Here is a 57,671-nt window from a genome sequence, read left to right as displayed (position 1 = left end):
CTCAATTGTCAATCGGTATTCACTTAGGCTTATCGATAACCATATCAGACATAAAAAAAGCGGGTAATTTCTCCTGGATTTTCTTCCTATTCACTTGCATTATTATCATGATATCGACTGTTCTTGGATATATTTTTGCTATCATGTCTGACCTCAGTTTCGCTACAGCAATGCTTAGCCTAGCACCAGGTGGATTGGTAGAGATGGCCATTACCGCTGGTGAAGTAGGTGCAGATCCATCGATAGTAGGGTCACTGCAATTGGTACGACTGTTATTTATTATTTTGGTACTACCTTTTATCTTTAAAAAAATGACTTCTTCATTCAGTAAACCATAATGGTATTATGTTAACTTGGTAAAATTCCTTGTGTAACAGTCGATAAATGTTTATGATAGAAGGGAAGGAGGGACATAAATGATTCACCAAAATTGGGAAAACAACCGTACAATGAAAAAAATTAAATGTGTCCATACTAATGCTAAAAAATATAAAGTAAATTCTGTTTTATCTGAAGGAGCAATATATGAAGTGAAAAATGAAACAGAAGAATTTTATTTTGTTATTGATAATACCAATCGAATAGCTGGATTTAAAAAGGATTACTTCGAAATTGTTTCATAATGTTTATTAATTGAATATAGTGGGAAAATATATATAATAGGGATTTTATACTATATGATCGTATAAGTTTTTAGTATAAGCAAAACGAAGGCTTTTTCCATAAAGCAAGCCTCTTATTGCTAATGAAAAATGATAGACTTTTCAAAGATTCTCCATAGGAGCTGATAAAATGAAAAGAATTCTTTTGATCCGTCATTGTCAGGCTTTAGGCCAACACAGTGATTCGCCTCTATCAAAAAAAGGCATTCATAAAGCATATGAATTGGCAAGACAATTAGAAAGACTTAGCTTTCCAATAAATCGTATTATTACAAGCCCTTATTTGCGTGCTCAAGAAAGTATCAAACCTTTTGCTGCCCGCCAAGGCATTCCAGTAGAAACTGACGAGCGACTAAAGGAACGGTTGCTAAGTGAGCAGCCTGTAGATGACTGGATCGATATTTTAGAAGAATCTTTTCAAAACTTCCATTTCAAGCTTCCAGGTGGGGAATCATCAAGCGAAGCATATCAACGTGCAGAACAGGTTTTAAATGAGTGCATGAAAGATGAGGTAAATGAGAATATTATTATTGTGACACATGGCAACTTACTTGCACTTATGTTACGGAAATTTCATGTTGATTTTGGGTTCCATGAATGGAAAACTCTTACTAATCCAGATGCTTTTTTAATTCAGCGTATTGGTGGCGAATATATTACCGAAAGAATTTGGGAAGAAAAACAATCTCACTTTTATTAATATGATTTGCAAACTCAATGAAATAAGCTATAATGGTATTCGAACTTTAAAAGTTGTGATAGAATGTATATGTATAGAGATACATAACGATTAATCGTTAAAGGAGGGGACCGTCTTGGCATTTGTAATTACTTCACCTTGTAAAGAAGAAAAAGCAGGCGAATGCGTAGAAGTTTGCCCTGTAGATTGTATAGAAGAAGGAAAAGATATGTTTTATATCGATCCCGATATTTGTATCGATTGTGGCGCATGTGAAGCTGTATGCCCAGTAGAAGCGATTTATATGGAAGATGAAGTACCAGATGATGAGCATGAATATATCTCATTAAACCGCAAGTTCTTTGAGGATAATTAATCCATACAAATTGCAAAACCGCTATAACGGAATAGCGGTTTTTTAATACTTAATTTCAAACTTCTGAAATGCAGTTTCTACTTCCTCTTCTGTAATTTCAATATTTTTCACTTTTGCAAAGAAGGAGGGACCCTTTTTTACTTGCATCAAAAATGCGTCAATTTTATTAACTTCACCTTGTGCTTTGATTTCTACAGAGCCATCATTAAGATTCTTCACCCATCCAATAATATCGTTCTCGACTGCTACTTGTTGCGTGAAGGAACGAAAGCCTACACCTTGTACACGACCTGAAACTATTACATGAACTTGTCTCAATATAATCACCTCTTTCCTATGATAGTATCATTGTAAATTTCACAATTCAAAGTAAACGAAAGGAGTTATAAATGAAAACGCTTTATCCGAATCAAATAGATGACTTTAAAATCGGTCACAATCAAAACCAAACTGCCTTAACTGGATGTACTGTAATTATTTGTGAAGAAGGAGCCGTAACTGGTGTTGATGTAAGAGGAGGAGCACCTGGCACTAGGGAAACAGATTTATTAGCTTCAGAGAACACAGTGGAGAAAGCTCATGCTACATTTCTGGCTGGGGGAAGTGCTTATGGATTGGATGCTGGCAGTGGTATAATGAAATTTCTTGAGGAAAAAGAAATCGGCTACGATGTACAGTCGACAAAAGTGCCAATTGTACCTGGTGCTATTCTTTTTGATCTCGGTGTTGGGAATGCCAAAGTACGACCCGATCAGGATATGGGATTTAAGGCTTGCGAGAATGCTTATCAAAAGGAGAAATTGTTTGGAAATATTGGTGCAGGGACAGGTGCAACGATTGGAAAAGCTTTAGGACCTGAATACAGTATGAAAGCAGGGATTGGTTATGCTGGTTATGAATTAGGTCCCTTACAAATTGCAGCTACAGTTGCCGTTAATGCAGTAGGTGATGTCATCGATCCATTAATAGGTAAACAAATAGCAGGAATATTCGACAGGAAAAAGAATCAATTATTATCTACCTCTGACATATTATTAACAAAAGCAGAGCAATCATTTAACCAAAATGGTTATTTTGGAAATACAACGATAGGTACAATTATGACAAATGCCAAATTAACGAAAGCGCAGACGAACAAAATCTCTTCGATTGCGCAAGATGGCATTGCCAAAACAATCGATCCATCGCATACACTGATGGATGGTGATACCTTATTTACTATGGCATCTAACAAAATAGAAGTAGATCCTACTATCATATGTGTGTTAGCCACAAAAGTGGTAGCTGAAGCCATTATAGATGGTGTTAAAAAAGCAAAAACAACTTTAGGCTATCCTGCTGTCCAAGATTTATCGTTATAACTGATTGGAGTGTAGAAAATGGATAAGAAAAAATGCCTTATATTACTAATACCATTTATTGTTTTGGGACTAGTACTTATTTATTTTCTTCCTAGGAGTCATAATCATTATGCATTACTCACCATTTTCGTTTTCTGGATCATGTCTTACGGATGGATGTACTACAAAGTGAGACTATGATCAGTGAGGTTTTACAGACGTTTAGCGCGTGATAATAAAACCTGAGCAAAGTCTGCCTAGAACGCTAGCAAGAAGAAACATGGTTGCTTTTATACGATAAGTTAACATGCTACTTCTGACAAATATTGTCGCATCTTCTAATAGAAAAGGACGATCGTTCCTACTCCTTAGAAGCGCGCGCAGAAAAGCGGGAAGGTAAGCCAGAGCGCTGGATTCCTATAATTTATATTTCATCAAAATAAACACAGCAGTCTATTATAAAAATCCTAGTGAAGAAGATCAGACCTGAACGGATCCCGAAATATAACTTTTCCGGTTTAGTGTTAGATTATGATCATCAAACACAATTAGCAACCATCCAACAACGAAACCCATTTAAGAGATGACGTTGAATTTTTCGGACCAGATTTCTATCGGTTTCCAGCAAAAAATCACTTGGATGGTCGATGAAAACGGAAAAAGTATCGATATAGCAAAACATCCAATGATGAAGGTAAGAGTGAAAGTAGACAAACCTGTTAGATATTTTAATATGATGCGAAAACAACGGTGAAGTTGTGATATTCCTCTTTTTTTTGGTTATGCTAGAAATAATATTAAAAAAAGGGGGATTTCTTATGCATCAACCGATTTGGTTAGACACAGATATTAGACGCTTTTCTGCTTTGAATGAAAGCCTTCAAACCGAAGTCACCATTGTTGGTGGTGGGATTACCGGTGTTTTATCCGCATATCTCTTGTCTCAGAACGGGATTCGTGTTGTGTTATTGGAAAGGGGCAGATTGCTTCATGGAACGACCGGACATACAACAGCAAAAGTAACGGCGCAACACGGTTTAATCTATCATGAAATACTGGAACATTTTGGTTTAGAAAATACACAAAAATATTATCAAAGCCAAGTTGAAGCAATCCAATTTATTAAAGATACTGCCGATCACTATCAAATCCCATGTCAATTTGATCACCAAGATGCCATTTTATATACAAACAGTGAACAAAATCAACAAAAACTAGAGGAAGAAGCAAAAGCTTATCACAAATTGAAGATTACCGGAGACTTAAAGGATAGTATCCCTTTTTCTATCCCATTGAAGTCGGCGTTAGTAATGTATGATCAAGCGCAATTTCATCCAATTGATTTTCTCAAAGTAATGATCGATAAGATACTGGACAATGGCGGCGAAATATATGAAGACACGACAGCAGTGGATATTGATTATCAAAACAAAGTGATTGTAAGAACAGCTCGCAACCATAATGTCTTGTCCGACCATGTTATTATTGCTACACAATTTCCATTCTACGAAGGACAAGCATTTTACAGCACCAGAATGTATCCTTCGAGATCATATGTGCTAGGTTTAACATCTAATCAGGATTATCCAGGTGGGATGTATTTAGATATTGATCAACCGAAACGATCTATTCGTTATGTAAAAAATGAAAATGAAACTGTTTGGTTGTTAGGCGGGGAATCACACAAAACAGGGCAATATCATAAAGAAAATACTGATCCATATCGTGACTTGCAGCATTTTGGTTCACAATACCTAGACGTAAAGGATTGGCAATATCAATGGTCAACACAAGATTTTACTACGTTAGATAAAATTCCGTATGTCGGTTCATTAAACAGAAGACATCCCAATGTATACGTTGCAACTGGATTCCGTAAATGGGGTATGACCAATAGTGTTGTAGCAGCACATTTGTTAACAGATCTCATTATGGATAAAGATAATCCATACAAAGAGCTGTATCAGCCGCAGCGTTTTCATGCTGATCCAGATGTAAAGAAATTTATTAGTTATAACTCCAATGTAACTAAAGAATTTGTTAAAGGAAAACTAGATGTTCAGAATGAACAAGATGACCTAGAACCAGAAACAGCTGTAAAAAGGAAACGTAACGGACAAATTGTAGGAATTTATAAAGATAAACAGAACCAAGTACATGCTGTCGATACAACATGTACACATCTTGGGTGTGAGTGTAACTGGAATCAAGCTGAAAAAAGTTGGGATTGTCCGTGTCATGGATCAAGATTTTCATACGATGGTACAATTATTGAAGGTCCAGCAACTAAACATTTAAAGAAAATAGATCTAGAAAATTAAATTCTGTCTCAATATCTTAAGTATACTTTTTCTTTGAGATATTGAGACCCTCTTTTCGAATTACTTCCTATAATATATATTATGTAAACTAATAAATAAGATTAAGATTTTACTCTTGTTTAGTTGTCAGCTCTCAATAAATAGTTTGACACACATCATTTCTCTTAAGTATGTTGCCACCTCCCCTCTCTTTCATTGTAAAAAATACAACATTTATTCTTCCCACCTTCTCGTAATGACGCTAAGCTCAATTATGTATGATATCAGTGTTATTTACTTTTGTAACATTTCTTGCGTATTAGCCAATTAGCTTACTCTGTTTAAGTGATGCCTCAAAATAGTTACAACTTTCCGTTTTCTATTCCATAGTATAGTCAAAATATACTATTTTAGAGTAAAGATAAGGAAGTCTATGATTACTTATGGTATTCTATAAGAAATTGTAAATTGTTAGGATGTTGCTTTTGGATAAATCAAAGTTGGAAGCTGAAATTCGTTCGTTGCAAAACCAATTGTATGAATTAGGAAATGAAACAAATCAGTACTCTATCGGGGAAATTCTCAAGCTAAGTAAACAGCTAGATGAGAAAATTATCCTTTATCAGAAATTGAAACTACGTAATAAAAACAAGTAAAATTGTCACAATCTTAAATAATTTGTTACAATTCAATTATAGTTTGTTTTTATAACTAGCAGCTAGGAGGAATTCAATGAATGATTTTGATGCATACATACGAGCTTCTAAAAACAAATGTGAAACGACCTATAATATGACTCCTAATGAAGTTCCTTTTCTAAAAGTCAGACTTACTAAACAAGAATTACAAAATCGAAAACAAAGATTTGTTAAAGAATTAAGAGTTGTTCAACACTTTATGCAAAAGCTAATTCAATATATGGAAGGTATACCAACATTGATTATTACTACAGATAATCAAGGATATATATTAGATATTTACGGAGATCAGAGTATTAAAGAAATGGTTGATTCCCTTGGAATAACGCTAGGGGTTAGATTCAACGAAAAGGATGTTGGCACAAATTCAGTTTCGTTAGCTTTAGAACACCAAAAACCAATTGCAATAATTGGTAAAGAGCATTTTCATGATTGCTTATCAGAAGCTGCATGCTATTCCTCCCCTTTTTGCTTTTCAACTAATGGTAGTTTAGTTGGCACTGTTTCCATGATGACAACCGTTAACTTTGCTAGTAACTTTTATCTCGGACTTTTGTCATCGGCTGTTGATACAATCGAGCGGGAGATTCAACTTCAAGAAAAAAATCACCAACTTCATTTGTTGAATCAAATATTGATAGATTCGACGCCTATAGGTATAGTAATGACAGACAAAAATGGCGACTTGCTAGAATTCAATTCCAGTGCTGAAGAAATATTCGGTATTAAAAGAGAAGAAGTAATGAATAACGGAATTGAACAAATTGGTCAGATAGGTGAATATACTAATTATGTTCTGGAGACAGAGAAAAAAGTAGAGAACGCTGAAGTTTCGTTTCAGTTGGGAGAAAGCGATTACTCTAAAAATCTCCTTCTCGATGTCTTACCTCTTTTTGATGAAGGCCAAATGATTGGTGCCTTTGCTCAATTTAGAGATATGACTAATTACCACGAATTACAACAGAAGCTTATAGAGTCTGAAAAATTATCTACAATAGGTAAGCTAGGGGCCGGATTAGCACACGAAATTAGAAATCCTCTCACATCCATAATCGGTCTCACCCATCTAATGAAAGAAAATAAATATAAAGCTGAATATCTTGATATTATTACCGCTGAATTAGAACGAATGGACAATTTAGTGACTCAATTTGTCTCATATGGCAAGCCATCTACTATTAATCGTTTAAGTTGCTGTTTACATGATCTTATTCGTGAAACTGTTGAGTTAATGAAAAATAATGCTCGTCTTCATAATGTCAACATATACGTCGAATGTTCAGTAAAAGATGCTGAAGTTTATATTGATAAATATAAGATCAAACAAGTACTGATTAATTTCATGAAAAATGCCTTAGAGGCTATGCCTGATGGTGGAAATATTTGTGTTAGGATAGAATCAGACTTAAAAAATAGTGAAGTTCATATCTCTATAAAGGATGAAGGAATAGGGATGACAAAGGAACAAGTGAATAACTTAGGTAAACCTTTTTTCACTACTAAAGAAAATGGACTTGGCATGGGGTTACCTATTTGCTTTGATATCATACATGCTCATAACGGAAGAATTGAATTTAATTCTGAGAAAGGAAAAGGAACTGAAGTATATTTAGTCCTACCTCAAAATAATGAATAAGAAAGGAAAATCGATGATGAAAAAAGTTTCAACAGTATTGGTAGAAAACCTTAAACGGTTAGGAATTACTCATGTATTTGGAATACCAGGTAAAGCAATCGTACCATTATTAGTTGAATGTGAGCATCAGAATATACAATTTGTTCTTTCCAGACATGAATCAGGAGCGGGTTTTGCTGCAGCTGGCTATGCACTAAAAAAAAGGATAGGTGTAGCATTAGGCACATCTGGACCCGGGGGAACTAATCTATTAACAGCTGCTGGACAAGCGAAAGCATATCACTCCCCTACTTTGTTTATCACGGGACATCCATCAGCAAAAGATACCGGTAAAGCACAAGGACAAGACTCTTCTATATTTGGTACTGACCTTGTCAGAATGTTTGAAGCTGTTACGTTATTTAGTGCCCGGGTTGACAGAGGTGATCAATTAGAACTGTTGCTTAAGCATGCAATTGAAAAAGCGACTTCAGGTATAAAAGGACCAGTCCACCTGTCCATACCGATGGATATTTTACAAGAAGAAATTCCAGCATTTACAGTTGATGTACCAATTTTTACGTCTACTGTAGTATCCAATCAAATGGACACTGTCATCACCAAGCTAAATGAGGCAGAAAAACCTGTTCTATTTCTAGGGAAAGGTGTCCACCTATCACAAGCTTATGAAGAAGTAAGATGGTTAGCAGAACAATGGCAAGTACCAGTTATGACTACTCCTGGGGGTAAAGGGACATTTCCAACTAATCATCCGCTATCTTTAGGTGCGTTTGGTTTGGGAGGTAATGAAAAAGCAACCAAGTTCCTTGAAGATAGAGTCGATCAAATGATTGTAATTGGTAGCAAACTTAGTGATATGTCCTTAGCAGGGTTTTCAGAAGCAGTCTATCCGAAACAGCTCATTCAATTTGATTTTGACCCTACGTTTGTACAAAAGTCTCTTCCGCTCCCTACTTTATATATTCAAGGAGATATTAAAGCTAATTTAATTGAACTTCAACGGAACTCTAGATTTAATAGTTTAGAAGTAAAAAGGTCTCCCCACTATATCGAATATCTTGAAGAAAATGATACTCCTTCAGATATTAATGAAAATGAAGCATATCTATCTGCGGAAGAAGCAATTAAAGAAGTTCGAAAATACTTACCAAAAGATTCAATACTGTTCGGAGACGACGGCAGTCATACTTTTTATGCCATAAAACACTACGACATTTATGAACCAGGAACTTTTTATTTCGATGATGTGTTTGGAACAATGGGACATGCAATTGGATATGCTATCGGTGCAAAATTGGCTTCGCCAGAAAAAACGATTGTATGCTTAACGGGTGATGGTTGTACGTTTATGCATGGCACTGAAATTGCAACTGCAGTCGATCAAAGTTTACCTGTTATTTACATTGTATTTAATAACATTGCTCTTGATATGGTAGATAAAGGAATGAGAAAAATGATTGGACACTCTATTGGCGCTACGTATCAACATGTATTAGATGTTTCATTGTTTGCGGAATCATTAGGAGCTACATCTTATTCTTGCCGCAATACAGAGGATATTAAAAATGCTATTATTCAGGCACTTAAAACAGATAATGGTCCAACAGTTGTTGAAGTAATGGTTGATCCAAATGAAACTCCTCCGATTTTAAACAGGGTTTGACGAAAGTTTTTTGTTTTTGCTAATTTTACCAACTTCACTTTCCCATTTAAGGGGCTTTTCATACTATTTATCAAACTTCAACGTACTATTCTTAATGTACTAAACGTATAACTAGTGTCATGATATGCTGAGTTGATACCACTTTTTTCTCTTAAATCTTTTGGCACATACTTTGTTTTTAAGGTAATGTCAAAATCTGATTTGAATGGAAATGGAGTTATTCTAATTTCATTTTTACTTCTCCACTCCGCAGCATATTGTTGACCATTTATCCATGTATCAAACCCATTAACAAACCAATGATGCTCTTCATTTTTGGTTGCCCCCTCCTCGTTTAAACAAACGTAAAGAGATAGTTCATCTAAGAACCGCAATAATCGGTAATGCTGTGAAATCACTTTATCGTTGAGATCAGGGTATTTCGTTTTTATTTGTTGTTGTCTTTGCTGTTCATTTTTCATGTAGTCTTTGCAATCCTGCTGTTCAGATTGGCGGATATCTCCGAATGAAGTATAGTGAATACTACATAACAAAGCAGCATACGGATTGATATTTTCTACTTCATCAATTCCCTTTTTATACATCGCTATTTTAGGTAAAAGAGGGTAATCTGTAAATGAATATGGAGAATTTTGCTGATCATTCCAAATGGGAACTTGGTCCAATCTAATCCAGGCACGATCATGCTCGGTTATGGAAAGTATAACAGTGTCTCGATAGTTAGTATGAATAAAAAAGTCATCTCTGAGCTGCTTTGCAAGCTCTCCTGAAAATTCAGCATGGTGATGCTGTGTAGTCATTTTAAAAAATTCCCCTGTATCCAAAATGATCATCATTCAACCTCCCATGTATTTGTTTCAAAATAAATACGTATCTTTGTATACAATCAAAAGATTATTGTGATTCCATGTTTCTAATATATTCGAAAGCCTTTGCGGGTTGAGCATCTTCGAGTCGTCTGCGAATTAATTGAGCACACTCTTTAGGAGAATGCAACGAAGTATCAACTTCTATGTCATAAATACCAGGTACATGGACAAGCTGTTGCCATAAAGCAACTGGTTTTGGCACAGTACTACCATTGTTGTAACCAATGTTCCATGTCTTTATCCTTCTTTCCATAACAACGTCTATGGGACAACGGACACCTACGAACCAAACAGGAAAGCCTTCTAGTATCTTGGTACATTTGTGAAGAATTCCTAGAGGAACAGAATATCCTTCATGATGACCTACGTCCATCACAACGTTTAATCCTGAACGACTAAACGCTGCTATTGCTTCATACATAGCTTGATACATGGTATTGACAAGCGGCTCAAGATCCGGGCGTTCACCACCAGGTCGTAAACCAATGCCAGGCTGAAATCGATCTGGAGTCATTTGCATAAACTGATCAACACCAAAGTTCATCCATACACCTTCAAAAGTGTTCTGAATACTTAATGCAATGCTGGACTTACCAGATCTTGGCGTACCGTTTAGGATTATTATATTTCCGTATTCATTTTCTTTCAACAACTATTCCTTCCTCCTTTTACCTGTATTGTTTCAATTAGTTAGTTCCATAAATGCATAGAATGTCTCCTAATGAAACGTCTCTACAATGGTGAGAAATTCACTTTATACACTATTTCCTTCTTATTCATTATCATAGGCACTATACCAATGGTATGGTTGCAGTACCTTCAATGTTTTATATTCTAGTTTACCATCAGGATTAGTTACAGCGGCTTTTACATGTTCTCCCCAATAAAAAAGTCTTTCCTGGCAAACACCACAAGGAGTTAGGATTTTAAATTCATCATTTTCGTCTTCTCTTACTACACATACAGTATGGGTTATCTTTGTATTTAATTTATGTGCTTCAAGGATTGCACCTGTTTCTATACATAGTTCTGTTGAAGCATTCATAACTTCTGGAGACACACTAGTTAAGATTTGACCATCTTCGGTGTACATTGCAGCTGCCCCACCCCACCCGGTAGGATATCTAGTTTTTATTAGTTCGATTGCTGATTGATAGAGTTTTTGTTCAATATTCATTTGTATTCCCCCCCTATACTCCCCCTAATGATAACAGAAAAAGTGTTCTTCAACTATTCAATCTAATTATGTAACAGGACAAAAAGAATAGACCATCCTAAAATTCAATATATTTTAAGGACCATCCATTTAATAAAGGAGATGCTATTAGTTGTTTTTTAACAGTCGTTTTATCATTCTAATTTGTCCGCGATGGTTAATCTCATCTTCCATGACATGAAACCATAGATAATAATTATTATAGGAGACATGGTTATCCCACTTGTGCTCTTCGAACAACCAACTATCGTTCTTGGACTGCAAATAGGTTAATGTACCTTCTCTTACTTGTGTGAATTTATTTACATAATAATCTAGAGGCTGATTATTTATATTTTTTCTGCCTTTTTCACCTAATTCTAGCGAGGTTCTCCACTCCGCATATTCACTTTCATTTAAGTCTCGTTCTTCAAATGAAATAACTTGATGAACAAATTCAATGGACGCAACATGGGATAAAAGAGCCCCAATCGAATTTGAAGTATTAGTAGCTAAGAAATCTAAATCATCTTGACTCAAATTTGCAATTTCTTGGAGAGTTACATTTCTGGTTAATTCTAGCATGGATACAAGTTCTCCAATTCTGTCACTAAAGTTTTCTTTAGGTGTTATTCTATAGTCAAGCATCAATTTGCCTCCTTTAAAGTGAATGTTGCTCTCATTCGGATAAACTTACTTCTTCGCTTTCATTTTCAAATTCACCATACGCTTGTTGGAAAAGATTCAAAGAAGATATCGCTTTAGGAAAACCGACATAACCACTACAATGATTAATCAATTCTAGAATTTCTTCCTTTGTTAATCCTACCTTAAGAGCGGCTTTGAAATGGAAAATTAGCGCAGTTCCGTGATCACCTTGTGAAATAAGAGATGATAAAGTAATCAAAGCACGTTGACGAGAATCTAACGTATCATTAGAATAAATATCGCCATATCCGAATTCTAAAGCCATGTTTGCTAGCCTAGGAGAATACGCCTGCACAGCTTCCATCGTTTTAACCCCTTGTTCACCGGCAATTTCTCTAATTTTGTTCCACCCCATTTGTCGTTTATCCATGTTTTCATCCCTTTCTATTAAAATCATTAATTACTAACTAATTCTATATCCATTCGAATATTCCTTTATTTTACTAACGATTATTACGGTACTTTTCAGTTCAAAATCAGTAAAAAAGAGTATGAAGAAAATTATTAAGGCTTCTTCACACTCTATTAGTACAAATGGTATATGATATTTATTTAAATAAACCTAACATAAAATCGATTTTGTCTGCGGATTCTGGAAAATCAATAAGAGGATTTCTATTCTTTTGCCTATGATAGATTTCTTTATTACGATGTTTTTCGTAAACAGATACGGCAAAATTTTTGTGCCAATTTACTAGCATTTCAATATCTTTATCGTTATAATGGTTGATTTTTCCTGGGTATCTTATCAAAAAGTACAATGTCGCTCGGGCAACCTCCCCTTTTCCACTTTCGGGTTCAAACTTCTCATCTTCGTATTTCCCACAACTTGTTTTTATCGTTTCGGTTTCCACTTCTGGTGTGTAGTCTTCAAAATCAAAATAAGGATAATTAGATCTGGTCGAATTACACTTTTTTTCGCATGTGAAAAGATGGTGTAAATCACCTCTCATCGGATTGCCCTGATCAAACCATGATTGAGGTACGACATGTTCACAATTAAACATGTTTTCCCTTTCAATGACCGCTACCGCTTTGTTCCATACATCATCATTTTGAAGGTTATTATTTAACAACTTATCATATTCTTTTTTTCTTTTTAGAGCTGCTTCGTGATCTTCTCTAATGGCTTGCTCAGGATTCTTGTGGCTACCTGAATAGATACTTTTAAGGTTCCCGTCCATATGGAGATCAATTGTAGAATAAAGATAATCACGCGTTTCAGAATTATAAGGAAGCTGATTTTTGTGTGTTGTTGTAATTAACTGATGAAATTGCTCAAACAATTTAGATTTATCTGTTTCATCAAAATTAATGTCACGGTAATAATCCATGACAATACGAGAGTCTTCCTCTTCATCATAATACTTTTTCGTATTTTTAATTTTCTTTTGATACTCCCTTAATTCCATCAATGCGCTCTTTAAATCTTTCCCTTCCAACTTATTCAAGATTATTCCCCCTTCTGCTTGTCATAAGAAATGGACAGGAAGGAGGATTTTTAACAACCTACCTGTCCATTCATATATAACAACGCACATTACTTCTTGATAGTTAGCTCAATGATTTTCTATCTAGTTTTAAGATCAATCAGTTCCCTCCACACTTGGAGCACTAATTCGATCTAATTGGTCAACTAGGTTCAATAGGAGAAAGCCATTTCCCTCTGCGGTTTTTTGATAATCAAGTGGTAGCGTACGTCTGATAAGTTGCGCATAGATTTCTGGTTCAACTAGAGATCTATCAAACTCTTTTTCACTTAAATTAATCAGTAAGGCTAAAGCACCTGCAACATGCGGCGCTGCCATCGAGGTTCCTGATAGTTTAGCAAATTTATTATCAATATATGTTGATAAAACTTCTACACCGGGGGCTACAAGATCCACTTCCTTATTAGTATTAGAAAAAGGAGCAAGCTGTAATTCCATATCTACAGCACCAACACAAATCACTTCTGTATACGCTCCGGGGTAAGCATACTCAGGCGTTTCCTCATCCCCGTCTCCTTCATTTCCCGCCGCAACAACGACAGATACATCTTGATTAACTGCATGTTGAATCGCTTCATGCATCTCATCTACGTCATTAGGACCACCTAGAGACATGCAAATAACTCGAGCTCGCTCATTGTTAGGACCACGCCATTCAACTGCATAGTTTATCGCATCTATGATCCAATCATACTCACCTGAACCTTCACCTGTTAACGCCTTTAGACTTAATAGTTTAGCTTTTGGAGCAACACCTACAACTCCCTCACCATCAAGGCTTGCTGCAATCGTTCCAGATACATGTGTTCCATGTCCATTATTGTCTTCATAATTGTCTTGGTCTCCGTTATAATCGGACGTAAAATTTCTGCCACCAATTATTCGTTCCTTGAGATCTGGATGGTCGGACTCAATACCAGTGTCTATAACCGCAATAATGATACCTTCCCCTTCGCTGCTTTCCTCCCAAATGGCAGGAGCCTGTACCAATTGAATACCTTCTGGAGTCTCATTTTTGGAATCCTCAATCGACTGAATCGTGTAAGGTATTAGATGAGCCTTTTTTTGTACCATACGTTATCCTCCTCTTCTAGAATTCCTTCTCCATATAGTATATGTAATAGGCTTGCAAAAGTTTACTAGCTTTACTATATTTAATATATTTGTAATATTTGACATTTTATTCTTATATGGAGAACTTGGGTGAATCATGGATAATTCCTTTATATTGCACATATAAAATAATTAGATTAGATATAAACAAATAAATAAGGAACGTTTATATTTCTCATTTATTTCATTTTAATATATAGAACCTTCACTAGTATCATCTTCTTGTAACTCCAACTCTTGCTTTAATTGTTTTGCTACATAATATATGCTATCTTCTGCCGGTATGAAATAATAGATATTATCCATGATTTGATCTTGGCCATCTATTTCAAATGTTTTGATGTCAGAAGTATCAATGAAAGAATAGATTTGCTGTAAATGGAAAAGTTCTTTTGGACTCAAGCTTGTTGTGATGTTTTTTCCTAAAATATTTGTAATTTCTTCTATTTTAAAGAGTGTTCCTGTTGAAATGGCTTGATTAATTGTTGCCTGTATAAATTGACGTTGTCGTTCATCACGAGAATAGCTATTATTTACTGCACGTTTTCTCATTCGTACAAATGCTAATGCTTCTTCTCCGTTTAATTTACTTTCCCCCTTATCAAAATAGATCCGCTCTCCTCCTATATAAAAATTCTTTTCCCAAAACGGCTCTTTAATATCAATCGTGACACCTCCTAACGCATCCACAATATCTCTAAATCCGTCAAAATTAACGGCCACATATTCATCAATTGGGATATTAAGTAATTCTTCTGCTTTTTCCATGGTAAGTTTATTTTCACCATATCCAGAAATAGAACCATATGTGTATGAAGCATTAATCTTGTGGAAACCTGCATAACGTCCGGCTTCTTGTTCTGTAAATTCCATCCTAGTATCACGTGGAACAGAAGTCATCGTTACCTGTTCTGTATTAGGATTTAGGGTAACAACTATTTGTGTATCAGCACGACCATTTTGACCGTTTGTTTCGTAGTCTTCAACACCAATTAACAAGATAGAGATAGGTTCATCACCGATGGTAACGGCTTCTTTTCTAAGCTCCGATTTGCCTTCCTCACGATCTATCTCTACGTGGGCTTCTTTTGTTGCACCATAGACATGGATGAATAAATAAAAGCCATAGCCAATAACAAAGATCAATAAAAATAATAATATCCTTATGATTCGTTTTTTCCATTTCTTTGACTTTGCTTTTTGTGTACTCAATTTAATAACCTCACTTTTAAAGAATTGTTCTACAAGGAACATGATTGAACTACTTTGTTTAACCTTCATCAAGGCGATAACAACGATCATAGCAATTAAAGTTATAAGGTTCTAGGTTTTCATCAATTTTTTTTGTTTGATAATTATGCTCCTGCAAATAATGTAATAGATTTGACAGGTGATGAGCTGTTTCATCTTGATCATGCATTAGAATAATTGGTGCTACCCCATCTTTATTTAACTTCTCCACTTGTGAAATCACGTTCTGTACGTATTCGTCTTTGGATAAACTCCAATCACTACTATCTACATTCCAATCCCATAGTTTCAATCCATTTTCATCAAATATTTTTCGGAAAGAATCAGTTAAATAAGGAATGCTGCCGTAAGGTGTGCGAACTAAATTGGAGTGAACACCTGAAATCTCCTCTAAAGTTTCCTGTGCTACTTTCATCTCGTTTAATGCAGATTGTTCTGATTGATAAAATTTATCTCGCTCATGGGTAACGCCGTGTAAACCAACGGCATGGCCTTCCTTCACAGTACGATTCACTGCCTCTGGAAACATTCTCATTGCAGGTTCAAGCATAAAAAATGTTGCTTTTGCATTAAATTGGTCAAGCGTATCGATAATTTCACTTGATGCAGAACTAGGTCCATCATCAAATGTTAAGTAAACGGTTTTGTTAGTACTTTCATCATTTATGGATTGATCAGCATTGCTTATGTCATTATCCTTTTTTGTATCTTCCGAGTCTGCTATTCCATCTTCTAAGTCGTTTTCTAATCTTTGCTCACTCATTTGTTGATTGTCCGTGGTGCTTTTCGATACCGATTTATTTTTGTCTGCTAGTAGAAAAATAAGCAGTAACGATAATACACAAATGATGATTAGTTGAATTTTTTTTACCATATATCTTACATTCCTTTCGCTGTACTCTCTTATTTGATTTGGCATATTAATAGCGTAATAGAGTGAAATAAATATAAGATAAAGATGGAATGAATATCTGTTAAAGATTCAAACATTTATAAAATTGGAGGAAGCCATACATTTACATATACAAAAAGCCATCCAACTCATGATCTTCTGATCAATTGTTAGATGGCTTTCAAGCAGAGCCTTAGTTATCCTTATCTATATACTTAAAATAGCTGACTACGTGTAGCTTTGAAATAAAGTTTGATCAAAAACAGCTCACAGCCCCATATTTTATGACTAATAAAAAGAATCCATTCTGAAAAAAAATTGATCAATAGATTCCTCCCCAGATTGATTGCGCCACTAGTGGATTGATCCATATTAATCTTTTCGTTAATATATGGGAAGCATCAGACCATAACTAAACCGAGACAAACCATACGTCACGCCAATCAAATATAAAATTTCTCTCAACACTATTCTGCCCCTATATCCTATAAAATTTATTATTTTGGACAGGTCCTTAAAAGATTCGTTCTAAAACACCTTGTTTTTCTGAGCTTTCTTTATACTCTTTAATCCCTTCAACAATTGAAGTGGCAACGCGTGATTGAAAATCATCAGTCCGCATTTTGGACTCGTTCTGAGCATTTGTTAGATAACCTACCTCTATCAAAACTGCAGGCATTTCCGTATCCTTTACAACAAATAGATCCTCCTTTTTTACTCCTCTATCTCTAAATCCGGTTGCTTCTACCACATGGTTCTGTATAACTTCAGCCAAAAGGCGGGAATTCTTATGATAATAAAATGTTTCCGTACCCGAAACATCGGGATTTGAAAAAGTATTTCCGTGAATAGATATAAATAGATCCGCATTTAGTTTATTGGCATATTTAGGTCTGTATCTGCTTTCCTGTGAAATAAAGCTATCATCCGTTCTTGTCATAAAAACTTCTATTCCAGATTCCTGCTTTAATAGTTTTTCCAACCGTTTCGACAAACTTAAAGTAAAACTCTTTTCATACTTGCCGCTGGCACCTGTTGCCCCATTATCTTTACCGCCATGTCCCGGATCAATTACAACCTTCAAAGTTGTTTCTGATTTATTATCTTTATCGTTAGTATGACTTTCATTATTGTTATTATTATTGTCGTTGGAATTGCTGCTGCAAGCCGACATTATTAATATTAAAAATAAGAGTAATGTAATCATTAACACATTTTTTTTCATACTTCTACCTTCTTTCTATTTTTATAGTTTAGGAGTGCTATTAAGCATCAAGACGATGGCAACGGTCATAGCATTTGAGTTGTACTGGTTCAACTGAATCAGCATGTTTCCTTGTTCTGTTAAATAGGTCAATAGCTTCGGTAAATATTTCGCCGTTTTGAATTGGTCGTGCAGTAATATATAACCCCTTCCTTTTTTAAATGTAGGCTTGTACTTTTTAAATACTAATAGTGAAAGATAAAGATGAGATAAAGATGAGGTTGATATCATTTAAAGATTTATAAATAGTATTGTAATTTGAATATAGTCAATGAGCGTACACGAAAAAACCATCTGTTCAATGAATGCATTGAACAGATGGCTCAAATAAAGTTAAAAGTTAATGATCCCTTAAGGTTGGCGGAATACGGAATGAAAAGTTACTACTCTTTTTTGTTTAAATAGAAGAAAAACAGCACGCCATCTTCTGTATTCGATACACCGTACTGTGCACCATGCAGCTCTAAAATATTCTTTGAAATAGCAAGTCCTAATCCTGTTCCGCCTTTTGAACGCCTGCGAGAAGTATCTCCACGATAAAAACGATCCCATATTTTTTCTAAATTCTCCTGCTCGATATGAGCCCCTTTATTCTCCACACATACTTTTACACGCTCCTGCTCCTCTATCGTGGAAATAATAATACTTTTATTTTTTGGCGTGTAACGAATCGCATTGGTAATAAAATTAGTAATAACTTGTTCAATTCGATGTTGATTCGCAACTACCTTAGTTTTAGAAAGTTGTTTATGAACATGTAATTGCTTGTTCGTAATGTCTAAAGCTAATTGCTCACATATATACTCAATGATTTGATCAATATAGAAAACATCCATTTTCATTTTATACGTACCAGATTCAAATTTTGCTAATTCGAGCATATCTACAATGAGCATGTCCATTTTATCTACTTCTTTGGACATTGCTTTAAAATAATGATCTTTTTTATTACTCGCTACACCATCTTCCAAAATTGAGATACAACTCTTCATAATACTTAAAGGCGTCTTTAATTCATGGGAAACCCCGGAAATAAAATCTTTACGTGTATTTTCTAATTGTTTTTCTTTCTCTACATCCTGCTGCAGCTGATTAATATACGAATGTAATGTATTAGAAAGCGTATTAATATTGTGTGACAGAGTGCCAATTTCATCTTTTGATGTAATGGGTATTGTCTCCGAAAAATCTAGGTTTGCAATCTTGCTAGTTGTATCGTTTATTTGTAACAATGGTCTAGCGATCTTTTTTGAATAATAAAATGATGCGAGAACAATCAAAAACAGTACAAATATAATAAAATATACATAATAATCTTCTAGCATTTGCACAGCTTCATCAATTGGTTGTAAGGATGTCATTGCAAAAATATAGGTAGTTTCACCATTATTATTTTTAATGGGTCTAATTAATACTTTGTAATTAATATTATTTATCTCGTAGTCCATTGTTTTAGCATTGCTACTAGGTTTTTCATTAAATAACAGGTTTTGTTGAAATTGTTTTATTCGTTCTATAAACACACGATTTGTATATATGTTTGAACGTATAGTCCCTTCAGGTAACTGCAATTCCTTAATATGTCCTATTAAAAATATCTGTAAGTCTTTTTTGGTGGAAGGTTCCGTTTCAGTCCTATTTCCAAATAATTTTTTTGATAGCAGCTTATTCTCTAGGGTGAAATTCCCGTCTTCTTCCGTTAAAATAACGGGAACTACAGTATCATCTTTTATTGCCCCATCAATCATAATGTTCTTTCCCTGTTCTAAATTAAATTTTAATCTTTCAATATCTTCTAAGCCAATGAAGCTATATAATGGTATGGTAATGTCACTGTCCATGAAATCCTTGTTTTTGGTACTGATTATATGAACTTTTACAGAAAAATCATTGGCGTATTTAATATTGCCCGCACTATCTAATGTTGTAATCCATGTTGCATGTTCCTTATAGAAATCCCTCTCCAGCTTTTGAATCGCTGGTACATCTTCTTCAGCCTTTAAGTACTCCTTCTTAAAAGATTGAATACCTGTTTCAATATCGTTTACCTTTTGATTTGCATAATATTGCTTAAAAAATATCGTTTGTCCAATAAAAATAGTTGACAAAATGAGCATACATAACAACGTTGTCAGTAAAAATAATTTTAATACGATTCCTTTTTTCATGCTCTGCCCTCAAATTTATAACCGACACGAATAACGGTTACGATACTATTTGCTTTATCACCTAATTTATGACGTAAATTACGGATGTGGCTATTGATTGTGCGATCATCACCGTCAAATTCATAACCCCAGATTTTAATGATTAGTTGTTCCCTCGTAATAATAATCCCTGGATTTTGCATTAAATAAGCTAATATTTCAAACTCTGTATGTGTCAAATTTATATCGACTCCGTCTACTTTCACTAAATGTGAAGGGAAATGGATTTGGATGCCATTTCCAGACAAAGAATCTTCATTAGAAAACTTATCCTCGCGAGAATAGCGGCTATCTATTAATCGTTTTACTCTTGCTAACAAAATTGGCGGACTGTATGGTTTTGTAACATAATCATCAGCACCTAATTCAAAACCAAGCAGGGTATCATCTTCATCTGAACGGGCAGTCAGCATAATAATCGGCACATCAGAATGTTTTCGAATGCGTCTGCAAACAGACCATCCATCTAACTCAGGCAACATAATATCTAGGATAATTAAATGCACTTGATATTCTTCAAATATAGCTAAAGCTTCATTTCCATCTGTTGCTTCTAATACCTTATATCCTTCATCCAACAAATAATCTTTCACTATTTCACGTAAAATGTCTTCATCTTCTACAATTAATATTAATTTATTCATTTTTTGTCTCCCTTCGCAATGTTAAAAGGTATGGGCCTATGAAAGATATCATAACGATGTAAAGATGAGATAAAGATATATACCCGATATTATTTGTGAAACTGGTACGAATTCATTTATAAGAAATGGGGTAATCGGAAAATAGTGTGGCATGCTATATTCCAATGCCCAAGTATTTTCCGCTCTTCAACTATCGCGCCCTTTAACAGAAGAGTGGATTTCAAAAAACATTGTAAAATAAGATAAATGCAGCAATTACAGTTAGTATGCTTGGTACAATTCGTAAAATAAGTAAAGGTTTAATCTTTTAAACCACCCAGTAAGCAATATTCCGATCAATTAATCCGGCTGGTCTCCCCAGAAGAACGCATTGGTATACTTATATATCTTCATCTTCTGCGACCGATATTGTTTTACTCATTCGAACCTTCCTTTATTTAACCAAATATGAATATATTACGAATTATTGCGTATCCGCTAAAATAATAATAACAGAAGCATGTAAAGATAAGATAAAGAATGATAATCCGATCTACCAATTACTCTTTTGATATCATTTTTCATTAGGATTTAAATAATTCAATTGTAGTTAAAATTCTCCCCATCTTCCTAGCAATTATATACTTGTGTGGAATACTATAAAATTAAAATGTATAAAATTTTAAGTGCTAGTTAAGATATAGAACCAGAAATTTACTTACATGTATTTTAGTTGATAATGAAGTAAATAAATAACGCAATGATAAGATTAGTTATTCCTATTACCCCAGTTCGAATAGTTATCGTATTTCGATTTTTTCTATCCTCGGTAGATTCTGTTCCATAATTGGCTCTCATTCTGTCTCCACTTAGCAAGGCACCCGAAAAAATCATTGATATTCCAATAAACACGATTCCAATACCACCAGTGATCATATATGCCTGATCGATTCCCCACAAAATGATGGATAGTACAATACCTAACACAGATAAAATAATGCCGATAAGAAAATATTTCAAGTTATCCCTCCTTGATATACTTTACGATTAAACATTTAATTTGATTCATTTGTGAATTTCGTTTACTTTTTATTGTGATGGCAACAAAAAATAACAACAAGATATTATTGACATATGTTTAGATTGTAACTAGTTAATAAAACTGGCTGCTAAAACATACTCATGTAATATTTAACGGAAATCATTGCTGGAGGTGAATCATTATTAATCAATGGAATGTCTGTTATTATCGTACTCCCCTTTTGAACCAATTACAATAAGGTGGTTATATACTGTATACAAGGCATGCGGAGGCTACTATAGGAGAAGACCTACCAAATCTAAACTTTGAAGATTGCTCTACACAAAGAAACTTATCTGATTCGGGTAGATGGCAAGCTTTTTTATATGGAATTACATTTCGCAACCTGCAAATTCCTGTACAAACCCCTGTGATAACTAGTCCTTTTTGTAGGAATATCGAAACTGCTATGATAGCTTTTGGAAATACTAGCTATCAAGTCGATCCATTTTGGGTTGAAGTATATCATTTAAGTGCCGATTTGAGTATAGAACAGACAGAAAGCATCGTAAAATGCTTCTACTCCCTTTTAGAAATTAAACCACCTGCTGGTCAAAACAAGATTATTATTGCTCACAGTTTTCCTAATCATATTGGGTTAGGACCAATTCCAAACATGGGTACTGTTATGATTGAACCACTTGGCCAAGGTAAAGGTTTTAATCTTATTTCTCGCTTTACTTTACGCGAATTGGAAATGCTTGACGGTATGTAATGATTAAGAAAGGGTTATCCCTGTATAAAGGAACAACCCTAACATTTTTTAATCGGCGATAATTTCTATCCTGTCTTCTAATATATCTGACCTAACTTCCAAATCGGATACCTCAGTAGGCAATGCATCATAGCGTATTTCAAATTGATACCCACCAGTCCATTTACTACTGTAACCACTGCCCATACGCTCTATTTTATTACCGTCAGCTACAAGCTCTAGCTGATCAAACAAATTTTGATCGATCATTTCTTTCGTTGTAGAGCCCCTAATCACGGTTGTGGTTGGTGATGCCGTAATCGTCTTAAATTCTACATATCCATTATCATAATGGATTTTTCGACCGATTCTCTGTTTGAAAATGGCACCCATCGCTTTATTTGGATCGTAGTCAAAGGTTAGTGTTTTGTCTGACATTTGAAAATGTAAAGTTAATTCCTTAGCAAAGCCATTTGGTGGTTCAAAGGAATATGTCCCCTTTACTGTGCTTTTATCTTCACTTATCTTGGCTGCCCCACTGTCCATATGAGAATTGGTAAAAAAACCAGATAGTTTAATTGGTGTGTAATCTAACTCGGGGGCATCTAAATTATTTGATTCACTCGTTAAGGTATAGTATAGAATGAATTGATTATCATCAACCATTACGCCATTGACAGTAAATCTTACCCCACTTTCTAATGTTATGCTTTCATTAATACTTTGGCCGTTTCCCATTTTATTTAAATCTTGTAACGTATCCGAAATGACATCCACGTTATCGAAGCCTATTATTTTCTTACCATAATAAGCTAGCCCTTGGTAATTATAACTTATCAAGATCGAAAAAAAGATGATAGCTACCGCAAATTTCCAAATAACCTTTGTTCTATTAGATTTTTTTCTATCTTCTCTTTCTAAGGAAGCACGCAAGCGATCCTCCAGATGTTCCGGAGCATGAAGAGAGGCTAATTGTTGCTTCTCTTTTTGTATCTCTTTCTTTACACTACTCATTTCGATCACCTCGATACAAAGAATGTAATTTTTTTAAACCGTAAAATACTCTTGATTTTATCGTTCCTATAGAAGTATTCGTCATGTTGGCGATAGTTAGGAAATCAAGGTCATGTAAATATCTTAAGCGTATCGCCTCCGCTTGCTTTTCATTAAGATGTGCCAGCATGCTATGTATGTCTAATTGCCTCTCCACTCGTTCAAAATCATTATGAGCTTGTTTCAACGTATTTTCTGCTTCCTGTTCATCTAATAGAACGGTTTTATTTCTTTTGCGGTAGGCATTATGACAACAATTAACTAATATTTTTTTACTCCAGCTGTAAAAAGATTTGTTGTTTTTTAATAAGTGAATGTTTTCATAAAGCTTAACAATCATATCTTCTATGACATCTAAAGCATCTTCTTCCTTTCTCATATAGGAAAATGCCAAGCGATAATAATCATCTTTTTGACTTAAAATCAGGCTTAAAAGTGCTTCTTTATCCCCTTTTTTTGCTTTCTTTACCAGTGCTACATTCATTACCGCTATCCCCCTCTCCTATATAAGAGTATTGAAACATGCAATAAGTTCATTATAAATGAAAAAAGAAGGGAAAACTTTTGACAATTTCCCCTTCTTTATCTTCGTTATTTATTTTTAGCTTTTTTTTGATTGATAGCAAGTAGGATTCCTGCACCTATCAGTAAAAGACTAATCACTGTAACTTGGAAATACTGATGATATAATCGTTGAAAATTGATATGAAATAACTTTTCTAAATAACTGGCAAAGACGGGCATCAACACTGAATCAAGTAAATAGAACAAACCAAGTATAATGAGCGCAATACCAATCCATTTTTGATAACTAGCTAAATATTTTATGATCGGAACATCCTCAAGTACTTCATATTCAAACCGATTCGCTAACTGTAAGGCATCAAAGAAACTAAAAAACCAAATTAACGGAATCAAAAATAGAAAAAGTGATAAGTTTAGTACATCCAAAATATAAATCGAAAATAAAAAGGATGCCATTAACTGAATCCCTCTTTTTTGCAAGCCTAAATACAAATGACCTGCTCCAGGGAAAATTGATAAGATAGTCGCGATCATCTTACTTTTTTTCTCATTATCTTGTATTCGATTAAAATCGTCCATGATGGTTCGATCTTCTAATTCGATACCTGCCTGTTTTTGATTTAATAGCTGGATAATATCAAACATGCTATATATCCAAATAATTGGAAGTGCTAATAGAAAAATCAAAAAAACAGCACTCGTTAGAAAGCTAATAAAGAAAACCATGATGATCACGCCGAAAAAGGCAGCAAGTATGGTTAATCCACGATAAGACAAGCCCAAATAAAAATGTCCCATTCCAGGTATTACCGACAATAACATTGTAGTCACTCGCTCGTTAGAAGTTTCCTTTAGGGTATGTGTCTCACTACTACTCTCATTTGTACCATTGTGCACTTTTGCTATGAAAAGTGTTATCGTAATATCCATCATATTAATACCCCATATCATGAAAGCGAAAAAGGCTAGTATGAAAAAAGTGTCATAATAGGGATCAAACCCGAATATCACCATATAAAAAGCTAATACAACAGTTATAGCAAAAGTAAGTGTATAAAGAACACCCCGAATTTTATGTCCCCAGTAAATATGTCCAAATCCTGGAATGATTCCTAGAAAAAATGCAGCTAATCCTGATTTATTCATGTCGATGAACCCCCTTTATTTCTTGTAATACACCATCTGTTTTCGTCATGAGGTGGTCCGTAATAGATCCACCTTTTTTCTGCTGGATATCTGATACATCTAATGCCCCTTGGAATACACCAGTTATAGTCAGTAAAATCGTTAAGCTAGCTGCTACAAGGTAATGGATGAATACATTGTTTTGTTTCTTTTGCGGAGGAGCAGGTAGTCTGATTTCCAATTGCTGAAGTGTATCATCTGTAAAATCATTGGAAAGCCCACTGTTCATTTCGACTTCCTCTACGATTGATAAATATAAATCAGTGCATGTTTCACATTCTAATAAATGATTTTCAACTTCTGTCTCCTGGTTAGACTCAGCATTTATATAAGCCAGTAGAGCGTCTCTTGTTATATGTTTCATGTTAAAAATCCTCCTCCTTCCAGTTTTCCTTCATCCATTTTCTTGCTCGATATAATCTCATCTTGACATTCGTTTCTTCCACACCTAACTTTTGTGCAATTTGTTTATAAGATAATTCTTCAAAATAATAAGCTTTCACCACGATTTGAAACTTTTCCGGCATATTATTAACGTATTGATGGACCTTGTTTAATGTATCTTTACTGATGATTTGTTCGTCTGGATCTGTCTGCATACTTACTGGTTCAAATTCTTCAAAGGTTTCTAACTCTTCTTTCTGTCTTGTCTTCTTTCGCTTATAATCAATTGCTTTATGTAGGGCAATACGACTAATCCAAGTTTTAAAGCCTTTATGCTGATAGGAAGAAAGAGCATCAATCATTTTAATAAAGGTTTCTTGTGCTAGATCTTCTGCGATCTTTTCATCATGTACGACACTATAAGTTACTTTAAAAACATGATGTTTGTACCGCTCTATCAACAAGCGGATCGCATGTTGATTGCCGGCTCTTATTTTTTTGATCAGTTGTTCATCTTGAATGATGCTCCCCCCTTCCTTTTTTATGTCTCTCCTTTAATTGACGTTTAAAAAAAGAGAATGACTACAAAAATATTAAAATTTTTTTCACTTATATTTCTCAATAATCATGATATAATGAAAGAATAGAATACCAAAGAAGTCAGGAGTGAGGATTTGCCCAAGTTTCGAACGATTGTTTTCTTCCTGTTAATAGGAGGATTAATATGGTTTTTATACGAAGATGATTTTAAGCAAGATGGATTAACTGGCGTTTGGTATGAGATGAAGGATGATTTTAATCAATTAAAAAATAATAGCCAGATAAGCAGCACAATCAAAAACCTTCGTTTCGAATTAGAAAATTTTTTTGACTCCGTGACAGACGATCATTCTGAAGATGTACCTTCCCCTAATATAGAATCACCTGATCTCACGAAACCTTCTGAACAAACTTTTTCGATTCATAACATCGAAATTAATGATAAAAAGTCAGATGTTGAAAATATTGTTAATGACTTGAAACGAAGTACATTAAATGAATATGGGACAAATTGGTACACTTACCATGAACATTATCAAAATTTTGTCATGATTGCTTATAACGATGATAATGAGGTTGTAGGCCTATACACCAATCAAGATCTGATTAGTTCGAGCGTTGATATAACCCTACAAAACGATAAGAATGACGTTAGAGAAACATTTGGAGAACCGCTTGATTCCATAAAAAAAGGATTTGTTAAATATCGTATCAATGATAACGATGAACAGGACACCTATTTAATCGATGATAACTATGTAACCATTTTTTATGACATTCATCAAGAGAATAGGATAGCGGCTATTCAAATCATTCATGAAAGTCTGGAAGACCGAAAGGAGGACTATTTTGCAGCTCCGGATAGTGCCTTAGCAGAGGGGTTAGAATATCAGCTGTTTGATCTTACAAATGCTGCAAGAGCTAAATTCGAAGAACCAATATTGGAATGGCATGAAACCTCTAGAGTAACTGCTCAAAATCATAGTGAGGATATGGCGGAAAATAATTATTTTGGACATACCAATTTAGATAACCAATCACCATTTGACCGCTTGGAAGAAGATAACATCACATTCCGTATGGCTGGAGAAAATTTAGCAGCAGGACAGCCTAGCAGTATCTTTGCTCATCAAGGCCTTATGAATTCAAAAGGGCATCGGGACAATATTTTAAACTCCGATTTTAGACAAATGTCTGTAGGGGTTGCTTTTCAAGAAGATGGGCAACCATTCTATACTGAAACCTATTTAACGCAATAATGCTTACCTTCTAAAGGTAAGCATTATTTGTAATTAGGTAAGTATAAATTTTTTGGATTTGTCTAGCTCCAAGCACCGAGAAACTAGGCGACTTCACGAAGCTCCCTACGATAATTAATTTTCGTTATCATGTTTCATGTGATGTTTATGATCCCATTTTGGAATGAAGTTATTTTCCTGGAGCTTCTCATATTTTTTCTCCATATGTTGGATTATTTTTTGAGCTTTTTCTTCTGGAAACACACCATATTCTACGTACTTTTCAATGATTTGCTTTTCTTTTTCCATTACTTCCTGTTTCAGAGCTTTGATTTCACCTATCTGCTCAACAGAAAGTTTCACTTCCTCTGTTTCTGCCTGTACAGATGAAAGGAATAATCCTCCAATGGAAATGGTCAATGCACATGCAATAAAAAACTTCCGCAATTTGATCACACTCCTTTTTCCCTTAGTATTGCAACCTTTTGCACACTTATGCGAAAAATTGGAGTGGTTAGCTGAAATCTTTCATCCAGTTTATTAACAAATCTTCCTGATACAAGTCATTCGGATATTCAATAATTCCTGTATCCTCTTGCTCATATAGATATATTAATAATTCATTGATCGCTCCCATGTACTCCTGATACAGGAATTCATAACTGATCGTCTCCTCAGGCATGACTTGATCAGCACAAACTGCGGGATCACTATAATTAACGTATGTTCGACAGGGTAAAGGTCTTATCTCGTATGCCAAACATTGATTCGTATCTGTGTCTAACATAACACAAGGTAATAAAGATTTTTTATAGTCATACTTGTGGTTGTGGTCTGTTACATCCAAGTCGGAAAACTGATCCACCTTCTCCTTATACTCTCGATAGTAATGGGCAAAATGCTCCACTATTTTTTCTTTCCGCTCTACAGGCATTTGTGTTATAGAACGCTTGATTAACTTGGCTTCCATCTTATTAATAACAATCGGAAAGTAGCAACAAAAAGCACAACCCATTCGGCAAGTTGGTTCTAAGTCTACGGTCTTTTCCATCTGATTAATTTCCGTTGATACGGCTTCAAGCAGAAGCTGAAAACTTTTAACTAATTTTTGGTCTGCGGAAAGATTGCTATCTATTAATTGATCAACAATTTGATAGAAAGCATCTTCGTTAATTTGGTATTTCTCATTTAATTCGTTACATTTCTCGATAATTTCTTCCTGTGTTAAATAATGATTCATATTTGGTCTCCTGCTAGTTTTAATTCTTTGACTAGTATAACAGATTTTTGAACAGACAGTATTACAGATTGTTTTCCAAAAAGAAGAAGATTTGATCCAGCTCATGACAGGTTAAATTTATTGTTCTTGTCATTGTTTCGTTTAACTTTTCGATTGTGAGTTCATTAATATCTTTCAAATTTCCTATTTGAAGATAATAATTGGTAAATTGCCAATCTAAATGATGATTATCTTTCAATTTATTTTTAATCAATTTCTTGGAAGTCATGTAATATTGATATTCTTCACTTGATAATTTATTCTTCGGCTTATACTTATATGGAGAGGATTTTATAACGAGAGAAAACCGATTCATATCCCAAATAAAGTAAAGGCTGACCAAGATATTCTGGGACTTGTTTTTCCAACTTTTTTTATGTATCTCGTAATGCCAGTCAATATGACCTTTGCCCTGTACAGTAAATGTTTTTCTCCTATATTGTTCATTTTCAAACTCTTTAAACAATACTTGGACTACCTTGTCAAAAACAAGTGGAACCGTCAAATCTTCACCTTTTGCTTTTTGATTAACTTCTTTTAATGACCATTTGGGATCAATAGTCCAGTTGCAAGTGCGCTCAATTGGCTCATAATGTTTTGTTAAGAAATGACTCCACCAATGCCATAATATAATATGCTCCGAAATTTGTTGCAAGTAACGAGAAAATATCTGATGAATCGTTTGATTACCAATATATACGATATTTCGCTCTGTTAAATTCATTTCTTTTAAAGATGATAGATAACCAGTTTTAAAATAGACAGGTATAATATATCCTTTTGTTTCTAGCTTCTTTAAGGTATTAACATAAAATTCAGGTTGATCTTGACGACTTTCTCCACTATTTACTTTATCTTCTATGACAATATAGACTTTCTCATTAGAGATTTTCGATTCAAGGATTAATAAAATATCAATATGATGAGTTCTTTATATCAACTAAATAATAATCTTCAAAACTTTCGGTAAAGGTTTGGTTTAATTTTTGAAATTGATGAAAGATATTATTTAATATGTCTTGTGCTATCTGTCCTGCTGTTTCTGCACTTTCTTTCCTAGCATGCTCAAACAACCAACACAAAAAAGCGTCTTGTGAAAGTTCACTTGTTGCAAAATCAAATAACTTTGGCTCCTCTATATAACCAGATCGGCTGTCGCGAGCTTCTCGCAATAATGATAAACCATCCACGGAACCAACATATGCTTCCCAATATCCGCGTGCTAATATCGAGTCAATGTTCATCACTGGAAAACATACATTTTGGGCTTTATCTACAACTCTCCCATTATCACTATCAAGTGCAACTAAAAATATTTCTGAATCCTGCTTTGCAATAACCATAGGATAAGTCATGTTCTTTTGAATGAACCCACATTGATTATCACATACATAGACAAAGTCAGCATCAAGATAAATCTTATGATTATTCATGAGTTCTATCGTTTCTGAAACTTGTTCTTCTACATTACCTCTACAGATAGGACACTTCGTATTAATCATAGTAGTCTCTCCTCTCCTCACTATAAACGTTTGATATGTAAAAAAAGCGCCATCTTTTTAAACTTCTTCATTTATATCGGCTCATCCCTTTTATGATAAAGAAAAAGGCATAAACCATGTTTATTAGACTGATTTATACCCTCATTGTTAATCCTTTTACCGTACATATTCAACTGGAAATACTGTAAATTGGTTACTGCAAACATACGAAAAAATTAACCAAACAACTAAGATGAGGAAAAATAACAAATCTTTATTCGTATAACCTAAATGATAATAAAAAGTTCGCTTATTATTTTTCGAGAATTGTTTCGCCTCCATAGATACGGCAATTCGATGTGCTCGTCGAATACTTTGGGCTAATAAAGGAATGGCATATAATTTTACTTTTTCGTACATCCCTTTAATCCCCTTTGAATATTGGACACCTCTCACCTTTAACGCTTGACGTAATGTTTGGAATTCTTCCACAATGATCGGTAACATACGGATTGCCGCCATAAAACTATAAGCATACTTCGGCTTTAACTTCAATTGCTGCATCGTGGAGTAAAATAAATTTACGGGTCTAGTCGTCAAAGCGAATAGTAAACTTAAAAGGCCAAAAACCATACTTCTTAATCCTAAGTGAATGCCACGATAAAAGCTCTCCTCTGTGATATGTATGAGACCGAACTTAAACCACGTTTGTTCCCCCTCCCCAAAAAAGATCATCGTTGTAGAGGAGGAAAGAAAAATAATCGCTAATGGAATAGCTAATAACCCGATAACTTTCCAACGATGTCCGGTACCAAAAAGATAAAGTACAACAATTCCAGTAATCATATACAACAAAAAGTTAGGATTATGGACAAACAACAATCCAATAAATAGAGCAGTTAATGTCAATAATTTAAAACTAGGATTTATCTGATGTAACCAGGTTGGTTGGTAACTAATACTAATAGACATACATATCATCCTTCAAGATATTTTCTTGCACTCTGGAAAGATCTAAGATTTCCATAAGTTCCCCATCTTTTATTCGCCATTCCTTCGTTGCATATAATTCAACTATTTCAGGCTGATGGGTAACCATCACAATCGTGATGCCATTTTTTCGGCATTCTTCAAAAAGTTCAAGCATTTGAAAAGTGTTTTTGGCATCTTGACCAAAGGTCGGTTCATCCAAAAGTAGAATATCAACATCTGCAATGGTAGCGGTTGCTACACTTAATCGTTTCTTTTGACCAATAGATAATTGATAGGGATGGTGGTCTTTAACATGATATAAGTTATATCTTTTTAAATGTGCTTCTATCCTATCAGCAAACTCTTCTGGGTGAGCCTCACTATTTTTCAAAGAGTGCTCTAGTTCGGCATAAACACTATTCGTGATAAATTGCAGTTCAGGATTTTGGAACACATACCCCATCTTCCGATAATCACATGTGTTAATATTATCTGATAAAAAATAGTTAATCTCTCCTGATGTTTTAATCAATTGCATTATTGCAAGCATCAACGTACTTTTACCTGAACCATTTTCACCAGTTATCGCTAGCCAGTCACCTCGATGAATCACTGCATCGTTAACATGCATTTTTATTTGTTTTTGGTAGTAACCATGAAAGGAATCCATGGTTATAATCGGTTGATGCATGTTATCATATTGGGCATAATTAGGAAGTTGCCGGGCATAGTCATCCCAAATGTTTGGATACCATATTCCATATTGATACAACTTACTTCGGAATCGATTGAAGATATCGTTCGGTTCACCATCAGCCACTATAGCACCTATTTCATCTAAAATAATGACCCGATCAACTAAGGGTAAAACATGGTCAATTTTATGTTCTACAATCACAACTGTCTTATCTTCTGAAACTTCCTTCAAGGTATCCCAAACTTGTTTCGTGCCAACCTGATCCAGCATAGCAGTTGGTTCATCTAAGAACAACACTTCAGGTTCCAAGGCTAATACCGATGCTATCGCAAGCCGTTGTTTCATACCGCCTGATAATTGTTGGATAGAAACGTGTTGATCCGCTAATTGTAAACCAACCTGATCTAGGTATTGGCTAATTAAGGAAGCCATATTTTGCTGAGGTATGTTTCTATTTTCTAGTACAAAAGCAATCTCCTCATCTACATAAGGCATACAAAACTGGGCATCTGGATCCTGAAAAACCATTCCATACGATTCTGAAATCTTCCGTTTATCAGCTTTAATAGGTACTTCTATCACGTCAGGTATTAAGCCAGCCAATATCTGAAGTAAGGTGGACTTTCCCGATCCTGATGGACCGACAAGCAATACTTTCTCACCTTGTTGAATGGATAGTGAAACATCTTTAAATAATAATGATGTTTCATTTGGATATTTAGCTCGTAAATTTTTCACTTCAAGCATGCCAATTTACCTCATCTCATCTTCGAGTCTTTGATAATCATCATTAGTTACTGGACGGATTGCCTTTGTGACACCTGTTTTGTCCAATGCTTCTACCAAGTAATAAGCAAATACACCCGTAATCAATATCGATCCTACTAATCTGGCAACGATCAATAATGTAAGATTCCATAATGCTAATGAATCGATATAACCATAAAAAACATCTAATAATAGTGATCCTATCGCAGCGCCTATTGCTGCTAGACAAGTAACATACAGACGATAACTCTTATATCGATACATAGCAAAGATTAGTTCACAGCCTAATCCCTGTATAAGACCATATAAAAGGAGTGATATACCCCATTGTCCACCAAATAAAAACTCTCCTTGAGCAGCTGCGAGTTCTGCTAATAAAGCAATACCCGGCTTGCGAATAATCAGAAAAGCTACTGTTGCAGCCATAAACCACATACCGTATATTAACTGATCCACATGTAAACCAAGTATCCCTACAAAGCTGTATAATGGACCCCACAGTTTGTAGATAACACTAAAAATAAAGGCAATAACAATTGTTATTAAAATATCAGTCAAAGTTAATGTTTTTCTCATCTACATCCATCTCCTTTTTTAAATTAAGAATAAGTATTCGTCTAGTCTTACCCGTTCTTGATCACTCACTTAGTTACAGCAAAACCCTCCTCCAAACACAAAAAGCCACTATCCATACATACGTAGAGATAGTGGCTATACTTATCCATATAAAAAGTATTGCAATATATTAGATACTAGCCACTTCCCTACGCTGGTATAAGCCAGATCAGGTTCTAAGGGTCTTAAAGTAGCACTTTAATCTCAGTCTTTAAAAGACACCCCTAGTGGAATGTGTTGATAATATTTAATTCGACTTCATCATATCAAATTTTTCCATATTGTCAAGAAAATTTTTTTGAAAATCAGATTGCATGAATCGATATTTTTTGATATAGTTGGTAACAACGTAAAACAATTAAATATTTTGCTTCAATTTTTATTGAAGTGAGAATAGAGGTGCAAAAACCATTAGTACATAGTGGGAGGCTGGTGTTGCCTGAGAAAGCTATCGAAAGGGGAATTTGCCGAAGTAAAATAAGTATGCATCAGCTTATTTTACTGGTCCTTCATTGAATAAATGCAGGGCTGTCATATAGTGCCACACTATATGGAGGGCTATCTCACGCATCGAATCCAATTTGAATTCCAGATGCAACAATGCCCTCATTGTTGCATCTTTTTATTTTCAATTGGTGATGAGATACCCTCTATTCAATGGAACTAGTCAAATTGTTTTAAATCTTTGAATAGAGGTGGATATATCATGAACTTTGGACGTGTATTAACAGCGATGGTAACTCCCTTTGATCAAAATGGAGAGATTGATTATGGAAAAACAGAACGATTAATTAATTATTTACTACAAAATGGAACTGATGCACTAGTTGTTGCCGGAACAACTGGAGAATCTCCTACACTATCAAAAGAAGAGAAATTATCTCTCATTAAATTTACGGTTAAAGTCGTTAATGGTCGCGTACCTGTCATAGCAGGGACAGGATCAAACAACACTCGTGAATCTATAGAAATGACGAAAAAGGCGGAGACGATTGGTGTAGATGGAGTTATGCTTGTTGCACCCTACTACAATAAACCTTCACAGGAAGGCTTGTATCAACACTTTAAAGTCATTGCGGAATCTACCACACTCCCAGTGATGTTGTATAATATTCCGGGTAGAACTAGTGTAAATGTGAATCCTGAAACGATTATTGAACTTGCTAAAATCGATAATATCGTTTCTGTAAAAGAAGCTAGTGGTAACCTCGATGTGATGACCAAAATCATTCGAGAAACAGACCAGGACTTCTCTCTATACAGTGGTGATGATAATTTGACACTTCCTGCTGTTGCCATTGGTGCAAATGGAATTGTATCAGTCTCTTCACATATCATTGGTAACGAAATGAATGAAATGGTTGCTGCTTGTCAAAATGGCGATTTCTGGAGAGCGCAGGAGTTACATCAATATTTACTCCCAATTATGCAAACGATGTTTATGGCACCAAGTCCTACACCGGTAAAGGCAGCTCTAGGGTTGAATGGTATAGACGTAGGAAATGTCCGTTTACCATTAGTACCATTAAACGAAGAAGAAATGCAAATATTAAGACACCATTTACATTTCCTTCAAGAAAATTATTATGCTGGTTAATATAAAAACAGTTCACTAACTATAAAGTGAACTGTTTTCATTTTTTTCATATAAAGAAAACATTAAACCATTGGTGGCACATTTTTACAATGGGTTAGAAATTGCTATTTATGAGTAAAAACAACCACGTTACCTCATGCTAGCGTTGTAGAGCAGATCTTAGCGAAGCCCGCACACTTCCACTCCTGTGGGAATGGTTTGACCTGAAGATCCACTTTTTCGAGTGGGTTTTGCTCGCAAAAGTTAGCTGAAGGGCAAACCCCACGGAAAGGGAAGTGGGCAGCCGGAGTGGCGGTTAAGCTGTTCAAGTATTTCATAATGGAAGCTAGAGAAATGGTAAATCTTTAGCTTTTAGGACTGAGCGTTTGTTGCTCAGTTTTTCTTATGCTAATTCGGCAATTACGTGTGCTAAAAGTATTGTTCTAGGGACAAATGAATCTAATTCCAGATATTCGCTTTCTCGATGGGCTCTTCCCCCGATGGGTCCTAGTCCATCAACAGTTGGTATACCTAAAGCTGATGTGAACGAAGCGTCAGATCCACCACCTGTTTCTGTATCTTTGATAAAAATATCTAGTTCGTCCCCGACTCGTTTTATAATCCGAAGCAGTTTTTCTGTTTGTTCCGTTTTTTCCATCGGTGGGCGATTAATATCACCTTCGATTTTTACTTTTGTTCCATCTACTTCTGTATTAGCCATAATTGCAGCAATTTGTTCTTTAATTTCTTCTGCTTGTTCTTGTGTTCGAAAGCGCACATCTATTTGTGCTGTTGCATGATCGGAAACAGTATTTACAGAGGTTCCACCTTCTATTAATCCGACATTGACATGAATCCCTTCTTCTTCATCGGTAATATCGTATAATTGAATAATTTTATACGCTAACTCTTCGATTGCGCTTCTCCCCTTTTCCGGTTCAATACCAGAATGAGCTGCTTTTCCGATCACTTCTAATTTATAAAGCCCTTTTCCTCTTCTTGCTGAGACGATTGCTCCGTTTTTTCGGGCAGGTTCCATTACTAAAGCAAATTTTTTATTTTGCGCATGTTTCTCGATTAATGCTCTGGAGCTTGGAGAACCGATTTCTTCATCACTAGTAAGTAATATTTCCACCTGTTCGACAGCCGCTTTCTTATGTTCTAGTAATGCTTTCATCGCATAATATACTGAAACAAGACTTGCTTTCATATCGATTACTCCAGGTCCGTATGCTCGATTCCCATTAATATGAAATGGTCTTTCATTAGCTGTTCCCTTTTCAAAAACGGTATCCATGTGTGTAAGGATTAATATTGTTTGTTTTGAAGGATCCACATTCTTTTTTCGAATAATTAAATGATTGCCTGCTTCTTCTTGTTTCACTTCTTCCACTTCGAAATCAATTTGTTGATATATTTGTTTCATGACTGCTCCTACTTTATCGACACCAGCTTTATCGTAGGAGCCACTATCAATATTGACTAACTGTTCTAACATGTTCAACATATGCTCTTGTTGTTCTTTTAAATAACTTTTCATCTCATTCCCTAACTTTCTATATATTGATTATGAAAATCATACTATAACTTTGTCGATTTTGCTATACTATTCATGGCTACTAATATTTTAGAATGGAGCGTATTTTATGAAGATATTTGTTGATGCAGACGCTTGTCCGGTTACTGAAATCATTTTAGACGAGGCTAGGCGTTTTGTAATAGATGTGATACTAGTAAAAAGTTACAGCCATTTTTCGTTACAAGATACACCTAAACATGTAACAGTAAAATATGTAGATGACGGAGCTGATGCAGTTGACTACCGCATTGTACAAATGGTTCAGCATAATGATCTCGTCATTACACAGGACTATGGGCTTGCAGCACTTTGTTTAGAGAAAGGTTGCTTTTGTTTGCATCATGTTGGTTTTACTTATTCAAAGGATAAAATAAACCAAATGTTACAAGAGCGACATGTAAATGCTAAAGCTAGAAAAGCTGGTATACGAACGAAAGGCCCAAAGAAATTTACCGATGAACAAAAAAATAGCTTCCGCATGAAGTTACGAAAGCTATTGGAGCTATATTAATCTTTTTCCTCTTCTTCAATGATTTCAGCAATTCGGCTAATTTGCCAACGTTTTGCTGTTTCATCATTGATTTCATATACTTTACCTGCTCGCAGTAATTCCTTGTTATAAGTGGATTGCACGAGCATTTTTACCTTTTTTGCCATTAGTCTTCCTCACCTTCTGTTATATAAGCACTTAGCCAACGAGTACAAGCTTGTTTCCAATCTACTGTATTAGGATGTTCATCAGCAAGACCCAAACCATGTCTGCCGTCTTGATAAATATGTAACTCATAAGGGATTTGATAGTGTTGCAATACCTCTGCATATTTTAAGCTATTTACTGATAACACCGATTGATCATTTGCAGTAGACCAGATAAATGCGGGCGGAGTATTTTCATGTGCAATTTTCTCACATGAATACTGATCAATCAATTGTTGATCTGGATTTTCACCGAGTAAATTTGTTTTACTACCTTCATGTGTAAATTCGTCCATGGTAATCACTGGATAACATAGGATTTGGAAATCAGGTCTTGATGTATAACCTTTTGATTCTAAGTAACGATTACTTATTATCGCTGCAAGGTGACCACCGGCAGAAAAACCTAATACCCCTATTTTATGTTGATCATTCAATCCCCAATCAGTTCTTTTGATTTTCATCGTTTGGATAGCCTGTTGTGCCTGTTCAATCGTTTCTTGTTGTGAAATCGGTGCAACTTGGTATCTTAATACACATGCATGAAATCCATTTTGATTTAACCACTTTGCGACAGGTTCCCCTTCATGATAAGCACGATGACCATAGCCTCCTCCTGGTATAACTAAGATGATCGGTGCTGTCCGACCTTCCTCGATTAAGTACGGTGTAATACTTGGAACATCTTGATGCAAAAATTCCTCTTCCCATTTTACGTTGTCTTTCTCAATTATTTGCAATGAACCAACCACCTTCCATAAATTATTTTTTCAAAAATAGGTGAATATCCCATCCCAAATTGTATTTCGTGCATAGGCTACTATCAAGTGATGAAAGTTTACAGAAGGAAGGGGAATGCTTAATGCATCATCACCACTATCAAATGGCACCTCAACAATTTCGCCATCCACAACAGCCACACGGGCAAGAAAGATTTTTCGGACCAATCGGACCATTAGGAGCAGGTTTACTAGGTTTTGGGTTAGGATATTTAGGAGGCGAACTCCTTGACGGTCCACCGGGGCCATATCCATACCCGCCACATCCACCTTACTACAATTATCCTCCATATGGACCACCATTTCCACCAGGACCATATGGACCAGGATCGCCGTATTTTGGACCTTTTTAAAAATTGACTTTCAACATTGTAAATCAGAGAACATGAATAGCTAAATTTATAAGGAAGCGCAGGATGATCCAAGGAGCATGATGAATGCTTCCTTGGATATTCGTTTCTATTCCTTGGGTTCATACTTTTGCCAAGGAACAGAGCTCTTCCATTGTATAACAAAGAGATCAGTTTCTGACTGATCTCTTAAAGTGTTTAGTGTATACCTTTAGGAATTGCATTGTTAATCGTTTATGCTTTTAGAACAAGTGCATACTTAAATAACGTTCACCTGTATCTGGAGCAATGCAGACAACTTTTTTACCTGCTCCAAGTTTTTTTGCTAGTTGGATAGCAGCAAAAACTGCTGCGCCTGCTGAAGGACCAACAAAAATTCCTTCTTCAGATGTTAGCCGTTTGAATGTGTTTACTGCGTCTTCATCTGCGATTTGAATAATTTCATCATAGATAGAAGTGTTTAAAATATCAGGAACAAAACCAGGACTTGTGCCAACTAACTTGTGTTTACCTGGTTTACCACCAGATAGTACAGGCGATCCTTTAGGCTCGACAACAGCAATATGCAGATCGGGCAATTCTTCCCTTAATGCTTCACCAGTACCTGTAATAGTTCCACCAGTTCCGGCTGTTGCAACAAATCCATCTAAGTCATGGTTTGTTTGTTCTAAAATTTCAAGAGCTGTCGTTTTTCGGTGAATATCTGGATTTGCCTTATTTTCAAACTGTTGTGGCATAAAGCTATCGGGAATTTCTTCAACTAATTCTTTTGCCTTTTTAATAGCTCCAGGCATTTTTTCTGCACTCGGTGTCAAAACCACTTTAGCACCATATGCTTTTAAAATATTGATACGTTCCTGCGTCATATTATCTGGCATCACCAAAATGGCTTGATAACCTTTGGCAGCGCAAGTCTGTGCCAATCCGATACCTGTATTTCCACTTGTTGGTTCAATAATAGTAGAACCTTCTTTCAACATTCCCGCCTTTTCCGCTTCGATAATCATGTTATAAGCAGCTCGGTCCTTCACGCTTTTTGAAGGATTAAACATTTCTAATTTCACATAAATATCAGCAGCACCTTCAGGTACAATACGATTTAATTTAACTAAAGGAGTGTTTCCAATTAACTCCGTCATATTTTGATAAACATTCATCTGCCTACCCCTTCCTACAACATCTTCTCCTATCATAGCAAGGAATCCTCGACAAATACAAGCATCATACTTGAATCGTAAAAATGGGGTTTGGTCTTTTTCCTCCCTTTTCTGAATTCAGATGCACCTTAAAGCACTTTATCATCAACAGCATCACACTACACAATCTGTATATATTTACAAATCATCTACAGCAATATAAGCAGCTCGAATTGGTCCGTGGACACCAACTACCAGATTCATTTCAATATCAGCACTGTTACTTGGACCGGTAATAAAATTAATACAGGAGGCAATATCTTCTCCTTTTTCGACTTGAGCGTGAATATAGTCAGTTGCCTGGGTCATTCTTTTTACGATGGAAGTCCTCGGAATAATTGCTATATAATTGGCTGGTAACAAGCTAACAGATCGCCCTTGTCCTTTATCATTCAACAGAACAACTGTTCCCGATTCTGCTAAAGTAATGTCACTAAACGTAATCCCCACCTCAGCTCTTTCTGCTATTTTAATGGAGTTTTCTCGATCATTACGGTCCCACTTAAAAGCATTCAAACCTTGTAAGTACTCCTCTATGTTAGCATTATCAAATCTCGGATCATCTGAATAAACAATGGATTCTGATTCGTATTCCTCCATCACTTCTGTTATGGTTCCAGTTAATTCAGCTAATGTTGTTTGATAAAAATCTGTGTGAATCTCTTTACACTGTTCTCTTAACACACTAATTAATTGATCTTGATCATATCCTTCTAATACTTTTTTTTGTGGTGTCACTGACCAGTTAGGTTTTTCTACCGGTTTATTGGTAGCAATGCCACCTATCTTTTCGCGAATATTTGTTAAAAAGGAATCACGGTTGATAATATTACCTTTAGGCATTTTTTTCACCTCGTTTTTGGCGATCTTCAAACCAATCACGAAAACGTTCATTGGCAGGCTGAGGGAAGTCTCTCGCGTGTGTCCAATGTTTTAATGGTCCAGGACCTTTCGTGATCATCTGATTTTTAGCAAATGGTGTCGTTAAAAATGGTGCCATTTTCGTTGCAGTCCGATAAAGATTTGCTGAATTGACTAGTTGTTCGAAACCTCGCATCACAACGCGTTCTGACAATGTTGTTTTTTTCTCATCCTCGACAATTTTTCTCCGATGCATAATCAATTGTTCGTGAAGTGGAATTTTTACCGGACAAACTTCTGTACACGCTCCACATAAGGACGAGGCATAAGGTAATTCTTTGTACTCATCATAGTCTGATAGTAAAGGAGAAAGCACCGCACCAATTGGTCCAGGATAAATCGATCCATATGCATGCCCTCCAACATGACGATATACAGGACAGACATTGATACATGCTGCACATCGAATACAATGTAATGCTTCCTGAAATTCCGTACCTAAGATTTTTGATCTTCCGTTATCCACAATAACTAAATGAAATTCTTCAGGGCCATCTGCTTCTTCTAGTTGTTTAGGACCTGTTAATGCGGTAATATAACTGGTTAATTTCTGACCAACTGCTGCTCTCGTTAACAAGCTAACAACGATATCAAGCTCTTCCCATCCTGGAACAATTCTTTCCATTCCCATAACGGTAATCTGAGTTTTCGGTAGTGCTGATACCATGCGAGCATTACCTTCATTCGTAACCAAAGCAAATGAGCCAGATTCTGCAACCGCAAAATTACATCCCGTAATGCCTAAGTCAGCTGAAAGAAATTCTTCCCGTAATTTTTCACGGGCAAACAACGCTAGTTCTTCCGGTTTTTCTGAATTCAAGTAATCTAATTTCTCTTCAAAGACATCACGGATCTGTTCTTTATTCTTATGAAGTGCTGGCGCCACAATATGTGATGGAGGATCATGATCATCCAGTTGCAAAATATATTCGCCCAAATCTGTTTCAATCACTTCACACCCGATATCCTCGAGAGCTTCATTCATGGAAATTTCTTCTGTTACCATCGATTTTGATTTAGCAATTTTCTTTGCTTCTTTTTCTGTCGCTACTTTTTGAATATATTCGTTCGCTTCTTCTCCCGTTTCGGCAAAAAAGACATGTCCGCCTAGTTCCGCGACCTTTTCACTTAATTGATGTAAATAATAATCTAAATGTTCAATCGTGTGACTACGGATTTCTGAGCCAAGTGTCCGCCAATCTTCCCAATCACCTAATTCATCTGCTGCAGTTGCTCGTTTATCTTGCAATCTTCCTTGCGCAGACCGTACAGCTCCACGCATAAAGTCATCTTCTAAACCTTTTGTTACCCTTTTTTTAAAGTCTTTCTCTCCAATGTGCATCGGCATTACAGGTCACCTCTGCTATTTAAGATTTCCGCGATATGCTTTACTTCAACAGAACTTCCATTCCTTGACAAACGACCACCAATATTCATGAGGCAGCTACCATCTGCCCCTAGTAAAAGGTTCGCTTTCGTTTCTTCTATATGTTCCACTTTCTCATCGACCATCTGTTCTGAAATGTCACTCATCTTGACCGAAAATGTTCCACCGAAGCCACAACAATCGTGGCGATTTGGTAAATCAATCAGCTGTAGGCCTTTTACATTCTCCAGTAATTTAAATGGTGCTTCTGTTACACCTAATAACCTTGTCATATGGCATGACGTATGATAAGTAGCAACCCCCTCATAGCTAGCTCCTACATTTTCTACACCAAGTACTTCGACAATAAACTGTGTTAACTCATATGTTTTATCTTTCAGTTTCCTCGCTCGTTTCTGCCATTCTGAACCTTCTTCAAATAAATGTACATATTCATGAATCATATAAACACAAGAACCCGAAATACCTACTACATATTCGGCATCTTCAAAAGTTTCCACTAAATGCTTTGCCACCTCTAATGTTTCCTTATGATAACCACTGTTATAGGCAGGTTGGCCACAACATGTTTGCGCTTTCGGAAAATCGACTTCACAGCCGAGATGTTCCAACAATTCGACTGCAGCTTTTCCTGCATTCACATAAAACATATCTCCTAAACATGTAACAAAAAATGATACTTTCATGTTTTTACTCCCCTTTTAGGAACATCGCCATTGCTCTTTCTATCATTCTATCATGTTTCCTCCATATAGTAGAATGGATAAACCCTCATAACGAGAGTTTATCCATGTTCTATCATTATCTAGTAAATGCTGCTGCTACCCCACCATCAACAGTTACCATACAACCTGTTGTTTTTGCTGCTTTTGATGAAGCAAGAAAAGCAACAGATTCAGCAATATCCTCTGGTAAGATATTAACGTTTAAGATCGTACGTTTACGATAATGTTCTTCTAAATCGTCTGTACCAATACCATAGGAAGACGCACGTTCCTTCTTCCAAGAGGAATCCCAAATCTTAGATCCTCTAATAACAGCATCTGGTAAGACAGAGTTAACGCGAATACCTAATGCACCACCATCAGCAGCAACTGTGCGAGCTAAATGCACTTCCGCCGCTTTGGCTGTACTGTATGCCGCAGCATTTTTGCCAGCATAAATCGAGTTTTTCGATCCAATAAATACCATGTTACCACCAATTCCTTGGTCTTTCATTAATTTGAACACTTCACGTGCGACAAGGAAATACCCTGTTACTAAAACGTTAATATTTAAGTTCCATTGATCCATCGTTGTTTCTTCGAAAGGACTAGAGCTTGCTAAACCTGCATTATTAACTAAGATATCAATACCGCCATACTCACGTACAGATGCTGCTATCGCTGCTTGTACTTCTTCTTCTTTTGTAACGTCCATTTTCACCGCAAAAGCACGATTCCAACCATATTTATCGTTGATTTCTTTTGCTAGATTCTCAGCACCTTCTAGGTTGATATCAGCAATAACCACATGGGCACCATCTTCAATAAAACGATATGTTGTAGCAGTACCGATACCACCAGCACCTCCTGTTACAAAGGCAACTTGACGAGAAAATTCTGTTTCTGGTGGTGCAAGGCTTAGTTTATAGAGCTCTAAAGGCCAGTATTCAATTAAGTATGATTCTTCTTCATTAAGTGATACAAAGTTCCCAAGAACTGTTGCCCCACTCATAACTGCAATTGCACGGTGATAAAGTTGTTCACTAATGTTTGCCGCTTTCCAGTCTTTCCCTGTGTTGATCATACCCAGACCTGGAATTAAAATAATACGAGGGGCCGTTTCCATGATTTCGTCGCCTTCATTCTTATTCCGTTCAAAGTACGCGACATATTCCTCTTTATAGGCTTTAATGCCTTTTACAATTTTTTCTTTTAATAAATCGATATCACCTGATTGTGGATCCCAGTCAATATATAATGGTACTCGTTTAGTATGAACAAGGTGATCTGGACAGGCTGCTCCCACCTGAGATAACTGTTCTGCATTTACACTATTCACAAATGCTAAGACATTGTCATCATCATTATAGGTTGCTAACATTTGCTTATCATTGCTAACTTGTCCGCGCACAAGAGGCATTACTTCTGCGAGAAGATTTTCACGTTCTTCTTTTACTACTGACTGATATTTTTCACCACCAAATAATGTCTGACCTTGTGCTTTTTGGTTAATATAACTTTCTGCTTCGTTTATGATTTCAATTGTTTTATTGTAACTTTCCTTAGACGTTTCTCCCCATGTTACCAGACCATGTTTCTCCATAATCACTAATTCTGCTTTCGGATTATCTTTGACACCTTCTGCAATCATTTTAGACAGCTTGAAACCGGGACGAATATACGGTACCCATACAAAACGGTCTCCATAAATTTCTTCTGCTATCTCTTTTCCATTATCTGCACAAGCAATACTAATGATTGCATCTGGATGTGTATGATCTACCTGTTTAAACGGTAGAAAAGCATGTAATAATGTTTCAATAGATGAACGTGGATGCTTGGAATCTATCATACAATGTGATAAATATTCTACCATTTCCTCATCAGACATATCATCACGTTCAAGGAGTGGGCGGATATCATCCATCTTGAGTCCGGTAAAATTATGAGCTTTCATCGTTGCCAGGTCAGAGCCGCTTCCTTTTACCCACATTACTTCAATGTCATCGCCTTTGAAATCTTTTTCCATCGTCTTAGATGATGTGTTTCCCCCACCGATGTTAACAACTGCACGATCTGAACCTAATAGATTGGAACGGTAAACTAATGATTCTAATCCGTCACCTTGTGCAACCTGACTGTCATTCCATTTGTTTTGTACCACTGCATTTCCTCCTCAACATTTTTGTTTTGTTTTATTTGTTTGGTTCTGCTTTGATTATACTACAAAACAAAAATAAATCAACACAAACAAAGATTAATTATCCGCTATTTCGTTTAGATAATACTTTATTCTCGTAATCTTTTACTTCCTCGAGCCATTTTTCTTGGGCGGGTACTTCCATCTGTTCACAATAATAATCCCAAATAGCACCGAATGGATATGTTTTAAATTCTTCTAATAGTGCTAATCGATCTGTGAAATTGCCTTCTTCTTGTAATTGTTTTAAATAATCGTTAGGTAATAGTAATGCATATAGTAATGACTTGATCATATTTCTTGTACCAATTGTCCATGCTGCGACACGATTAATACTAGCATCAAAGAAGTCCAGACCAATCATGACCCTATCTAGTGCGTCGTTACGAACAATTTCAAGCCCGATTTCGCGGAGTTCATCATCCAATATAATGACATGATCACTATCCCAACGAACTGGTCGTGAGACGTGCAAGGCTAATCTTTCACTAAATAAAAGCATGGCAGATATTTTATTAGAAACCACTTCTGTTGGGTGGTAGTGACCACTGTCTAGTAAACAAAGCTTGTTGTTTTTAAGAGCATATCCCATGTAAAATTCATGGGAGCCAACAACATATGCTTCAGATCCGATACCAAACAACTTACTTTCTACTGCATCAATATTTAACGACTCGTCAACATCCGCCGCAAATATTTCATCTAATGATTCTTTTAGACGCTTACGTGGTGTCAGTCGATCGCTTGGAATATCTTTATACCCATCCGGGATCCAAATGTTCGTTAATGCTGGTTGACCTAATTCTTTTCCAAAATATTCGCCGATTTTGCGCGACCTGATACAATGTTCGATCCAGAAATCTCGAATCTCTTTGTCAGGATGTGCAAGTGTTAAACCATCTGCTGCTTTTGGATGGGAAAACAAGGTAGGGTTAAAATCAAGTCCTAAATCGTGTTCTTTTGCCCATTTCACCCAGTTTTTAAAATGCTTTGGTTCTAATTCATTACGATCTACCTTTTGTCCATCTGTTTCTGCATAAATCGCATGTAAATTAATTTTATGTTTTCCTGGAATCAATGATAATGCTTTTTCCAAATCACTTCGCAATTCTTCTGGAGTTGTTGCTTTGCCAGGATAATCACCAGTTACATCAATTCCACCTGACAATTCTTGCTGTTCTACTTCAAATCCGCCAATGTCATCACCTTGCCAGCAATGAATCGAAATCGGAACATTTTTTAACCTTTCAAAAGCTTCTTCTATTGATATTCCCCATTTTTCATACTGCTTTTTCGCTGCTTGAAAGTTCTCTTTTACACTCATGCCTTTTCACCTCTTATTTGAAATTTTTTAATATTAAACGATTGATTAATGATTTGCTTTGACTGTTCCATGGAATCGATTTGACCAGTGGCCATCATTTGAGCTAATAAATTTCCAATCGCTGTAGCTTCACCCGGTCCTGTGTAGATTGTTTTCTTACTCACTGCCGCTAGTTTTTCATTCATATAGTGGTTCTTACTACCACCACCTATGATATGGATGGATTTATACGTTTTCCCTGTTAACGCTTCAATTTCTTTTGCTGTATGATGATAGCTTTCTACTAAGCTATCAAAAATACACTTTGCAAATTCTCCTGCTGTTTCCGGAACTTGTTGATTAGTTTCCTGACAATAATGTTGAATCGCTTCTTTCATGCTTGGTGGACTTAAAAAACGTTGATCATTGACATCTACTTGTGATGTGAATGATGATGCCTGGTAAGCGAGTTCTACAAACTCAGCAAAGCTATATTGATCATTCCATTCGCGCTTAACTTCTTGGATCATCCAAAGCCCCATGATATTTTTTAAGAAGCGGATATTTTTATGAACGCCACCTTCATTGGTGAAATTATAATCAAAAGCTTGTGGTGTACTGATGGGTTCATGATGTTCAACGCCCATTAAAGACCATGTGCCTGAGCTAATGTAAATCGTATCTTGAGCCGGTACTGCCATGACTGCAGAGGCTGTATCATGTGTGCCAGGTAAGACAACTTCTAGATTAAAGCCAAGCTCTTCTTGTAAGTCTTTTGTTAAGGAACCAATAGATTGTATAGGATGACTAGGTTCAGAAAATATATGTGCAGGGATGTTTAATTTTCTTAGGAAATCTTGATGCCATGTTTGATTCGTAGCTTTTAACAGTTGGGTTGTCGTAGCATTGGTGTATTCATTTGTTATTTTGCCAGTAAGTAGATAATGAAGATAGTCAGGAATCATCAAAAAGTATTGTGCTTTTTCTAATATGTCCGGTTTTTCTTTTTGTAAGGCAAATAGCTGATAAATTGTATTAAATGGTTGAAATTGTATGCCTGTTTCGTGATAGATGTCTTTTTGATCGATAAGTTGAAAAACCTTTTCCATTACCCCATCTGTCCGGTGATCACGATAAGCAACTGCGTCAGTGATTCTGTTTTTGCCCTGATCTAGTAACACAAAGTCAACTGCCCATGTGTCAATACCAATGGTTAAAGGATGAAAATGTTGTTCGACACTCTTTTCTAAACCGGTCTTGATTTCTTGAAATAGTCCGTCAATATCCCAACACAAGTGGCCGTTTTTCTCTTCCATCTCATTTTCAAACCGATGGATTTCATCTAATACTAGCTTGTTATGTTGAAGATAGCCTGCAATCACACGTCCACTCGAAGCTCCAATGTCAACGGCTAAATTACATTTTTGCAAGTGATTCACCCTTTCTTTGTAAGCGATTTATAAATTTATCATAAAGGAATTATTCAGAATAATATATATCGAAAATTACAAATTTATTGTCCTTTTTTGCGAATAAGGAAAAATTTAACCAAGTAAAAAGCCCGATGAGTTAGATGAATTCAAACATCTACATCATCGGGGCTTCGTTGTACTCATTTTATTATTTTAATGCATATGCTTGTTTACGTACTTCCCATAATCAGGGACGGCAATTTGGTCAAATTCTTTTACTAGTTTTGCTAAGCCATTCGTTAATACCTCACCAGTCATCGGTAAGCCATGACCAGTTACAGCAATGTTAGGATTCAATTGATCTAATTTTTCCACTGATCGTTTCGCAGCTTTCCAATCAGTGGTCAAATATCGTGGTGGACCACTTATTTCCTGTTGTTGTGTAAGTACTTTATAAAGATTCTCCTGTTTAACGGTTACAAATGCATCTCCTACTAGTAAAGCTCCGTCTTCTTCTCTAAACAGAGAAACATGTCCTGGGGTGTGTCCAGGAGTATGGATCCATTTAAAGCTGTCCATATGCGGAATAGTTCCGTCAACTGGCAGCATTTCAATATGGTCACCTAAATCAATCGGTTCATTGGGAAACATGGGGGACATTTTTGCTATCATCCCACCTTCAACAGTAGCATCTGGTTCTGGATATGCTTTTTTTCCTGTTAAGAAAGGTAATTCTTGCTCATGCGCATATACAGGGATATCCCAATGCTTAACTAGTTCCACAACAGCTCCAACATGGTCAAAGTGACCATGCGTCAGTATGATAGCTTTCGGTCTGCTATCAGGTCCGAAACGCTCTTCTGTAACCGAAATAATCTCACTTGCTGAATCCGGCATCCCTGCATCTACTAGAACAAAGTCATTTGATTCTGGATTTCCAACCAACATAATATTGACAATTTGAATCGTGTGACAAAGTACATCTGGTAATACTTGTGTACTTATCCCACTTCCTATGGACGTTGCAGGAATATGATGATAATCACTTCCGTAATTCATTTCTTGATCCATATTTCTATCCTCCTGAATGAATAGTTGATTTCATTTTATTGTTCCATTGATTCACAATCATATTTATACAACTATAAAAAACATCTAGTTGTAACAAAAATCAGGCATAATTCGACCAAATTTAATTTGATAGATACTGCGAAGTGATGAAAACTCTGTTTGTTCGAAACTAAATGCACAGTCACTTATGAAGTAATTTTGACACATATCCTAATCATAATTGCCACTGCGGCTGCCCCCTTCCCTTTCCGTGGGGTTTGCCCTTCCGCTAACTTTTTCGAGCCAAAACCGCTCGACAAAGTGGATCTTCAGTCAAACAGGTCCCACAGGAGGGGAAGTGGGCGGCCTTCGTTAAGATATGCTCCACAACTCTAATCCGAAATCAACTGGTCGATTTCTCCAACATATGTAGCATAGGGTACAACTATGCTAAAGGGGTATTCACAGCCGATTAGTACTGTAATAAAACAGAGAATTTAGTTCCATGATTTCATTTCTTTCTATAAACAGAGAACAAAAATAGCGTAGGGAGAATACGGAGACTCCTGTGGGACTCACGAAAGCTGAAGATCCAATTTTGCAAAGGTAGCTAAAAACCGCCCATGGAAAGCGAAGTATTCTGGCAGAGCGGTTTGTTTGCACTCTTTAAGTCAATAATGGAAGAGCAAATCATCTTTAGTTATCGTTACTGCTCCGTTTATAGATTCTGTGCACTTTTATTGCTTGTTATGAAAAAATGCAGTTAATCTTCTTTGATTAACTGCATTTTATAAGCTTTAGGCGTCATACCGTATTTCTTTTTAAATAGGCGATAGAAATAGCTAATATTCTCATAACCCACTTCTTCGGCAATGGATTGCATTGGTAAATCACTATGCACTAATAAGTTCTTGGCTACTAACAGGCGTTTTTGCTGAACCAAATCTTTAAAATTTTGATTAGTTAATGATTTGATTTCTTTACTTACCCAGTAAACCGTTTGGTTAAAACGATTTGCTAATGATTGTAAATTGGCTTCTTGATAGTGTTCTTCGATGTAGCGAAATACTTCAGTTAAGAAGGCGTGTTGTTCGGATTGAATAGTATTTCGATTTGTTTGATTTTGTTGTTCGATCAACTCAATGATAAGTAATCCCATTAAAAATTTAATTTTCGACTTCGATAAGATCGATTCTTCCATCATTTCTTTTAATAATTGCTGCATAATGTCTTGAATACGGTCAGAATTAGAGACTGGATAATATAAATACTCACCTTTTTGGCTAAAATCAAAAATACTATTCATGAGAAAGTAAAGCATTTGACTCTGGACAAATCCAGTAGATAAATTAGATAGAATATAATCAAAAAAGGCTGGGTGAATAATAAAGTTGATAACAATATCATTTTCTTCACATGCAGCTAACTCATGTTCGATATGTTGATTTAATAGCAGGATATCACCTTGCTTTAAAGTAATTGGCTGATCAGCTACCTTTTGATGAAATTGACCATGGAAAACATAATTCATTTCAATATAATCATGAGAGTGTCTGGGAAAATTAATATATCTGGGGTGTTTGCGAATCATGATCAGGTCGTCTTTTAAAAACTTTTCACTTTGGATAACGAAATCCGATGTAAGATCTGTATATATTTGTTTATTAACCGCTTGATTTCCCTTTAAAATCGCAAGCTCTTCTTCTGTTTCCTTCATTAGTTCCTTGTATAAGAACGTATCCAAGTGCTCCTGCCCCCTTTGAACAAAAGTGGGACAATTCCCAGTCCCCCATAACTCATTGTCATATAGATGGATTTAAGAAAAAGGAAGCGCGGTTAAGTCGCTTCCTTTTGTCAAATTAATAATTGGAAAAGTTGTTCATCTTTGTTAATTTCGATGTAAGTAAAGCCTTTTTTCTCCATGCGAGAAATGATTTGATGGTAGTCTTCAGCCTGTTGGAGTTCAATCCCTACTAGAACAGGTCCCTTGTCACGGTTGTTCTTTTTCGTATATTCAAAGCGGGTGATGTCATCATCCTTACCTAAAACCTCATCCATGAATTCACGTAATGCGCCGGCACGTTGAGGGAAATTCACAATAAAATAATGTTTAAATCCTTCATAGATTAAAGAACGTTCTTTAAATTCCTGCATACGATCGATATCATTATTTCCACCACTAACGATACATACGACATTTTTCCCTTTAATCTCATCACGATAGTAATCAAGTGCAGATACGGGTAATGCTCCTGCTGGTTCAGCTACGATTGCATTTTCATTATATAAATCTAATAACGTTGTACATAGCTTACCCTCCGGAACAACTGCGATATCATCAATAAATTCTTTGGCAATGTCAAACGAAATATCTCCAACACGTTTTACACTGGCACCATCTACAAATTTATCGATTTTATCCAATTTGGTCACTTCGTCTTTTGCTAGGGCTGCTTTCATAGAGGCTGCACCTTCTGGTTCAACACCGATAATTTTTGTGTCTGGACTAATACTACTTATGTAAGACCCGACACCAGAAATTAGTCCACCACCACCTACAGCCATAAAGACGTGGGATATTGGCTCTTCCATGCTGTCCAATATTTCCAAACCGATGGTACCTTGCCCTGTAATGGTTCTCGTATCATTAAACGGATGGATAAATGATGCATTATGTTCGTTGCAATATTCCATTGCTTGATCAAAAGAATCATCAAAGGTGTCACCAATTAAACGGATTTCCACAAACGGACCACCGAAAAATTCAACTCGGTTTACTTTTTGACGTGGTGTTGTACTAGGCATAAAAATCACACCATTTACTCCTAAAGCTTTACAGGAATAAGCAACACCCTGTGCATGATTCCCAGCACTAGCACAAACCACTCCATTTTCTAATTCTTCTTTTGACAAACCTTGCATCAAATTATATGCTCCACGAATTTTAAATGAACGGACAACTTGTAAGTCTTCTCTTTTGAGATAAACATTACAATCATATTTATCAGATAAAATGGGATCGCGTTGCAACGGTGTTTTGACGACTACGTCTTTTAGTACTTGATTTGCAATTATGATATCTCTCACTTGAATTGGATTGACTTTTGTACTCATGATTAGAACCCTTCCTACTTCGATTGTTAGATTTATACTAACATAAAGAAGCGGAATAGAAAATATATTTATTCGTTTATTTTTCTTGTTTTTAGCAGACTAAAATAGCTACATCCGTGTTTTGTACTGTGATTGACTGAGTTACTTGCTTACCTTGTAAACAATCCTGATAGACTGTGCCCTCTTCTAAAGCAACCGTCACGGGGTCAGTATTATGGTTAAGAATAAACAAAAATGTCTTATCATTTGCTACTCGCTCTACGATTTCTACATTTTTTGGTGCCTCTAACGGTGCCTTGACTTCTAATTGCTGTAAGATTCCGTTTATTAATTGATCAAGGTACTCACCTGATGGATTGGTGCCAACATAAATTGAGCTTCCTTGTCCATATCGATGAATCGTAACTGCAGGCTTGTCCTGATACCAATTTTCTTTATACGTGGCTATTGCTTTCGCTCCTTCCAGTTTAATTATATCGGCCCAAGTGTCGACAGTGAATTTCTCTCCATTCGCAACAATTGTATTTATTTCATCATTTGCCATTGGAGCAAATTCTTCCACTGTTAATCCTAACAGTGATCGTAATGGTGCAGGATATCCTCCTAAATGGATATGGTCTTGTTCATCTGCAATACCACTGAAAAAACTAACTATTAATGTTCCGCCGTTTTTTACAAATTGCTCGAAATTGTTTTCCTCTCCGTCGCGAATCATATATAACATTGGTGCCACTACAAATTGGTAATCAGCTAGGTTTCCATTGGGTTCTACAAAATCAACCGCAATATTCTTCTCATAGAATGAGCGGTAATATTGGTAGACTTGATCTAAATAGGATAAACGGTTATGCGGTTTTCCCTCATGCTCCACAGCCCACCAATTTTCCCAATCAAAAACAATCGCAACTTGTGCCGTACCTCGTGCTCCTACCAGTCCATCCAATTGTTTTAGTTCATTCCCTAATTGTTTTACCTCTTGATAAACACGACTATTTGGATCATTGGAGTGGGGAACCATGGCACCATGGAACTTCTCTGCTCCGGCCTTTCCTTGACGCCATTGGAAATACATGACACCATCTCCGCCACGAGCTACAGTTGAATAACTCCACAACCTCATTTCCCCAGGTTTTTTCGTCAGATTTATATCACGCCAGTTTACATGTGATGTTACCTGCTCCATTAAGTAAAAAGGTTGGCCATTTTTTAAACTGCGCATTAAATCATGATGCATTGCATGTCGGTAAGGTTTTCCTTCTCTCGGATCTGGATACGAATCCCATGTCACTAAATCCATTTCTTTAGCCCACCCAAAATAATTTAACGGCTTGAACTCATACATAAAATTAGTAAATATCGGTATATCCGGAGTGATCTCACGTAATACCTCTTTCTCTATTTTATATAAATCAAAAATAGCATCATTCATAAAGCGTTTATAATCTAATTTTTGACTAGGGTTATAAAAAGTAGGCAAATTAACCGGAAATTGAATCTCATCCCACTCATTATAGCGCTGGCTCCAGAAATTCGTTCCCCATTTTTGATTTAAGTTCTCTATTGTCTGATAACGATTTTTTAACCATTTGCGAAATGCTGATAAGCTTTCATCACTAAAACACTCTGCTAAGTGACAACCATATTCATTGTTAATATGCCACATTTTTAATGCAGGATGGTCTTTATATCTATTGCCCATTTCCTTAACCAATTGTTTAACTGCATATCGAAACCGCTTACTATTAGGTGAATAATGTTGACGAGAACCAATTTGATAAGGTACTCCATTTTCTTGTACGGCTAACACCTCTGGATATTCTTTAGACAGCCAAGCTGGTGGTGAGGCTGTTGCTGTCGCTAAAGAGACACCAACTCCGTGCTCGTGTAAAATATCTAACACTCTATCTAACCAACTAAAATCAAACTTACCTTCTTCTCGTTCCAGTACGGACCAGCTGAATATGGCTACAGAAACAAGGTTTACCCCTGCCTCTTGCATTAACTTAGCATCTTCTATCCAAACATTTTCATCCCATTGCTCTGGATTGTAATCTCCACCAAATGCAATACTAGGCATAACTTCTTCTATACGTTTAACCATTTTCAACACTCCTTCAATTATTCACATTATGTATCAACTAATACGTACATCTTATAAGAAAACGCTATCATAATCAACCAATATTAATTGGTTAATCCTTCATGTGCCAAAACAAAATGCTGATTTTTCCATAAACTAATACTATCCTAGAAGGAAGATGGTGAGTACTTTGGTTAAACAGCAAAACAGCTTACTTGGGTCTTGGGAACAAGCAATTGGAACCGTATTATCTGCAGTAGGAAATACACCTTCCATTGCTCTTACTTCTGAAGTTAAAGAGAATCTTGATTTAATTGGAAATGTAATGCAAGCAACAGGCAATGCGCTCTTGGTGGAACATTTTTCTTTAGAAGAGTTAAAAAGCTTAGGAAACGAGATTCAAGCGATAGGAAATGCAACAGAGGTAGTTTCATTGCATTTGCCAGTATCAGTTAGCAGCAAAAAGCTATTAAACATACAGGGAGATATTCTTCAGGCGCTAGGAGGCAGTATTAATTTTGCTGAGGAGTTGCACAAAGAGCTTACAATAGAAGTAATATACAGTGCATTTGGTAATTTACTACAAGTAATTGGTAACAGTTTGCAAGCTCTTTCTACTCAAAATACAACAAAAGCAGGAGAATTAAACGCTATTGGGAATTGGATTCAAGCCACTGGTGCTATTATGACTGCGGTTGCGGAAACGATTCAATAGTTTAAGACTTCTATTATGTTCACAAGGAACCTGATGAAACGTATCAGGAATTTATCCGAGTGATATATTATTTAGGGTTTATCCTAAGAATCGTCCCCGCCGGATCTGATATCCAAAATCCCGCTGAATGTTCATGAATCTCTACTTCATCGCGTCTCGGTATCTTCACCTTATTAAATAATTGTGAGGTTTCCTCTAGCCGACTCGACTTAAGTTCCAACCATACATCCTGTTGTGCATAATTTTCCATACAATCAAGCCATAGGGTGGAACTTCCGAATTCAAAAGCAACTGAATTTGCTTCTGTACCTTTATGAGGAAGACCCAAAACATCTTTATAAAATGCTACCGTTTCTTCAAATTTATATTTTGGAATTTTAATGGCTATATTATTTCCCCCTTCAATTTTCATGATTAACCTCCTCAAATAAATCTAGTTTATTTCCGGACAGATCTTCAAAACCAACCCCTATACCTCCTGGTACTTTCACGGGCTCACCTTCAAATTTTACACCGTTTGCTTTTAAATGTTGATATGTGTTATGAATATCATACACCTTAAACATAAGTAAAACTTGTTCTGCAGCTTGTCTACCTACAAGTTGTTTTTCCTCAGCAGTAACCGCTTCTATCAACTCTATAACGATCTCACTATTTGCTCGTGGCGAAACTGTCAAATAACTCCAATCATCCGTAAATTGAGCTTCATCTCGTATGATGAAACCTAACTTTTCCGTGTAGAAAGCCTTTGCCTCTTCTTTACTTTTAACAAAAAGAGTGATTTGGCATGTACTGTTTATCATAGAAAACTCCCTTTCTCATTATAAGCTAATTCTATTTATAGCACAGAGTGAGCCAGTCGATTTCTTATTTTTTGCTTACTTAACCTGATTCTATAACGCCATAATGAAATAATGAGTTTTTTCGTTTATATTGTGTAAAACCATAGTGTTGAAAGCGTTCACTTTTCCAATGATCTTTCAATACTACACGACGTCTAGCTACTCTTCGTGCTTCTTCCAACACTAAATTAGTAAGGTCGTCTTCCAAAGCTTTTGCCCTAATTAGATTTAATCCATTCGAAGCATCAATCGTTTCATGAAACATCGGGTCAAAATATACAACATCGAAAGCATTAGGTTTTTGCTGTTGTAAATACTCCAGATGTTGAACATGCTTCACCTCAATTCTCCTCATGGCTATATTAAGCTTTTCATTAGTGCTGATTAAATGCTGTAAGCCTTCATTTACCATAATATAAATGGCTTTACTACCTTCTAAACCGGTTACTAAACCATCAGAACCTACCGCCAAACTAGCTATGATACTATCTGATGCCAGTCCTAATGTACAATCTAACACAGACATACCCTTTTCCAATTTTGCTGTTTTCACAAATGGATCTTCTTCTTTACGTAGTAGCCGTTTTGCCCGAACCATTGCCAAATTTGGGTGGAAAAAGAGATTCGTTTGCTCTTCTAAGGGACAAAGAGATAATCGATCTTTTCCTACAACTATGACATCTTCTTGATAATCAGCTTTTAATTGCTGAATCGAACGTCCACTTCGTTCTATATAGGGAATTTGATATTTAGTAGATAATTGTTGTGCACTTTGAATTAGTTTAGGTGCTGAGCGACCTGCAGTAGTTAAAATCATCTAATACTTCCTATTCTACTTGTTTTTTTCATTATACTATAACTATTTTTAGAACATAATAAAACGGTCTGATGAGTTAATTTTCTGCTATTTTCATATGGAAGTTCGTACCTAAAACGAAGGGTCGTACATTGGAAGAATTGGAAAGTTTTATTTAAGAAATAATTCTATACGGTAGAGAAGGAGTTTCTATCGAATAGACCTTACCTAATACCTAATAAGTATCAGGTGAGGTCCATTTTTTCACTACTTTTTATACAGTGAAACTATAATCAGTGGGGTTTTCCAGGCGTTTAGCATCGTGATAAAAACAAAGCACGTAATATCCCCCTATTTAAGAGCGATATGTATTTCAATTTCACCACTTGGTAGATACTTTTCAAAATCAACGGTATATCCACGTTCAAGCTCATCTGATTCCTCTAATCCCCATATCTTTTGCCATGTTTTTAAAATCCCTTCTTCGTCTGATGACGCTACTTTAAAAACTTTATAGTTCGATTGATCTGGTATCACTATTTTTCCATTTTCAGCATCCTCAATTCCTACGCCTATCGAATAATCACCTTTAAAATCACTTTCATAATCAAAATAAACACCATACACAGTATCGCTTTTTCCTTCTAGACTTCGATAAGCTTCCTTCCACATATTTTGGATTTTTTCCATCATTTGATCATCATTAAAATTATTAGTTCGAATACTAGTAAGTAATTCAATTCTCATTACTTCAACCCCTCCATAAAATAGTAATTATTACTATTACGTAAGAAAGAACCAATTAGTTTCAGAATTTCCAACTTTCTAGAAACGCACCACCTTACCTAATAAATTTTTTATCCCCCCTCTCTTATATGAGTTCAATTCGAACTTTTCCTTGATAAGAATCCCGAAAGAAGGATTAAAGAATAAGCGAAAAGCAACCAAGACCCAAAAACACCATCAAGACGAGGATCTAAATTCACAAAGATATCTTCAAAATAAATTAGAACTATAGCATCAATTAACATACCAGGTAAAGCTATTAAAATTGCTGCTTTCACTTGTTCGGTTGAATCTAAATTTTTATACCGATAAAGCAGTAGAGTGAGAGCTAATATTAAAGGAATAACTAGAATATACGTTACTATTAATAGGGTGTAATTTTCTGAAGTGAAAAAATATTGTCCTGCAAACCGAAAAATAGCTGAGGCTCCTAGCCAAATCAAGACACCCCACAAGAGAAAAAACACCTATATCACTCCTAATTGATTTTTGTGTTGCACCAGATTTGATTCTATTAAAAAGGAAATATTTCATCCATTGCACTTGTTATAGTCATAATATACAACGTAGATGGTATCGCTTCTTCCTTCCAAACTTTAATAAACTTCTTCCTTTCACATATTTTGGATTTTTTCCATCATTTGTTCATCATTGAAATTATTAGTTTAAATACTAGTAATTGAACTACCCCCACTTAACCTCCTTTC

At 35.8% G+C, this 57,671-nt stretch carries 61 protein-coding genes and 2 riboswitches (1 of these 63 running past the window's edge); of the genes, 16 read left to right on the top strand and 45 right to left on the bottom strand.

The genetic code is table 11. The features are described from left to right. From GHT08_RS13685 to GHT08_RS13670, 4 genes are all read left to right on the top strand, one after another. On the top strand, positions 1-338 hold the 3' portion of the coding sequence (locus tag GHT08_RS13685) for an AbrB family transcriptional regulator (protein ID WP_163581947.1). 706 nt of this gene lie to the left of the window's left edge; only the last 338 of its 1,044 coding nucleotides appear in the window; its start codon lies beyond the left edge, outside the window; it ends in the stop codon at positions 336-338. Positions 339-416: 78 nt separating this feature from the next. Next, the gene (locus GHT08_RS13680) at positions 417-623 is read left to right on the top strand and encodes a DUF6501 family protein (RefSeq protein ID WP_163581946.1); all 207 of its coding nucleotides are present in this window, start codon (positions 417-419) and stop codon (positions 621-623) included. A 169-nt stretch (positions 624-792) separates the two neighbouring features. Further along, positions 793-1,362 (top strand): histidine phosphatase family protein, encoded by a 570-nt coding sequence (locus GHT08_RS13675; RefSeq protein ID WP_163581945.1) that lies wholly within the window; start codon positions 793-795, stop codon positions 1,360-1,362. Between the two features lie 115 nt (positions 1,363-1,477). After that, on the top strand, positions 1,478-1,717 hold the full coding sequence (locus GHT08_RS13670; RefSeq protein ID WP_153835272.1) for an indolepyruvate ferredoxin oxidoreductase subunit alpha: 240 nt from the start codon (positions 1,478-1,480) through the stop codon (positions 1,715-1,717). A 42-nt stretch (positions 1,718-1,759) separates the two neighbouring features. On the opposite strand, the gene GHT08_RS13665 is transcribed toward GHT08_RS13670, so the two are convergent. Beyond that, positions 1,760-2,044, bottom strand: coding sequence for an acylphosphatase (locus GHT08_RS13665; RefSeq protein ID WP_420370978.1), 285 nt, complete (start codon positions 2,042-2,044; stop codon positions 1,760-1,762). A 62-nt stretch (positions 2,045-2,106) separates the two neighbouring features. On the opposite strand from GHT08_RS13665, the gene GHT08_RS13660 reads away from it, so the two are divergent. The 6 genes from GHT08_RS13660 (at position 2,107) to GHT08_RS13635 (ending at position 9,354) form a co-directional block, all read left to right on the top strand. After that, positions 2,107-3,078, top strand: a complete 972-nt coding sequence (locus tag GHT08_RS13660) for a P1 family peptidase (protein ID WP_163581944.1) — start codon at positions 2,107-2,109, stop codon at positions 3,076-3,078. A gap of 568 nt (positions 3,079-3,646) precedes the next feature. Beyond that, positions 3,647-3,811, top strand: a complete 165-nt coding sequence (locus GHT08_RS22230) for a U32 family peptidase C-terminal domain-containing protein (RefSeq protein WP_238343578.1) — start codon at positions 3,647-3,649, stop codon at positions 3,809-3,811. Between the two features lie 64 nt (positions 3,812-3,875). Continuing rightward, a complete protein-coding gene (locus GHT08_RS13650; protein WP_163581943.1) occupies positions 3,876-5,378 on the top strand; it encodes an FAD-dependent oxidoreductase in 1,503 nt (500 codons plus the stop codon). Between the two features lie 464 nt (positions 5,379-5,842). After that, on the top strand, positions 5,843-6,013 hold the full coding sequence (locus tag GHT08_RS13645) for a Spo0E family sporulation regulatory protein-aspartic acid phosphatase (protein ID WP_163581942.1): 171 nt from the start codon (positions 5,843-5,845) through the stop codon (positions 6,011-6,013). A gap of 76 nt (positions 6,014-6,089) precedes the next feature. Beyond that, positions 6,090-7,691, top strand: coding sequence for an ATP-binding protein (locus GHT08_RS13640; RefSeq protein ID WP_163581941.1), 1,602 nt, complete (start codon positions 6,090-6,092; stop codon positions 7,689-7,691). A gap of 16 nt (positions 7,692-7,707) precedes the next feature. Continuing rightward, the gene (locus GHT08_RS13635) at positions 7,708-9,354 is read left to right on the top strand and encodes a thiamine pyrophosphate-binding protein (RefSeq protein WP_163582009.1); all 1,647 of its coding nucleotides are present in this window, start codon (positions 7,708-7,710) and stop codon (positions 9,352-9,354) included. Positions 9,355-9,431: 77 nt separating this feature from the next. Here GHT08_RS13635 and GHT08_RS13630 read toward each other — a convergent pair whose 3' ends face one another. The 13 genes from GHT08_RS13630 to GHT08_RS13570 form a co-directional block, all read right to left on the bottom strand. Beyond that, the gene (locus tag GHT08_RS13630; RefSeq protein WP_163581940.1) at positions 9,432-10,187 is read right to left on the bottom strand and encodes a DUF3891 family protein; all 756 of its coding nucleotides are present in this window, start codon (positions 10,185-10,187) and stop codon (positions 9,432-9,434) included. Between the two features lie 61 nt (positions 10,188-10,248). Further along, the gene (locus GHT08_RS13625) at positions 10,249-10,875 is read right to left on the bottom strand and encodes a chloramphenicol phosphotransferase CPT family protein (protein WP_163581939.1); all 627 of its coding nucleotides are present in this window, start codon (positions 10,873-10,875) and stop codon (positions 10,249-10,251) included. 120 nt (positions 10,876-10,995) lie between these two features. After that, positions 10,996-11,400, bottom strand: coding sequence for a cytidine deaminase (locus GHT08_RS13620; RefSeq protein WP_163581938.1), 405 nt, complete (start codon positions 11,398-11,400; stop codon positions 10,996-10,998). Between the two features lie 147 nt (positions 11,401-11,547). Continuing rightward, a complete protein-coding gene (locus GHT08_RS13615) occupies positions 11,548-12,066 on the bottom strand; it encodes a DinB family protein (protein ID WP_163581937.1) in 519 nt (172 codons plus the stop codon). Between the two features lie 31 nt (positions 12,067-12,097). Further along, complete coding sequence (locus GHT08_RS13610; protein WP_163581936.1) at positions 12,098-12,496, bottom strand: carboxymuconolactone decarboxylase family protein; 399 nt, start codon at positions 12,494-12,496, stop codon at positions 12,098-12,100. 178 nt (positions 12,497-12,674) lie between these two features. Beyond that, entirely contained in the window at positions 12,675-13,577 is a 903-nt protein-coding gene (locus tag GHT08_RS13605; RefSeq protein ID WP_163581935.1) for an endonuclease I family protein, read from the bottom strand. A gap of 135 nt (positions 13,578-13,712) precedes the next feature. Continuing rightward, the gene (locus tag GHT08_RS13600) at positions 13,713-14,690 is read right to left on the bottom strand and encodes a S8 family peptidase (protein ID WP_163581934.1); all 978 of its coding nucleotides are present in this window, start codon (positions 14,688-14,690) and stop codon (positions 13,713-13,715) included. Positions 14,691-14,918: 228 nt separating this feature from the next. After that, a complete protein-coding gene (locus GHT08_RS13595; RefSeq protein ID WP_238343577.1) occupies positions 14,919-15,941 on the bottom strand; it encodes an LCP family protein in 1,023 nt (340 codons plus the stop codon). Between the two features lie 58 nt (positions 15,942-15,999). Beyond that, the gene (locus GHT08_RS13590) at positions 16,000-16,854 is read right to left on the bottom strand and encodes a polysaccharide deacetylase family protein (RefSeq protein WP_272953898.1); all 855 of its coding nucleotides are present in this window, start codon (positions 16,852-16,854) and stop codon (positions 16,000-16,002) included. Between the two features lie 532 nt (positions 16,855-17,386). After that, positions 17,387-18,097 (bottom strand): N-acetylmuramoyl-L-alanine amidase family protein, encoded by a 711-nt coding sequence (locus tag GHT08_RS13585; protein ID WP_163581933.1) that lies wholly within the window; start codon positions 18,095-18,097, stop codon positions 17,387-17,389. 422 nt (positions 18,098-18,519) lie between these two features. After that, a complete protein-coding gene (locus tag GHT08_RS13580) occupies positions 18,520-20,304 on the bottom strand; it encodes a sensor histidine kinase (RefSeq protein ID WP_163581932.1) in 1,785 nt (594 codons plus the stop codon). Then, positions 20,301-20,987, bottom strand: a complete 687-nt coding sequence (locus GHT08_RS13575; protein ID WP_163581931.1) for a response regulator transcription factor — start codon at positions 20,985-20,987, stop codon at positions 20,301-20,303. Before GHT08_RS13575 ends, GHT08_RS13580 begins: the two co-directional genes overlap by 4 nt. A 708-nt stretch (positions 20,988-21,695) precedes the next feature. Further along, positions 21,696-21,986 carry a DUF5316 family protein gene (locus GHT08_RS13570; protein WP_163581930.1) on the bottom strand — a complete coding sequence of 97 codons (291 nt, stop codon included), beginning with the start codon at positions 21,984-21,986 and terminating at the stop codon, positions 21,696-21,698. Between the two features lie 470 nt (positions 21,987-22,456). Between GHT08_RS13570 and GHT08_RS22225 the strand changes: the two genes are divergently transcribed. Further along, complete coding sequence (locus GHT08_RS22225; RefSeq protein WP_238343576.1) at positions 22,457-22,762, top strand: histidine phosphatase family protein; 306 nt, start codon at positions 22,457-22,459, stop codon at positions 22,760-22,762. Between the two features lie 48 nt (positions 22,763-22,810). Here GHT08_RS22225 and GHT08_RS13560 read toward each other — a convergent pair whose 3' ends face one another. From GHT08_RS13560 to GHT08_RS13540, 5 genes are all read right to left on the bottom strand, one after another. Beyond that, positions 22,811-23,755 (bottom strand): DUF4179 domain-containing protein, encoded by a 945-nt coding sequence (locus tag GHT08_RS13560; RefSeq protein ID WP_163581929.1) that lies wholly within the window; start codon positions 23,753-23,755, stop codon positions 22,811-22,813. Next, positions 23,748-24,278 (bottom strand): sigma-70 family RNA polymerase sigma factor, encoded by a 531-nt coding sequence (locus GHT08_RS13555; protein ID WP_163581928.1) that lies wholly within the window; start codon positions 24,276-24,278, stop codon positions 23,748-23,750. The genes GHT08_RS13560 and GHT08_RS13555 overlap by 8 nt, the downstream gene beginning before the upstream one ends. Positions 24,279-24,385: 107 nt before the next feature. Further along, the gene (locus tag GHT08_RS13550) at positions 24,386-25,465 is read right to left on the bottom strand and encodes a hypothetical protein (RefSeq protein ID WP_163581927.1); all 1,080 of its coding nucleotides are present in this window, start codon (positions 25,463-25,465) and stop codon (positions 24,386-24,388) included. Then, positions 25,458-25,868, bottom strand: coding sequence for a hypothetical protein (locus GHT08_RS13545; protein WP_163581926.1), 411 nt, complete (start codon positions 25,866-25,868; stop codon positions 25,458-25,460). The genes GHT08_RS13550 and GHT08_RS13545 overlap by 8 nt, the downstream gene beginning before the upstream one ends. A 1-nt stretch (position 25,869) precedes the next feature. Further along, positions 25,870-26,391 (bottom strand): RNA polymerase sigma factor, encoded by a 522-nt coding sequence (locus tag GHT08_RS13540; protein WP_272953899.1) that lies wholly within the window; start codon positions 26,389-26,391, stop codon positions 25,870-25,872. 171 nt (positions 26,392-26,562) lie between these two features. On the opposite strand from GHT08_RS13540, the gene GHT08_RS13535 reads away from it, so the two are divergent. Next, positions 26,563-27,687: a CAP domain-containing protein gene (locus GHT08_RS13535; RefSeq protein WP_163581925.1), complete on the top strand. Its 1,125-nt coding sequence runs from the start codon at positions 26,563-26,565 to the stop codon at positions 27,685-27,687. 114 nt (positions 27,688-27,801) lie between these two features. Here the strand turns inward: GHT08_RS13535 and GHT08_RS13530 are convergent, their stop codons facing one another. From GHT08_RS13530 to GHT08_RS13500, 7 genes are all read right to left on the bottom strand, one after another. Next, positions 27,802-28,113, bottom strand: coding sequence for a YckD family protein (locus tag GHT08_RS13530; RefSeq protein WP_163581924.1), 312 nt, complete (start codon positions 28,111-28,113; stop codon positions 27,802-27,804). 67 nt (positions 28,114-28,180) lie between these two features. After that, positions 28,181-28,906 (bottom strand): YkgJ family cysteine cluster protein, encoded by a 726-nt coding sequence (locus tag GHT08_RS13525; protein ID WP_163581923.1) that lies wholly within the window; start codon positions 28,904-28,906, stop codon positions 28,181-28,183. 61 nt (positions 28,907-28,967) lie between these two features. Next, entirely contained in the window at positions 28,968-29,669 is a 702-nt protein-coding gene (locus GHT08_RS13520) for a hypothetical protein (protein WP_163581922.1), read from the bottom strand. Between the two features lie 190 nt (positions 29,670-29,859). Further along, the gene (locus GHT08_RS13515; RefSeq protein ID WP_163581897.1) at positions 29,860-30,447 is read right to left on the bottom strand and encodes a hypothetical protein; all 588 of its coding nucleotides are present in this window, start codon (positions 30,445-30,447) and stop codon (positions 29,860-29,862) included. 156 nt (positions 30,448-30,603) lie between these two features. After that, on the bottom strand, positions 30,604-31,398 hold the full coding sequence (locus GHT08_RS13510) for an energy-coupling factor transporter transmembrane component T family protein (RefSeq protein WP_163581921.1): 795 nt from the start codon (positions 31,396-31,398) through the stop codon (positions 30,604-30,606). Further along, positions 31,388-32,842 carry an ABC transporter ATP-binding protein gene (locus GHT08_RS13505; RefSeq protein ID WP_163581920.1) on the bottom strand — a complete coding sequence of 485 codons (1,455 nt, stop codon included), beginning with the start codon at positions 32,840-32,842 and terminating at the stop codon, positions 31,388-31,390. Before GHT08_RS13505 ends, GHT08_RS13510 begins: the two co-directional genes overlap by 11 nt. Positions 32,843-32,848: 6 nt before the next feature. Further along, positions 32,849-33,439: an ECF transporter S component gene (locus GHT08_RS13500; protein ID WP_163581919.1), complete on the bottom strand. Its 591-nt coding sequence runs from the start codon at positions 33,437-33,439 to the stop codon at positions 32,849-32,851. Positions 33,440-33,607: 168 nt separating this feature from the next. Next, positions 33,608-33,714, bottom strand: a riboswitch (TPP riboswitch). 150 nt (positions 33,715-33,864) lie between these two features. After that, positions 33,865-34,047: riboswitch (Lysine riboswitch) on the top strand. Positions 34,048-34,184: 137 nt separating this feature from the next. Here GHT08_RS13500 and dapA point away from each other — a divergent pair. Then, the gene (dapA, locus tag GHT08_RS13495) at positions 34,185-35,075 is read left to right on the top strand and encodes a 4-hydroxy-tetrahydrodipicolinate synthase (RefSeq protein WP_193568304.1); all 891 of its coding nucleotides are present in this window, start codon (positions 34,185-34,187) and stop codon (positions 35,073-35,075) included. Between the two features lie 382 nt (positions 35,076-35,457). On the opposite strand, the gene GHT08_RS13490 is transcribed toward dapA, so the two are convergent. Next, positions 35,458-36,594 (bottom strand): M20 family metallopeptidase, encoded by a 1,137-nt coding sequence (locus tag GHT08_RS13490; RefSeq protein WP_163581918.1) that lies wholly within the window; start codon positions 36,592-36,594, stop codon positions 35,458-35,460. 106 nt (positions 36,595-36,700) lie between these two features. On the opposite strand from GHT08_RS13490, the gene GHT08_RS13485 reads away from it, so the two are divergent. Beyond that, the gene (locus GHT08_RS13485) at positions 36,701-37,144 is read left to right on the top strand and encodes a YaiI/YqxD family protein (RefSeq protein ID WP_163581917.1); all 444 of its coding nucleotides are present in this window, start codon (positions 36,701-36,703) and stop codon (positions 37,142-37,144) included. Here GHT08_RS13485 and GHT08_RS13480 read toward each other — a convergent pair. Continuing rightward, complete coding sequence (locus tag GHT08_RS13480; protein ID WP_018933964.1) at positions 37,141-37,290, bottom strand: hypothetical protein; 150 nt, start codon at positions 37,288-37,290, stop codon at positions 37,141-37,143. The two genes, GHT08_RS13485 and GHT08_RS13480, sit on opposite strands and share 4 nt — an antisense overlap. Then, positions 37,290-38,069 (bottom strand): alpha/beta hydrolase, encoded by a 780-nt coding sequence (locus GHT08_RS13475; RefSeq protein WP_163581916.1) that lies wholly within the window; start codon positions 38,067-38,069, stop codon positions 37,290-37,292. The genes GHT08_RS13480 and GHT08_RS13475 overlap by 1 nt, the downstream gene beginning before the upstream one ends. A gap of 122 nt (positions 38,070-38,191) precedes the next feature. On the opposite strand from GHT08_RS13475, the gene GHT08_RS13470 reads away from it, so the two are divergent. Beyond that, on the top strand, positions 38,192-38,461 hold the full coding sequence (locus GHT08_RS13470; RefSeq protein WP_163581915.1) for a hypothetical protein: 270 nt from the start codon (positions 38,192-38,194) through the stop codon (positions 38,459-38,461). 239 nt (positions 38,462-38,700) lie between these two features. Here GHT08_RS13470 and cysK read toward each other — a convergent pair whose 3' ends face one another. The 11 genes from cysK to GHT08_RS13415 all read right to left on the bottom strand — a co-directional run bounded on the left by cysK (position 38,701) and on the right by GHT08_RS13415 (position 53,846). Further along, complete coding sequence (cysK, locus tag GHT08_RS13465) at positions 38,701-39,615, bottom strand: cysteine synthase A (RefSeq protein ID WP_163581914.1); 915 nt, start codon at positions 39,613-39,615, stop codon at positions 38,701-38,703. A gap of 177 nt (positions 39,616-39,792) precedes the next feature. After that, complete coding sequence (locus tag GHT08_RS13460) at positions 39,793-40,497, bottom strand: LutC/YkgG family protein (RefSeq protein WP_163581913.1); 705 nt, start codon at positions 40,495-40,497, stop codon at positions 39,793-39,795. Beyond that, positions 40,490-41,923 carry a LutB/LldF family L-lactate oxidation iron-sulfur protein gene (locus GHT08_RS13455; protein WP_163581912.1) on the bottom strand — a complete coding sequence of 478 codons (1,434 nt, stop codon included), beginning with the start codon at positions 41,921-41,923 and terminating at the stop codon, positions 40,490-40,492. The genes GHT08_RS13460 and GHT08_RS13455 overlap by 8 nt, the downstream gene beginning before the upstream one ends. Then, positions 41,923-42,648, bottom strand: a complete 726-nt coding sequence (locus GHT08_RS13450; RefSeq protein ID WP_163581911.1) for a (Fe-S)-binding protein — start codon at positions 42,646-42,648, stop codon at positions 41,923-41,925. The genes GHT08_RS13455 and GHT08_RS13450 overlap by 1 nt, the downstream gene beginning before the upstream one ends. Positions 42,649-42,763: 115 nt before the next feature. Further along, entirely contained in the window at positions 42,764-44,830 is a 2,067-nt protein-coding gene (locus GHT08_RS13445) for a bifunctional aldolase/short-chain dehydrogenase (RefSeq protein WP_163581910.1), read from the bottom strand. A gap of 97 nt (positions 44,831-44,927) precedes the next feature. Next, positions 44,928-46,190 carry an L-rhamnose isomerase gene (rhaA, locus tag GHT08_RS13440; protein WP_163581909.1) on the bottom strand — a complete coding sequence of 421 codons (1,263 nt, stop codon included), beginning with the start codon at positions 46,188-46,190 and terminating at the stop codon, positions 44,928-44,930. Continuing rightward, positions 46,187-47,599 carry a rhamnulokinase gene (gene rhaB, locus GHT08_RS13435; protein ID WP_163581908.1) on the bottom strand — a complete coding sequence of 471 codons (1,413 nt, stop codon included), beginning with the start codon at positions 47,597-47,599 and terminating at the stop codon, positions 46,187-46,189. The genes rhaA and rhaB overlap by 4 nt, the downstream gene beginning before the upstream one ends. 195 nt (positions 47,600-47,794) lie before the next feature. Then, positions 47,795-48,652, bottom strand: coding sequence for an MBL fold metallo-hydrolase (locus GHT08_RS13430; RefSeq protein WP_163581907.1), 858 nt, complete (start codon positions 48,650-48,652; stop codon positions 47,795-47,797). A 742-nt stretch (positions 48,653-49,394) separates the two neighbouring features. Further along, positions 49,395-50,375 carry an AraC family transcriptional regulator gene (locus GHT08_RS13425; RefSeq protein WP_163581906.1) on the bottom strand — a complete coding sequence of 327 codons (981 nt, stop codon included), beginning with the start codon at positions 50,373-50,375 and terminating at the stop codon, positions 49,395-49,397. Between the two features lie 110 nt (positions 50,376-50,485). Then, positions 50,486-51,745 carry a threonine ammonia-lyase IlvA gene (gene ilvA / locus GHT08_RS13420; RefSeq protein ID WP_163581905.1) on the bottom strand — a complete coding sequence of 420 codons (1,260 nt, stop codon included), beginning with the start codon at positions 51,743-51,745 and terminating at the stop codon, positions 50,486-50,488. 91 nt (positions 51,746-51,836) lie between these two features. Then, entirely contained in the window at positions 51,837-53,846 is a 2,010-nt protein-coding gene (locus GHT08_RS13415; RefSeq protein ID WP_163581904.1) for a beta-galactosidase, read from the bottom strand. Between the two features lie 160 nt (positions 53,847-54,006). On the opposite strand from GHT08_RS13415, the gene GHT08_RS13410 reads away from it, so the two are divergent. After that, complete coding sequence (locus tag GHT08_RS13410; RefSeq protein ID WP_163581903.1) at positions 54,007-54,540, top strand: DUF6944 family repetitive protein; 534 nt, start codon at positions 54,007-54,009, stop codon at positions 54,538-54,540. A 67-nt stretch (positions 54,541-54,607) separates the two neighbouring features. Here the strand turns inward: GHT08_RS13410 and GHT08_RS13405 are convergent, their stop codons facing one another. The 5 genes from GHT08_RS13405 to GHT08_RS13385 all read right to left on the bottom strand — a co-directional run bounded on the left by GHT08_RS13405 (position 54,608) and on the right by GHT08_RS13385 (position 57,431). Next, entirely contained in the window at positions 54,608-54,952 is a 345-nt protein-coding gene (locus GHT08_RS13405; protein ID WP_163581902.1) for a VOC family protein, read from the bottom strand. Then, complete coding sequence (locus GHT08_RS13400) at positions 54,942-55,343, bottom strand: VOC family protein (protein WP_163581901.1); 402 nt, start codon at positions 55,341-55,343, stop codon at positions 54,942-54,944. The genes GHT08_RS13405 and GHT08_RS13400 overlap by 11 nt, the downstream gene beginning before the upstream one ends. 79 nt (positions 55,344-55,422) lie before the next feature. Beyond that, positions 55,423-56,199, bottom strand: a complete 777-nt coding sequence (locus GHT08_RS13395; RefSeq protein WP_163581900.1) for a class I SAM-dependent methyltransferase — start codon at positions 56,197-56,199, stop codon at positions 55,423-55,425. A gap of 330 nt (positions 56,200-56,529) precedes the next feature. Next, on the bottom strand, positions 56,530-56,925 hold the full coding sequence (locus GHT08_RS13390) for a GyrI-like domain-containing protein (RefSeq protein WP_163581899.1): 396 nt from the start codon (positions 56,923-56,925) through the stop codon (positions 56,530-56,532). Between the two features lie 134 nt (positions 56,926-57,059). Next, positions 57,060-57,431, bottom strand: a complete 372-nt coding sequence (locus GHT08_RS13385; protein WP_163581898.1) for a DUF5367 domain-containing protein — start codon at positions 57,429-57,431, stop codon at positions 57,060-57,062. Positions 57,432-57,671 lie beyond the last annotated feature (240 nt).

Source organism: Gracilibacillus saliphilus (genome assembly GCF_010994085.1).
Taxonomy (GTDB): domain Bacteria; phylum Bacillota; class Bacilli; order Bacillales; family Amphibacillaceae; genus Gracilibacillus; species Gracilibacillus lacisalsi.
This window is presented reverse-complemented; position numbering and strand designations above follow the sequence as displayed.

Bases quoted from the DNA above. Each gene is read 5' to 3' on its own strand.
- GHT08_RS13680 (WP_163581946.1), top strand. From the start codon at position 417: ATGATTCACCAAAATTGGGAAAACAACCGTACAATGAAAAAAATTAAA.
- GHT08_RS13675 (WP_163581945.1), top strand. From the start codon at position 793: ATGAAAAGAATTCTTTTGATCCGTCATTGTCAGGCTTTAGGCCAACAC.
- GHT08_RS13660 (WP_163581944.1), top strand. From the start codon at position 2,107: ATGAAAACGCTTTATCCGAATCAAATAGATGACTTTAAAATCGGTCAC.
- GHT08_RS13650 (WP_163581943.1), top strand. From the start codon at position 3,876: ATGCATCAACCGATTTGGTTAGACACAGATATTAGACGCTTTTCTGCT.
- GHT08_RS13640 (WP_163581941.1), top strand. From the start codon at position 6,090: ATGAATGATTTTGATGCATACATACGAGCTTCTAAAAACAAATGTGAA.
- GHT08_RS13635 (WP_163582009.1), top strand. From the start codon at position 7,708: ATGAAAAAAGTTTCAACAGTATTGGTAGAAAACCTTAAACGGTTAGGA.
- GHT08_RS13630 (WP_163581940.1), bottom strand. From the start codon at position 10,187: ATGATCATTTTGGATACAGGGGAATTTTTTAAAATGACTACACAGCAT.
- GHT08_RS13620 (WP_163581938.1), bottom strand. From the start codon at position 11,400: ATGAATATTGAACAAAAACTCTATCAATCAGCAATCGAACTAATAAAA.
- GHT08_RS13615 (WP_163581937.1), bottom strand. From the start codon at position 12,066: ATGCTTGACTATAGAATAACACCTAAAGAAAACTTTAGTGACAGAATT.
- GHT08_RS13610 (WP_163581936.1), bottom strand. From the start codon at position 12,496: ATGGATAAACGACAAATGGGGTGGAACAAAATTAGAGAAATTGCCGGT.
- GHT08_RS13600 (WP_163581934.1), bottom strand. From the start codon at position 14,690: ATGGTACAAAAAAAGGCTCATCTAATACCTTACACGATTCAGTCGATT.
- GHT08_RS13590 (WP_272953898.1), bottom strand. From the start codon at position 16,854: ATGGTAAAAAAAATTCAACTAATCATCATTTGTGTATTATCGTTACTG.
- GHT08_RS13585 (WP_163581933.1), bottom strand. From the start codon at position 18,097: ATGAAAAAAAATGTGTTAATGATTACATTACTCTTATTTTTAATATTA.
- GHT08_RS13580 (WP_163581932.1), bottom strand. From the start codon at position 20,304: ATGAAAAAAGGAATCGTATTAAAATTATTTTTACTGACAACGTTGTTA.
- GHT08_RS13575 (WP_163581931.1), bottom strand. From the start codon at position 20,987: ATGAATAAATTAATATTAATTGTAGAAGATGAAGACATTTTACGTGAA.
- GHT08_RS22225 (WP_238343576.1), top strand. From the start codon at position 22,457: ATGATAGCTTTTGGAAATACTAGCTATCAAGTCGATCCATTTTGGGTT.
- GHT08_RS13560 (WP_163581929.1), bottom strand. From the start codon at position 23,755: ATGAGTAGTGTAAAGAAAGAGATACAAAAAGAGAAGCAACAATTAGCC.
- GHT08_RS13555 (WP_163581928.1), bottom strand. From the start codon at position 24,278: ATGAATGTAGCACTGGTAAAGAAAGCAAAAAAAGGGGATAAAGAAGCA.
- GHT08_RS13550 (WP_163581927.1), bottom strand. From the start codon at position 25,465: ATGAATAAATCAGGATTAGCTGCATTTTTTCTAGGAATCATTCCAGGA.
- GHT08_RS13545 (WP_163581926.1), bottom strand. From the start codon at position 25,868: ATGAAACATATAACAAGAGACGCTCTACTGGCTTATATAAATGCTGAG.
- GHT08_RS13525 (WP_163581923.1), bottom strand. From the start codon at position 28,906: ATGAATCATTATTTAACACAGGAAGAAATTATCGAGAAATGTAACGAA.
- GHT08_RS13520 (WP_163581922.1), bottom strand. From the start codon at position 29,669: ATGAATTTAACAGAGCGAAATATCGTATATATTGGTAATCAAACGATT.
- GHT08_RS13515 (WP_163581897.1), bottom strand. From the start codon at position 30,447: ATGATTAATACGAAGTGTCCTATCTGTAGAGGTAATGTAGAAGAACAA.
- GHT08_RS13510 (WP_163581921.1), bottom strand. From the start codon at position 31,398: ATGTCTATTAGTATTAGTTACCAACCAACCTGGTTACATCAGATAAAT.
- GHT08_RS13505 (WP_163581920.1), bottom strand. From the start codon at position 32,842: ATGCTTGAAGTGAAAAATTTACGAGCTAAATATCCAAATGAAACATCA.
- GHT08_RS13500 (WP_163581919.1), bottom strand. From the start codon at position 33,439: ATGAGAAAAACATTAACTTTGACTGATATTTTAATAACAATTGTTATT.
- dapA (WP_193568304.1), top strand. From the start codon at position 34,185: ATGAACTTTGGACGTGTATTAACAGCGATGGTAACTCCCTTTGATCAA.
- GHT08_RS13490 (WP_163581918.1), bottom strand. From the start codon at position 36,594: ATGAAAAGTTATTTAAAAGAACAACAAGAGCATATGTTGAACATGTTA.
- GHT08_RS13485 (WP_163581917.1), top strand. From the start codon at position 36,701: ATGAAGATATTTGTTGATGCAGACGCTTGTCCGGTTACTGAAATCATT.
- GHT08_RS13480 (WP_018933964.1), bottom strand. From the start codon at position 37,290: ATGGCAAAAAAGGTAAAAATGCTCGTGCAATCCACTTATAACAAGGAA.
- GHT08_RS13470 (WP_163581915.1), top strand. From the start codon at position 38,192: ATGCATCATCACCACTATCAAATGGCACCTCAACAATTTCGCCATCCA.
- cysK (WP_163581914.1), bottom strand. From the start codon at position 39,615: ATGAATGTTTATCAAAATATGACGGAGTTAATTGGAAACACTCCTTTA.
- GHT08_RS13460 (WP_163581913.1), bottom strand. From the start codon at position 40,497: ATGCCTAAAGGTAATATTATCAACCGTGATTCCTTTTTAACAAATATT.
- GHT08_RS13455 (WP_163581912.1), bottom strand. From the start codon at position 41,923: ATGCCGATGCACATTGGAGAGAAAGACTTTAAAAAAAGGGTAACAAAA.
- GHT08_RS13450 (WP_163581911.1), bottom strand. From the start codon at position 42,648: ATGAAAGTATCATTTTTTGTTACATGTTTAGGAGATATGTTTTATGTG.
- rhaA (WP_163581909.1), bottom strand. From the start codon at position 46,190: ATGAGTGTAAAAGAGAACTTTCAAGCAGCGAAAAAGCAGTATGAAAAA.
- GHT08_RS13430 (WP_163581907.1), bottom strand. From the start codon at position 48,652: ATGGATCAAGAAATGAATTACGGAAGTGATTATCATCATATTCCTGCA.
- ilvA (WP_163581905.1), bottom strand. From the start codon at position 51,745: ATGAGTACAAAAGTCAATCCAATTCAAGTGAGAGATATCATAATTGCA.
- GHT08_RS13415 (WP_163581904.1), bottom strand. From the start codon at position 53,846: ATGGTTAAACGTATAGAAGAAGTTATGCCTAGTATTGCATTTGGTGGA.
- GHT08_RS13405 (WP_163581902.1), bottom strand. From the start codon at position 54,952: ATGAAAATTGAAGGGGGAAATAATATAGCCATTAAAATTCCAAAATAT.
- GHT08_RS13400 (WP_163581901.1), bottom strand. From the start codon at position 55,343: ATGATAAACAGTACATGCCAAATCACTCTTTTTGTTAAAAGTAAAGAA.
- GHT08_RS13395 (WP_163581900.1), bottom strand. From the start codon at position 56,199: ATGATTTTAACTACTGCAGGTCGCTCAGCACCTAAACTAATTCAAAGT.
- GHT08_RS13390 (WP_163581899.1), bottom strand. From the start codon at position 56,925: ATGAGAATTGAATTACTTACTAGTATTCGAACTAATAATTTTAATGAT.